A 57671-nucleotide genomic window follows, 5' to 3' on the forward strand; every position below is an offset into this window, starting at 1 on the left:
ACCTTGGGGCGTGCCCCGTGCATCTCCTGGGCGAGGTCAGTGATGCCCTTGCTGGCCGTCACACACAGGGCTTCTTCGCGCATCAGGTCGCGAACCTGAGGCGGCTCGTCATTCAGGTAGGCGCTTTCCAGCAACTTGCCGAGCACATCCTGCTCCGAGATGAAGCCGATCAATCGATCGTTGTCATCGACCACCGGTGCACCGGGAAGCCGATGCAAGGCAAGTCCCTTCACTAGCGTAGTAATCGGCATGCTGCCGCTGACCCGAAAGCAATCCCGGGACATGATGTCGCGGACGATGGTGGGCGCCGTGTTGGCCATGGATGTCTCCTCTTCAGGCACGCTTGTTGGCCAAGGGCCAACGCGTTTCTCCCGTTCAGGATAGTCGAGTCCGACGAGGGGGATTTTCGGGTCGCTGAGGACCGCAAGAACTATTGTATAGATAGCACTGATAAGGAATTTGCACGCGGGCTCTCGCCGTTAGCCCTGATTGACGCTCGCATCGAGCGTACCACCCCCCTGGAGGATTCGACCATGGATGCAAGAGAGTATCTCGCCAAGAAAGGATTGGCCGATGACCGCGACGAGTCGCATCCCAATACGCTGGAAGAGCTGGCCTGGTCCCGGGCTCGTCAGTCGGGTCAAAAACGACCCAGAAGCGGTACACCTCACGACTGGGAGGACTGGGACCGCTACCATGCCGAGCTATCGCAAGGGGCCGAATCGGTAGGACAGAAGCTCGATACTGCCTCCCGCCTGGTCTATCAAGGGCGTATGGCCCGCCTGCCTCAGGGCACGTCACCTCTAGGTGGCCCGAAAGCCGATCCGGGGGCTGATAATCTTTGAAGTCTTGTTTATTTTCGGAATCGAACTAGATTTTTTCTACACGAAAGCGCGACGTTTCGGCTCGTCTTGCTGAGGCGAGTATATTCCCCTCGGGTGTGGCGAGTTGTATTTCTCGTCACAAAGCTGCATTTATTATCGAGTTATTGTTTGCGCCGGTTAGACCATTGTCTAGCCTTCAACGGCTTGAAAGCCATTGAAGGGGAGAGGTAGGTAAGCTAGCCTGATCATCGAAACCGAACATTTAATGTTCGTTTTTTTAAAAATCGAACATTGCTGCGCGGGCATCGCACACCCGCTTAGCGTGGGCTATCACAATGATAAGAAAGGACACTGCTCAATGGCACCTATGTCTTGTCGCTTCACTGCCTGCTCCAGTCCGTTGAATCTGCTTTTGCTTACAAGTGCCTTGCTTTCAGGCCCTTGGCTTTAATGTCCTTGAAACGTTCGGTTGCCAGCGTGTCGAGAGGCTGAGCCCCTCTTTCTCTACAAGACGATAACAACGAGCCAAGCATGTCTCTGATTCTCGAAAAAATCGATCACGTGGTTAACGGCGCCACGCATATCGACAACGTCAGCCTTGAACTGGCTCCGGGGTCGTTCAATGTTCTGCTGGGGCGCACCCTGGCCGGGAAGACCACCTTGATGCGGTTGATGGCAGGCCTCGAACGGCCGACGCATGGACGTATCCTGATGAATGGCCATGACGTGACCGGGGTGCCTGTGCGCAAGCGCAACGTGTCGATGGTCTACCAGCAGTTTATCAATTACCCCAGTTTGACCGTTTACGAGAATATCGCCTCACCGCTCAGGTTGGCTGGTGTCGAGGCCCGTGAAATCGATCGCCGGGTGCGCGAGACGGCCGAAATGCTGCATATGGAGGCGTTGCTCGAGCGCTATCCCCAGGAGCTCTCGGGAGGGCAGCAGCAGCGAACTGCGATGGGGCGAGCGCTGGTCAAGGATGCCGAGGTAATCCTGTTCGATGAGCCCTTGGTGAACCTTGATTACAAGCTGCGCGAGGAGTTCCGGGAGGAGCTGCGTGAATTGTTCAAGACGCGCAAGGCCATTGCCGTTTATGCCACGACCGAGCCGAATGAGGCGTTGGCGCTGGGTGGCCATACCGCCTTACTCCACGAAGGAAAGTTGCTGCAGTACGGCCGCACCGAAGACGTCTACCATCGGCCCCAGAACATTCTCAGTGCCGAGATGTTTTCCGAACCGCCCATCAATGTCTTGCCTGGCATGGTCTCGGGGTCGGAAGTCACCTTCGATCGCCGGGTTCATTTCTCCCTGACCGATGACCTGAAACGGCTGGCGCCCGGCCAGTACCAGTTCGGGGTACGTGCCTCGCACATTACCCTGGGTCCGCAAAGTCCTGACGACCTGGGGCTGCCGGTCAGTGTCGATCTGGCCGAAATCAGCGGCTCGGAAACGTTTTTGCATGTGCACAACGACCTTTTTGATCTCGTGGTGCACCTGGCCGGGGTCCATGAGTTCGCCGTCGATCAGGAAATCACCGTTTATCTCCCGCCGCACAAGATGTATGCCTTCGACCGGGAAGGGGCGGTCGTGCACATCCCCCCGCATCTCGAAGGAGCGTGACATGGCCGAAATCACCTTGAAGTCGCTGGCGCACACCTACGTCGCCAAGCCGCAATCCCCTCAGGACTATGCCATACGCGAGATGACCCATGTCTGGCATCAGGGAGGCGCTTACGCTCTGTTGGGGCCCTCCGGGTGCGGAAAATCGACGTTACTCAATATCATCTCCGGCTTGCTGGAACCGTCCGAGGGAGAGGTGCTTTTCGATGGTCAGGTCGTCAATGCCTTGCCGCCCGAAGCGCGCAACATCGCTCAGGTTTTCCAGTTCCCGGTGATTTACGACACCATGACGGTGTATGACAACCTTGCCTTCCCGTTACGCAACGTCAATACGCCGGAACAGCGAGTCAGGGAGCGGGTCACCGAGGTGGCCGATGTGCTCGAGCTCGGGGCACTCCTCAAGCAAAAAGCCAAGAACCTGACCGCCGATGAGAAGCAGAAGGTATCCATGGGGCGCGGCCTGGTACGTGACGACGTGTCGGCCATTCTGTTCGACGAGCCCCTGACCGTTATCGATCCACAGCTCAAGTGGAAGCTGCGCCGCAAACTGAAGGAAATCCACCAGCGCTTCGGCATCACCATGGTGTACGTCACCCACGACCAGCTCGAAGCCTCGACCTTCGCCGACAAGATCGCCGTGATGTACGAGGGGCAGGTGGTGCAGTTCGGGACCCCGCGCGAGCTCTTCGAGGTCCCGGCCCATACCTTCGTGGGTTACTTCATCGGCAGCCCCGGGATGAACTTCCTCGAGGTCACCGTCCGGGGCAGGGATCTCTATAGCGGGGACACTCGGATCCCGCTGGACGAGGGGCTCGTCTCCGCCGCGGCGAGGAGCGGATCGAACAATATCAAGCTCGGCATCCGTCCCGAATTCATCGATGTCATGCACGAGCCGGGGGCCGAGACGCTCGAGGTCGAGGTGAATCGCGTTCAGGACCTGGGCACGTACTCGATCGTTTCGTGTCATCTGGGCCAGACGCCGCTGAAAGTGCGCGTAGAGGAGGGCCAACACGTCGAGGGGCCCCGGTGCCATGTGCGTTTCGTGCCCGAACGCGTGGGGCTTTATGTCGACGAATACCGTGTGGAGCTAGGCCAATGAACAAAGTCAGAAACAACCATGCCTGGTGGTTGATCCTGCCGATGCTGCTATTGGTGGCCTTCTCGGCGATCATTCCGCTGATGACGGTGGTCAACTACTCCGTGCAGGATGTATTCGATCCCTATACCCGGTTCTTTACCGGAACCGAATGGTTCCAGGTGATGCTCAACGATCCTGCACTTCAGGCAGCGTTGCTTCGCCAGTTTGCTTTTTCCCTAACGATACTCGCCATCGAGGTACCGCTGGGGATCGGTATTGCCCTGATCATGCCCAAACAGGGTTGGCAGGCCTCGGCGGTGTTGATTCTGGTGACCCTTCCGTTGCTGATTCCCTGGAACGTGGTGGGCAGCATCTGGCAGATATTCACCCGCGGCGATATCGGCCTGATGGGGTGGGGGCTGCGGGAGTTGGGGTACGGCTACAACATTACCCGGAGTCCTGCCGATGCCTGGGCCACCATCGTCCTCATGGACGTATGGCATTGGACGCCGCTGATTGCCTTGCTCTGTTATAGCGGGTTGCGTGCCATACCCGAGGCGTATTACCAGGCGGCACGTATCGACCGAGCCTCGAAGTGGGCGGTATTTCGTTTCATCCAGTTGCCGAAGCTCACCAATGTGCTGGTCATCGGCATCCTGCTGCGCTTCATGCACTCCTTCATGATCTACGCCGAGCCGTTCGTACTCACCGGCGGGGGGCCGGGCAGTTCGACTACTTTCCTCAGCCAGTCGCTGACCACCATGGCGATCGGACAGCAGGACCTGGGTCCGTCGGCGGCATTCTCGCTGATCTACTTCCTGATCATCCTGCTGGTCAGCTGGGTGTTCTACACCGCCATCATGCACAGGCAGAAAGACCCTACTACCCAGGGGGAGCGTTGAGATGAGCGATTCACTGCCGACCACCCCGCAAGCCGTTCGTCAGCGCGTAGCCGTTCAGGACTATCGTCGCCGTCGCAAGGCACGCGCTGCCTCGATCACGTGGCGCCGCCGCGGGCTGATGACCGCCTATATCGTCTTCGTCCTGCTGCCCATTTACTGGCTGCTCAATATGTCGTTCCAGTCGAATACCGAGATTCTGGGAGGGCTGACGCTCTGGCCCCAGGATTTCACGCTGGAGCATTACACGAAAATCTTCACCGATTCGACCTGGTACATGGGATACGTGAATTCCATGACCTACGTGCTGATGAACATGGCCATCAGTATCGTGGTAGCGCTGCCTGCAGCGTATGCCTTCAGCCGTTTCCAATTCATCGGCGACAAGCATCTGTTCTTCTGGTTGCTGACCAACCTGATGGCGCCACCCGCGGTCTTTCTGCTGCCCTATTTTCAGCTCTACTACACGGTGGGCCTGTTCGATACGCATGTGGCCGTCGCGCTGGCGCATTGCCTATTCAACATTCCGTTGGCGGTATGGATCCTCGAAGGGTTCATGAGCAGTGTGCCCAAGGAAGTCGACGAAATGGCCTATATCGATGGCTATAGCTTCCCGAAATTCTTCGTCAAGATATTCCTGCCCATGATCCGCTCGGGCATTGGTGTCACGCTGTTCTTCCTGTTCATGTTCTCGTGGGTCGAACTTCTCTTGGCCCGTACGCTGACGTCCACCAATGCGCAGCCTATCGCCTCGATAATGACCCGGACTTCGACAGCCTCCGGCATCGATTGGGGGACGTTGGCCGCTGCCGGAGTGTTGACCATCCTGCCCGGCATCGTGGTGGTCTACTTCGTACGCAACCATATCGCCAAGGGCTTCGCCCTGGGCCGTACCTGATCGGAGGCTAAGCCATGTCCTGGATGGTCTGGACCGTACCCACGGCGGTGTTCTTTTCTACCATCGCTGCGATGCTCGCCGGCATGACGGCCTGGGAGATCGTTTCGCCCACCGTAGAGCGCAATGGCTTCCTGCCCATTGCCACGACGCGCGGCGACCGGCTCTTCATCGGCCTGCTGTCGGCCGCGTATATCCATCTGATCGTCGTCGGCTTCCTGCCGATCAGCATTTGGTTTGCCCTGGGCCTGTCCATCGTGTGGATGCTGGTTCTGATGCACTGGGGTTAATCAATCCAAGGAAGGGTAATACCCGCAATAAAGACAACACCAACGAAGAAGAGGTCATCATGAAGCACACTAGCATCCGACTCTCTCTACTTGCCGCCAGCGTCATGCTTGCCAGTAGCGCACTACAGGCCCAAGAGCCCAGCCGTGAAGTCATCGAACGGCTGATCGATGAGCACTTTCAGAACTCGACGCTGACTCGTGAGGAGCAGATCGAGGAGCTCGAATGGTTCGTCAAGGCGGCCGAGCCATTCCGCGGCATGGAGATTAATACCGTTGCCGAGGGCCTGACCACGCATACCTATGAGCGTGATGTGCTGGCCGAGGCGTTCACAGAACTGACCGGCATCGAGATCACCCATAACATCATTGGAGAGGGCGATGTCGTCAATAACATGCAGACCCAAATGCAGTCGGGGCGCAACATCTATGACGGCTACGTCAACGACTCCGATTCGATCGGTACCCACATTCGCTATGGCACGACCATCAATATATCCGAGGCGATGAAAAACGAGTGGGCCGATTACACCCTGCCTACTCTCGATCTTGACGATTTCATGGGTATCCAGTACGGCACCGGGCCGGATGGCAGCATCTACCAATTGCCGACCCAGCAGTTCGCCAACCTCTATTGGTTCCGCTATGACTGGTTCCAGCGTGAGGATTTTCAGGAGCAGTTCCGCGACATCTACGGTTATGACCTCGGTGTGCCGACCAACTGGACGGCCTATGAGGATATCGCCGAATTCTTCACCGAGCATGTCGGCGAGATCGACGGCACCAAGATCTACGGCCACATGGATTATGGGCGCCGCGACCCATCGCTAGGCTGGCGTTTCCACGATTCCTGGCTATCGATGGCGGGCATGGGCAGCCCCGGCGTACCGTTCGGCAACCCGGTCGATGACTGGGGTATTCGTGTCGACGAGGAGAGTCGTCCGGTAGGCGCAAGCGTCTCCCGTGGCGGAGCGACCAACTCGCCGGCCTCGGTCTTTGCCGTGACCAAAATGGTTGATTGGTTGGCCAAATATGCTCCCCCCGAGGCGCAGGGTATGACCTTCGGTGAAGCTGGCCCCGTGCCTGCGCAAGGCAATGTCGCCCAGCAAATGTTCTGGTACACCACCTTTACCGCCGACATGATCAGTCCCGATGTGGCCGTGACCGATGACGAGGGCAACCCCAAGTGGCGTATGGCGCCGTCGCCGACCGGCCCGTACTGGGAAGAGGGCATGAAAGTGGGGTATCAGGATGTGGGCGCCTGGACCTTCTTCGACTCCACGCCCGAGGATCGTCGTACCGCGGCTTGGCTGTTTGCGCAGTTCACTACTGCCAAGACGGTCTCTCTTGAGAAATTGATGGCGGGCCTCACGCCGATTCGTAAATCTGACATCTTTTCTGACCAGATGACCGAGATGGCGCCCAAGTTGGGCGGTCTCATAGAGTTCTATCGTAGCCCGAACGAATCCAACTGGACTCCCTCGAGCACTAACGTGCCGGATTATCCGCGCATGGCACCGCTGTGGTGGCAGAACCTGGCGCCCGCGGTCAATGGCGAGGTCACGCCGCAGGAGGCTCTGGATAACCTGGCAGGCGATCTCGATAGCGTCATGGCACGCCTGGCGAGAGCCGGTGTCTTCTCCACGTACGCGCCCAAGCTCAACGAAGAGCGGGATCCGCAGGAATGGCTCGATGAGCCGGGTGCGCCCAAGGCCAAGCTCGACAACGAGATGCCACAGGGGACCACCATGCCCTACGACCAGATGATGGAGGAGTGGATGGCGGCCGGTACACGCTGATCGAATGGGCGGCAGTTTCGCCGCCCCTTGCTGCCGCCGTGCGGTAGCCAAACAACGTGAAACCGGTCGCCCAGTATGGGTCTTGAAGCCCCGCTCGGCGTAACCGAGCGGGGCTTTGTCATTAAAAAGGGCTTCCCATGCAACTTCGCAATAACAATATCCGCCGGATGGCGGAGACACGCTTCGATGTCGTCATCATCGGAGGGGGAATCAATGGCGCCGCCTCGGCCGCAGCCCTCGCGGGACGAGGGGTCAAGGTGGCGCTGATCGACCGGGGGGATTTCGCCGGCAGCACCAGCATGCAGTCTTCCAACCTGGTTTGGGGCGGCATCAAATACATGGAGAGTTACGATTTCGCGCTGGTGCGTAAGCTGTGCAAGAGTCGAAACCATCTGATTCGCCATTACCCATCGACGGTCCAGGAAATTCGCTTTCTCACCACGATCGGCGAAGGGTTCCGGTACCACCCGCGCTACCTCTGGACCGGTGCCTGGATTTACTGGCTGATGGGCAGTGGCTTTACACGCATACCGCATTTTCTGTCACCATCACGTATCCGGGCCAAGGAGCCCATTATCGATGTCGAGGGCGCCGTCGGCGGCTTTGAGTATTCCGATGCCTATCTCTATGACAACGATGCTCGGTTCGTCTTCAATTTCGTGCGTAGCGCCATGGATCGCGGCTGCGCCGCCGCCAATTATGTCGAGTCCCTGGGAGCCAGGCGGGAGGAGGGTGGCTGGCGTGTTACGGCGCGAGATGTCATGAATGGGCATGAGTTCGATATTCGAGCCCAGGTCCTCGTCAATGCCGCCGGCCCCTACGTGGATCAGCACAACGCGTTGACGGGTCAGCAGACGCGCCATCAGCATGTCTATTCCAAGGGTATTCACCTGATCGTCCCGCAACTGACGAATGCCAAGCGCGTCCTGGCTTTCTTTGCCGATGACGGCCGGCTTTTCTTCGTGATTCCCATGGGGCGACGAACCTGTATCGGAACCACCGATACCCGGGTCGAGGGGCCCGACGTCGAAGTGACCGAGGAGGACGTTCGCTTCGTGCTCGACAATATCAACAAGCGTCTACAGCTTGAACGGCCACTGGAGACGCGGGACATCATCGCAACCCGTTGCGGGGTGCGCCCCCTGGCGGTAAAGGCAAGCTCCGGAGGGGGGCGGGATTTCCTGCAGCTTTCACGCAAGCATGCGCTCGATATTGATCCGGACGACGCCCATGTCAGCATATTCGGCGGCAAGCTGACCGACTGTCTCAATGTCGGCGATGAGGTCGTCCAGGCTGTCAATCAGCTGGGGGTCGAGGTTCCTTATCCGCGTTATGCCTGGTACGGCGAGCCTCCCCAGGCGACACGCGACGAGTTTTTTCACCAAGCGACACTGATGGCGCTCGATGCCATGGCCCGACCCGATGCGGCCGAGTCACTGAGCCAGCGACTTTGGCGGCGCTATGGGGCACATGCCCTGGAGATGCTCGATGAGATCCGCGAGGATCCCCGCCAGGCTGAGGTCATGATCGAGGGTACGGAGTATCTGCGCTGCGAGATTCGCCAGGCCGAGCGTCGCGAAATGATCACCCAGCTCGATGACTTCCTGCGACGACGCTCGAAAATTTCGCTGGTGCTCAAGCGCGAGGAGATTCGGCAATCACCCGGGCTCTCTGAAGCGTGCCGCGTGCTCTTCGGCGATCAGGCAGAAGAGAAGCTCGAGGAATACTTCGCGATGCAAGGCGATACGTCTGCTTTCGGGTCAGGCCAGGGCGCCGTGAATTCCGAATCTTTGCGTTGGTAGCCGAACCCTAGGGCTATCGATAGCGGTAGTGAAGGGTTTCATCCTTGCGCGGCCCTCGAATCTGCCAGTGCAAGTCGAAGCCCCCGCTCCATAGGTGCAAGCGCGCCCAATAATTATCCATTCCGCAGAGGTGCGCTTCATCACTGACCAGATCGAGCGAGTCGTGCCCGGCGACAAGGTCGAAAAGCCAGACGGCGTGAGCCGGACCCCGCCGCTCATGAAACAGCCTTAGGCGATCCACTTCGACCTCCCACCGATAGACATTGGTAAACGCGACAGGATTTCCACCGGCGGCAGGTTGAAAGTGACCTTGCTCGTGAAAGCGAATCTGGTTTGCCTGCTGCTCGATCCGTACCTGGCCGTTGCCCTGGCCCTGCCAGCCGCTGGCGGAGCTGGGGCCAGGCTGGGCATCGAAGGTGAACGAGCGTATTGCTGTCAGCAGGGGCAGTCGGGCTATACTATCAGTCAACTTTAAGTCTCATTTGGGGTTAACTGTGGGCTATCTTGTCGGCGTGACGGTGCTATGGGCATTTTCCTTTTCCCTGATCGGAGCCTATCTTTCGGGTCAGGTGGACAGTTATTTTGCGGTACTGACGCGTATTGCGCTGGCGAGCCTACTGTTCTTGCCGTTCTTGCGGCCTCGCATGCTCGCGCTTCGCCACATTCTTTCCCTGATGGGGATCGGGGCCATCCAGCTCGGTCTGATGTACATTTTTTTCTATCAGTCCTTTCAGCTGCTGTCAGTGCCTGAAGTCTTGCTCTTCACCATTTTTACGCCGCTCTATATCACGCTCATCGACGATGCCATGGCCGGGCGCTTTACCCCATTCTACCTGCTGACGGCGGCTCTGGCCGTGATCGGGGCCGCCGTGATTCGTTACGAAGGCGTCAACAGCGGTTTCTGGGCTGGGTTCCTGGTCGTTCAGGGGGCCAACCTCTGCTTCGCCCTGGGGCAGGTTGCCTATCGTCACCTTGCCGTGCAGCTTCCCAGGGACGTGGCTCAGTTTCGTCTGTTCGGCTGGTTCTATCTCGGCGCGCTGGGCCTTGCCCTGCTTGCCTTTGGCCTGTTCGGCAACGCGGAGAAACTGCCTACCACGTCCTTGCAGTGGGGAGTATTGGGATGGCTGGGGTTGGTCGCATCGGGGCTCGGCTATTTCCTGTGGAATCGAGGGGCTACCCAGGTGGATGCCGGGGCGCTGGCGATCATGAACAATGCGCTGATTCCCGCCGGCTTACTGGTCAATCTGGTGATCTGGAATCGCGATGCCGACCTGGTTCGTCTGGCCCTGGGTGGAGCGATCATCGTCGTCTCGCTTGTGATCAATGAATGGTGGGTAAAGCGCCGTCAGGCCGTGGCTGCCGCCTGAGTCGGTTTGCCCATGGGCAAGCGACCCCGCATAATGGCCAGCCTCGACGGGAGAGGCTGATTGCATGACATCCTTCAAGAACATCGGTCTGATCGGCCGGTTGGGCAGTGCCAGGGCGGTGGACACGCTCAAGCGGTTGGTCCGTTATCTCGATAAACGCGGCCTTCATGTCATTATCGAGGATCGTACCGCCACCGTGCTGCTCGATCATGGCCAGCAGGAGGCCAGTCGAGACAGGCTTGGCGAGATTTGCGACCTGGTCATCGTGGTGGGTGGCGATGGCAGCATGCTGGGAGCGGCCCGGGCCCTGTGCCTGAGCGGTACGCCGGTGCTAGGCATCAACAGAGGTCGCCTGGGTTTCTTGACCGATGTGTCTCCCGACGAGATGGAAGTGAAGGTCGGCGAAGTACTCGACGGGCATTTCGAAATCGAGGAGCGTTTCCTGCTCGATGCGCAGGTGTACCGCAACGACATGCCGGTTGGCGACGGTGATGCACTCAATGACGTTGTCGTGCACCCCGGCAAGGCGGTGCGCATGATCGAGTTCGAACTCTTCATCGATGGCCAGTTCGTATACAGCCAGCGTAGCGACGGCCTTATCATCGCCACTCCGACCGGAACCACGGCTTACGCTCTCTCCGGAGGTGGCCCCATCGTTCATCCTGGTATCGATGCCATCACCTTGGTGCCGATGTTTCCTCATACGCTATCCAGCCGGCCGATCGTCGTGGGGGGCGGTAGTGAAATTCGCATTCATATCGGCGAGACCAACGAGGCTTATCCTCACGTGAGCTGCGACGGCCAGACCCGGGTCGTCTCAAAGCCTGACGATATCCTTTATGTGCGCCGCAAGCCCCAGCGCCTCAAGCTGGTTCACCCATTCGGCCACAATTTCTATGAAGTGTGTCGTAGCAAGCTCGGCTGGAGCAGCCGGTTGGGAGCGTAACGTGAGCATTCGTCCCGATATCGAAGGCTATGACCTGATAGGTGATGTGCATGGCTGTGGCGCCACGTTGGCGGCATTGCTTGAAAAACTCGGATATCACCAGCGGGGCGGCGTTTATCGTCACCCGCGACGCAAGGTGATCTTCCTTGGCGACCTGATCGATCGTGGCCCGCGTATTCGTCTGGCAGTCGATATCGCTCGGCGCATGGTCGAAGCTGGCGAGGCGCATATCGTCATGGGTAACCACGAATACAATGCGCTGGCTTATTGCAGGCAACGTCGGGTGGGTAACGAACATGCCTGGCTGCGCGAACATACGCCACGCCATAACCGCATCATCAAGGAAACGCTCGAACAGTATCGAGATCACCCCAGCGAATGGGAGGATACCCTTGCCTGGTTCATGGACATTCCCCTGATGCTCGAGATCGATGGGATACGTATCGTCCACGCCTGCTGGGACCAGGCGCTGATCGATGCCTTTCGTCGCGACCATCCCGACGGCAAAATGTCCGAAGCGTTCCTCGAGCAGTCGGTGGACAGTGACAGCCTGGCGTACCGGGTTCTCGATCGCCTGACCCGGGGCAGCCATATCCCGCTCCCGCCCGGCATGGAGATCCATTCCGGTGATGGCTTCACGCGGCGTAGTTTCCGCGCCCATTTTTGGGCGCGTCGCCCGCGTACGTATGGCGACGTGATTTTTCAGCCGGACAACTTGCCCAATGACTTGGAACTACGGCCACTGGACGAGGAGGAGCGTAACCGGTTGAGTTATTATCCGCCGGACGAGCCGCCGCTGTTCATCGGCCACTATTGGTGTGAGGGTATCCCGGCACTGCCGGCGCCCAATATTGCTTGTCTCGATTACAGTGCCGTCAAGTTCGGTCGTCTGGTGGCCTACCGATGGTCGGGCGAGTCTTGTCTGGATGCCAATCGCTTCGTCTGGGTTCGCGTGCCCCGCGACGAACAGGCACGGCCTAGACCCTGGGAGATCGACTTCGATTGACGCATCGGCAGGCATTGTTGTTGCGATACAATTAATTACATAATTATTCGACTCGACTGTGAACTTGCCGTTGTCATGACCATCAGAGTAAGTGTTCCCTTGAATGATCCCTTGCTTTTATCCGGCGGCCCCCTCCGCCGGATTTTTCTTTGTCCAGACCATTCATGAGCTTTGGAGAATCCATGTACAAGGTGCTCATGCTGCCCCGCGATACCGATACCCGTCCCTTGCGGGAGGCGCTCTGGGCACATCGCATCGGTCATCGTTTCACCGAGGACGAGCAAGGCTATACCTTATGGTTGGCCGATCCCGCACAACACCAGCAACTGATGTCACTGTTGGAGCGTTGGAAGCAGGGTGAGTCATTGATGCCCGTCGGGCATCGCCATCGTCGGCGCCTGGCCGATAGCGGCGTGACACGACCTTTTCGTGTCGCGCCCGTGACTGCGACCTTGCTGGGGCTGTGCCTGCTGGTGTTTGGCTTGATGGCGGTGCTGGGCGATCTGGTGGTGGCCATGCTCACCATCGTGCCGATCGGCATCGCCAATGGCAGCCTGGTCTTCGCCGACCTGGGCGATACCTTCGCTTCGGGCCAGGTATGGCGAATATTCTCTCCAGCATTGCTGCATTTCAGCTGGATGCACCTGATCTTCAACATGTTGTGGCTGTGGTATTTCGGTCGCCAGGTCGAGGAAATACAGGGCAGCCGGCACATGGCGCTGTTCGTCCTGTTGACGGCGGTGGGTTCCAACCTGGCGCAATATGCGACCGGCACGGTGCTCTTCGGGGGTATGTCCGGCGTCGATTATGCCTTGCTTGGCTATGTGTGGCTGATGTCGCGCCGGGCGCCACAAAGCGGCTTTTTCGTGCCGCAGATGCTGGTGGTTTTCATGCTCGGCTGGATGGTATTCACCATGACCGATATCGCCGGTCTGGTGGGCTTTGGCAATGTCGCCAACGAGGCCCATGTCGGAGGCCTGGTCGTGGGCTTGCTGCTGGGATGGTATTATTCGGGCCGCCAGCGGCGGCAATAGTCACGAGGAAGCACCCATGAGCGAGATGACCTTCGATCGCATGATCCAGCAGATGTCCCCGGAAATCTACGAAAGCCTCAAGCAAGCGGTTTCGCTGCGCAAGTGGCCGGATGGACGGCGTCTGACCGATGAGCAGACCGTGCTCTGTCTGGAAGCGGTCATCAAATACGAGCACGAGCATAATGTCGCCGAGGATCAACGGGTAGGCTACCTGGAGCAGAGCGGCTGTGGCAGCGACAATGCCGGCCAGGGAGATAGCATCAAGTGGGTGAACTGATCGACTTGGCGACGAGCTTTCGTGGCCACCTGAGCAAGATGGCCATCGCCCCGGGGCAGGGCGATGAGCCGGCTCGTTATCATCTACGGGCCGGGGATCATCGTATCGATCTCAATGCGCGTCTGGGGCAGCCGCTGCGGTTGAGCTACACGGGAGCGATCGCTTGCACCCATTGCGGACGCCCGACGAACAAAAGCTTCGGGCAGGGACATTGCTTTCCCTGCTTCAAGCGGCTGGCCCAGTGCGATACCTGCATCGTCAAGCCCGAGACGTGCCACTACCACGCCGGCACCTGTCGCGAGCCGGCTTGGGGGGAGCAGCATTGCTTCCAGCCCCATGTGGTCTACCTTGCCAACTCGTCGGGATTGAAGGTCGGCATTACGCGCAAGACGCAATTGCCGACTCGCTGGCTCGACCAGGGGGCCATCCAGGCACTGCCCATCCTGGAAGTCGATACGCGGCTGCAGTCGGGCAAGGTCGAGATGCTGTTCAAGGAGGCCGTGGCCGATCGCACCAACTGGCGCGCCATGCTCAAGGGCGAGGTCGAGCCGCTGGATCTCATCGCCGAGCGTGACCGTCTCATGGCGCGGCTCGAGAGCGGTCTGGCCGGGCTGAGAGAGTACGTTGGCATCGATAGTCTGCGCGAGATCGACGCCTCGCCCACGCATCTGCATTACCCTGTGCTGGAATCGCCACGCAAGATCGTTTCGCACAATTTCGACAAGTCACGTGAGGTGTCAGGCTTACTCATGGGGCTGAAAGGGCAGTATGTGATTCTCGATACCGGTGTCATCAACCTGCGCAAGTTCACCGGCTACGAGATCGAGGTCGCCTGAGTGCCGCGTGGCATGCCGGCTCGGCACTGGACGCCGAGCAAGGCAGGCGGTAATAGTAGCTCTTTGCCGACAAGCTCGGCCGTTTCGCGACGGGAACCCCATGTATCGCCTGCATATAGCCAACAAGAACTACTCCTCGTGGTCGCTTCGCCCTTGGGTGCTGATGCGTGAGCTGGGCATCGAGTTTGAAGAGTGCCTCACGCCCTTCGTCTCGGGCGGCAGCTGGTCCGACTTCCGCCACTTCTCACCGACAGGTCAGGTCCCCTGTCTGGTGGACGAAGAGACCGTGGTATGGGAATCGCTGGGCATCGTCGAATATCTCGCCGAACGGCATCCAGGCGTGTGGCCCCAGGCGTCTCAGCCGCGAGCTTGGGCACGCTGTGCCAGTGCCGAAATGCATGCCGGCTTTGGCCAGCTTCGCCAACGCTGCACAATGAACTGCGGTATTCGCGCCCGCCTGCATGATCAGCCAGACGTGCTGCTGAAAGAATTGACGCGTCTGGATGAGCTTTGGTGCGAGGGGTTGGGTCGTTTTGGCGGGCCCTTCCTGGCAGGGGCTGATTTCACGGCAGTCGATGCCTTCTTCGCTCCGGTTGCCTTCCGCCTGCAGAGTTATGACCTGCGTCTCAGTGAGCCTGCCATGGCCTACGCCGAGCGCTTGTTGCAGATGCCGTCGCTTCGAGCCTGGTACCAGGCGGCGCTCGACGAGACCTGGCGTGAGCCCGGTCATGAAGATGAGGTTCTTGCCTATGCGCGTATCGTCGAGGATCTCCGCCGCCAGTAGCGTTTTTATGAGCTAGCCTGTCAGGGACATTTTAGACAGGGGCGGTCCCATGCGCTTTGAACTTTACTATTGGCCCGGCATTCCCGGGCGGGGCGAATTCGTCCGTCTGGCCCTCGAGGAAGGAGAGGCCGACTACCTTGATGTCGGTCAGTCCCCCGAACTGGGGGCCGAAGAGGTGGCGAGTCGTCTGAGCGATCCCGAGGTGGCACAACCGCCATTTGCGCCCCCGTATCTCAAGGCCGACGGTATAGTCATTTCCCATGTGGCTAACATTCTCCAATACCTGGGGCCTCGGTTGGGCCTGGCACCGGAGGATGAGGGGCAGCGTTACTGGTTGCACGGCCTGCAATTGACCATGACCGATTTCGTTGCCGAGATTCACGATGTCCATCATCCCATCGGCGTCGGTCTCTACTACGATGACCAGCGTGAAGAGGCGCTGCGCCGGTCAGAGCAGTTTCGCCAAGAGCGGTTGCCCAAATTTCTCACTTACTTCGAGCAAGTACTGGCCCGGAATCCCGACGGCCATGGGTGGTTGGTTGGTGACTCGCTGACCTATGCCGATCTGTCGCTATTCCACATCCTTTCGGGGTTGCGCTACGCTTTTCCTCAAGCCATGCAACGCTTCGAGCCCGACTTTCCCTTGCTGGGTGGCTTGGTGTCGCGTGTGGTAGAGCGCCCCAATATCAAGGCTTACCTGCAATCGGAGCGGCGGCAGGAGTTCAATGAACAAGGACTGTTCCGGCACTATCCGGAACTCGATGGCTAACTTGCCCGTGCTATCGCATACCCAGTGAGATCCACGCCCGCGTGCGGCGTGGATACGCAAGGAAAGGACTATAGAACGTGGCGCCGGCGGGCTTCCATACGTTCGAGAAAGACCTCCATGATCCGATCGTACAAGCGGGGGCCCAGCACGGTATCCTCGACGCCGGCATCCACGTTGGGATTGTCATTGATCTCGATCACCACGACCCGATCGCCGATTTGCTTGATATCCACACCGTACAGGCCATCGCCGATAAGCCGGGTGGCTTTCAGCGCCGCCTTGACCACGGCCTTGGGCGCCTCGCTGGGCGCGTGGGTACTGAAACCACCGCTCTTCACCTTGCCTTTGGAATGGTCATAGATCTGCCAGTGACCCCGTGCCATGTAGTATCGGCTGGCATAGAGCGCCTCGCCGTCGAGGACGCCGATCCGCCAGTCATACTCGGTGGGTAGCCACTCCTGCAGCAGCAGCAACGCCGAGGACTCGAACAGGCGTGTCGCCTCGCGAACCAATTGCTCGGTGGATTCGATCTTGACGATACCTCGAGAGAACGAGCCGTCCGGTACCTTCAGTACCATCGGATAGGTGAGCCCAGCGGCACGTTCCGGCAAGCGCTTGAGATCGAGGCGATTGAGCAACAGGCCGTCGGGACTGGGAACGCCCTTGGCGCGTAGCAGGGTGTGCAGATAGACCTTGTTGGTACAGCGCAAAATGGATCGCGGATCGTCAATGACCACCAGGCCTTCGTGTTCGGCGCGCTGCGCCATGCGGTAGGTATGATGGTCGAGACTCGTGGTTTCGCGTATGAACAACGCATCGAATTCGGCCAGGCGTGCCTCGTCACGCTTGGTGATCAGGGTCGCATCGATGCCCAGGCGCCGTGCCGCACGTATGAACTGCTTGAGCGCACTACGGTTACTGGGAGGCAGTGCCTCCTGAGGATCGACCAGGATCGCCAGATCGAAACGGTAGCGACGACGTGCCTTGGGCGTACGCCAGACCTTGCGCGAGTGGCGATTCAGCGCGCTGGCAAAAAGATCCTGCTCCTCACCCCGCAGGGCGGAGAGCTTGAGCGGCTTGAGCCGAGACAGGCGCCAGCTATCTTCGCGTCGTGTGAAGCGGGCTTCGAGCAACGGGCAGGGCAGGCGTTCGAACAGGCGGCGGGCCAATTTGGCGAAACCTGCGGGCAGGCATTCGCCAAACATCACCCGAAGCGTCACGCTGTCGCCCTGGAGTGCGCCACGCTTGGCCAGATCGGCAAGTAATGGGGCGAGACTCTCCAGTTGCAGGTCGACCAGCGATTTCCTCGACAGCTGATTGAGGGTTTCGACGCTTGGCAGCACGCGCTGACCGCGTGCCTGGGCCAGCAAGGATACGTAGTAGCCGGTTTCCAGGTAGTCCAGGTCATCGCACAGGTTGATGACATGCGTCGCGGCATCCTGGTCGGCCACGAGCCGTTCGTCGGCAAGGTAGTCGTTGGCGGTAATCAGGTCTTCGGTAGGATAGTAGGGGCGCCAATCAGCGAGGCGGTCAACGACGATACGCAACGAACTCATAACCCGGTACATCCCCTTTGAGGCATTGGCCCACATGGCCAATTCAACCTAGCATGCCCGGGCATGGGGCGAGGGACAATACTCGGACCAAGTGAAATAATTTCATTGTCCAGGTTAATGACAAGCGTCTCGCTGGGCTCCAGAATCCGCGACAAAATCCATGAGATAACCGATGAGTTGCGTACTTCGCGCCGCACGTCCCACCGATCTCGATGCCTTGTGCCTGCTCGAGATGGCGTGCTTCGATGGCGACCGTTTCAGCCGCCGGCAACTGGCTCACCTGCTGCGTGGCGCCAACGCCGTCACCTGGTTGGGTGTGGATGATCACGACTGTCCGCTGGGCTATGGCACGCTCCTGTTTCGCCGCAACAGTCGCAGTGCGCGCCTATACTCCTTTTGCGTGCACCCCGACGCGCGTGGCAGTGGGCTTGGGCGTCGCCTGCTCGAGGCACTCGAGGCCGAGGCCATTCAACGAGACATGCGCCAGCTTACGCTGGAAGTCAGGGCCGACAATCGAGTTGCCCTGGGCCTTTACCGTCGCATGGGATTCGGGCTTCAGCGTTGGATCGACGACTACTACGTCGATGGCTGTGCCGCCTGGCAGATGCACAAGCCTCTCGAAACGGATGCGTCGGACGGTATGGATCCCCCGCAACAGGCGGATGCAACTGTAGGACGCCTGACTTAGAATCGATGCCCCTTTCGCAGCCAGGAGAAGCTTCAGCATGCCTTCCTTCGATATCGTCTCGGAATTCGACAAGCACGAAGCCAGCAATGCGGTCGATCAGGCCAACCGTGAAGTCCAGACCCGCTTTGACTTTCGGGGGGTCGATGCCAGCTTCGAGCTCAACGACGATACGGTCTCACTCGAGGCGGACGTCGACTTCCAGCTCAAGCAGATGCTCGATGTGCTGCGGAACAAGCTAATCGCCCGCGGCATCGATGCACGCTGCATGGACGAACAGGACCCGGTACTCAGTGGGGTCAAGGCACGCCAGGAGGTCAAGCTCAAGCAGGGCCTGGAGCAGGCCGACTGCAAGGCAATCGTCAAGCAGCTCAAGGACTCCAAGCTCAAGGTTCAGGCCCAGATTCAGGGTGACAAGGTGCGCGTGACCGGCAAGAAGCGCGACGATCTCCAGCAAGCCATGGCCCTGCTCAGAAGCGAGGAAGGCCCTGATCTGCCGCTTCAGTTCAATAATTTTCGCGATTGACGAGCTGTCCCGATCAAGCCGAGCTGTCTGGCAGCGTGTCTGCGCTTTGACTCATTGCGTCAGGCCACCGTTTGCCACTGTTCGGCCAATCGGGGACTCGCCAATGTCAGCATGCTCAGGTTGCCGTAGCTGAAGCTGTCGTGAAGTGCAGCCATGGGCCGACCGTTCATCGCCGCTACGCACATCAATAGCGGTAGGAAATGCTCTGGCGTAGGGTGGGCGTGCTTGGCATAGGGCGCCTGATGTTGCCAATCGGCCAAGGCGGCAAGGTCGCCGCGGTTCGCCACATTTTTCGCCCAGGCAGTGAACTCACGCGCCCACGGGTCGGGGGGTGCAAACTCGGGTTTCCGATCACCCAGGTTGTGCGTCGCGGCACCGGAGCCGATCAGCCACATGTCGTTGGCGGTTGCATAGCGCCCCAGTGCAGCTGCCAGCGACAACTGCTCGGGGGGCGTCAGGCTCATGGGCACACTCACTGGCACGATAGGGACATCGGCGTCGGGCCAGAGCAGCGACAGCGGCGACCAGATACCGTGATCCAGAGGGCGAACAGGATCGAGACTGGCCTTGTAGCCTTGAGTCTGTAGCGCTTCGGCAAGCTTCCGAGCCTCGGAGGGCATGCCCTGTGCTGGATACCGCACTTCGTAGAGTTCGCGAGGGAAACCATAAAAATCGTGCCACGTCCCCGGTAAGGCGTCGGCACCCAGCGTCAGCGTGGGCGTCTCGAAGTGCGCTGACACCACCAGGGCACCCCGTGGCCGGGTGAGGCGTCGGCCCAGGTCTGACAGGAACGCCCGCGCCGGGTGATCGCTCATTATCAGCGCGGGTGAACCGTGGGAGATGAATAGGGCGTTGAGCATGCGGGCCTCGGACAATGGATCTCATGTCCCAGCTTACGCGTCATGTACAACGGAGACAGCTTGGCGATTATGAATAGACCATTAACGCTCTGGCATGAGTGACGGCTCGCCAGACGCGTCATGATGACGGCGTTGCGGGCCGAACAGGCAGGCCAGGAGCAGGATGAGACCGGCAACGCTGGCGATCATGCCCGCCGCGCTGAGCGAGGCTTCGAAACCCAGCCAACCAGGCCCGTATCCCGAAAGTACATAGCCGAGAATCGCCGACAGCAGGGCGAATACCTGACTCCAGATCAGCTGTGCCGATAGGCGATTGGTCATCAAGCGTGCCGCCGCGGCCGGACAGATGAACATGGCGATGACGATGATCGACCCAACCGCCTCGAAGGCGGCAATGGCCGTGATGGCCACCATGGCCACCAGCAGCAGGTCGACGAGGGTCGGGTGGGCCCGAACGCTGGCCGCGAATTCCGGATCGAAGCTGCCGACCACCAGGGGCCGCCAGGCCACGGTCACGAACCCCGCTACCAATAGGCCCACCCAGGCCACGCGGGGCAATTGTGGGGGAAGGTCGGCAAGCGCCTGGCGATCCAGCAACGCGCCCCAGTCATGACCCTCGAACCAGATCAGGCTCTCCAGGCTGCCATACAGTGCATGCTCGACGTCGAGATGGACCCCGCTGGCGCCGTGCCATTCGAGCATCAACACCCCGAGGGCGAAGATGGCGGTAAAGGCCACCCCCATGGCGGCGCTCGATTCCACCCGCCCCAGATGCTTGATCAACGCAATCATCGCGACCGTGATCAGGGCCGCGACACCGGCGCCGACCATCATTGCCGTGGCGGCCAGCGTGCCGGTAATCAAAAAGCTTGCGACGATACCGGGCAGGGCCACGTGGCTGATGGCATCACCTATGAGGCTCTGACGTCTCAACACCAGGAAGTTGCCTAATAGCGCGCAGGTGCTGGCAATGATCGAGGCGATGAGCATCGGTACCAGGCTCAACATCAAGAAGTCGCTCATGACGCTCCCCCCTGCGGCGGGTAGCGACGCATTTCCAGCGCCATGATCGTATCGGGCGGCAAGCATTGACCGATGGGTTCAAGGCCGACGTAGCCGGCATAGGCCGCCTCGTCGGGATAAAGCGTTCGATACAGGGACCACAGCTGCTCCTCGTGTTCGGCGTCACGTGCCGCAGCCAGCCCTGACGGCGTGGGAACATGATCGCGGCGAATATACCCATGCCGTTTCAGGATGCGCAGGGTCAGGCCGTCATAAATGGCTTCGTGACGTGCCAGGCTGAGCAACCCCTGGCGCAGATGCACCTGCGTCTTGAAGCGCTGATGGGCGGCCAGTTTGGCGACGATGCCTCGCCGTGGCGAGAGCAATAGCGAGAGCGCAAACAGCATGAATGCGCTGAGCACGATCAATGGGCCGGTGGGCAGGCCGGAACGGATGCTCGACAGCGTGACGCCCAGGTAGCCGGCCAGGGCACCACACACGGAGGCGATGGCGACCATATGCAAGGGGCGGTTGGTCCAGAAGCGACCGGTCACGGGGGGTATGATGGTCAGCGCGACGATCAGGATCAAACCGGTGACCTTTAGCCCAATGACCGTGACCGCCAGCAGCAGCAGGAGCATCAGCATATCGATGCGTCGTGTGCGAATGCCGGTGGTATAGGCGTATTCGGCATCGAAGCAAACCAGCAGGAACTCGCGCCGGAACATGAAACAAGCCAATAGCAGCAGCAGGGCGCAAAGCGCGATGAGCTGTGCCTCGGCCGCCAGCATCCCGGCTGTTGAACCGACCAGGTAGTCGGTCAGGCCCGCCTGACCGCCGATGTTCATCGTCTGTATCGCGGTGATCAGCACCACGCCCAGGCCGAACAGGGTGGAGAGTACCGCCCCGATGGCGGCATCCTCGCCAAGACGGGTGCGCGAACTGATGGCTTGTACGCACCATAGGCCGAACGTGGCGCTCAGGGCGGCGCCGATCATGAGTCCTGGCAGCCAACGTCCGTCGCCCGTCAGTGTCGCGGTGAGGATGAACGCCAGGGCCAGGCCGGGCAGGGTGGCATGGCTGATGGCATCACTGACCAACGAGCGTTTGCGCAACAGGATGAAGCTGCCGATCATTCCGGCACTGGCCCCCAGGGCCATGGCGCCCAGCGTAACCAGGCTGGTGTTGTAACCCGCCGAGAAGAGCAGGGCACTTATCCAGACATCCATGCTCAGGCCCCTGGCGTAGAATTGACGCTGACGATGCGCTCGAGTTGTAACGCACCGAGCCGCCCGCCATAGGCCTGCTGAAGCGCCGACTCGGTAAAGGCTTCATCGACCGGGCCGGCCGCTACGCGGCGTACGTTGACCAAAAGCACGTGATCGAAGTAGTCGCGTACCGTGGTCAGGTCATGATGGACGCAAAGTAGCGTCTTGCCCTGCTGTCGCAGCGACTTGAGCACTTCGACGATAGCCTTCTCGGTAGCGGCATCGACGCCGGCGAAGGGTTCGTCGAGGATGGTGAGGTCAGCCTGCTGGGCCAGGGCCCGCGCCAGGAAAACACGTTGTTGCTGACCTCCAGAGAGTTGTCCGATTTGGCGGTCGGCGAAACTTTCCATACCCACACGTGCCAGGCATGCCAGGGCGGTGTCGCGGTGTTTCCTGCGAGTGAACTGCCACCAGCGCAGTTGCCGAAACAGGCCCATGGTCACGACATCGAGTACGGTAGCGGGGAAATCCCAGTCGACACTGTTGCGCTGGGGAACGTAGGCGATACGTTGGCTCTGCTGGGCATAGGGCTTGCCATAGACCAGCACCTCACCGGAGAGACGCCTCACGATACCCAGCGCGGCCTTGAGCAGGGTCGACTTTCCCGCACCATTGGGACCGACAATGGCGGTGAGACTCCCCGGTGGCGTGACGAAATCCACGGAATACACCACGGGGTTTTGCCCGTAGCTCACGGTCAGCCCCTGGATGGCCAGGGGGCTTTCGAGTATCGCCGGGTCGTGGATGGCTGGCGGCTTCATGGGCGGGACCCCGTTTCGAGGGGCTGTGTCCCGCCGGCCAGTTTCCCTTGCATGCCGCCCAACGGTGCCTCGCCGCCCAGGGCGCGTGCCAACAAGGTCACGTTATGATCGATCATGCCAATGTAGGTTCCTTCATAGCTTCCCGGCGGCCCCATGGCATCGGAAAAGAGTTCGCCTCCGACCTCGACGGGCCATCCCCGCGCCGCCGCTCCTTCGATCAGGGCGCGAATATTGCGCTCGGATACCGAGGATTCGATAAAGATCGCGCCGATCTGGCGCTCGACCAGTAGCGACACCAGCGCTTCCATGCGAGCCAGACCCGCCTCGCTTTCAGTCGAGTATCCCTGGATACCTTCCACTTCATAAGCGTAGGCCTCTCCCAGATATCCGAAAGCATCGTGGGCGGTCACCAGGACGCGAGAGCGTGGCGGAACGCTGGACAGTACGTGCCGAGCATAGGTGTCAAGAGCATCGAGGCGTGCCAGCAGGTCGTCCGCATTGGCGACGAAGCGATCGCGTGCCGCAGGCCTCAGCGTCACCAGGGCGTCGCGTATCGCAATCACGACATGCCGCCACCGGCCGGGGTCCATCCAGACATGCGGATCCCAGCGATCCGGGTACTCCGCGTCGGCTAGCCGCTGCGATTCGGGGACGGCTTCGGCGACGGCGAAGACAGGACGCCGCTTGGCCAGCCGAGCCAGGAACTCTTCCAGTTGAGCTTCGAGGAACAGGCCGTGCCAGAATACCGCATCGGCCTGGACCATGGCCGAAATATCGCTACGTGTCTGGCGGTACAAATGCGGATCGACGCCGGTCCCCATGAGGCCCCGAACCTCGATCTCGTTACCCCCGACCTGGCGCAACGTATCGGCAATCATGCCCGTCGTGGCCACGAGTCGTAAGGGGTCGGCTGCCTGGGCCTGGCCTCCAAGCGCCATCAGCCAGGTCAGCAGGGTAACTAGGGCCGTCATCCTGAACGGCATGAGCGTTCCTCGTGGAGAGTGGTGTCGATACGCTACACTCAGATGGCCCGGATGGTTCATTGATTACGCCTTGATGTGCGATAGGGTTTTAACATTTTCACGGAAAGCGTGATTGCGGTTCAATAAACCCTAACTCAAACGGCACGAAGCTGCAGACGGAGGTGCAGGTGTCCTCTCAACCGCCGATTCACTCTCTGATGCGTCCCGTACGCAACAGCCTCTATATCGGTCTGGCCGGCACCAGCTTCGGGCTCGGCGTCATTGGGGTATTCGTGCCCTTGATGCCCACCACGTGCTTCATGCTCCTGGCCGTCTGGTCGGCCTCGCGGGGTTCGCCACGTTTCGCCAGGTGGATTCGTCACCATCCTCGCTTCGGCCCCGCCATCCTCGCCTGGGAGCGCGAGCGCGCCATCCCCAGGCATGCCAAGTTGATTGCCGTTGCCATGCTGGCCCTATCCTGCCTGGTCCTGGCCCTCACGGTCACTTTGATGCTGGTGAAACTGCTCTTGATCGTTTTACTCATGCTCCTGGGTCTCTGGATCGTTACGCGGCCCGAGCCAAAGGCAGACATGAGCCCGTCTTCCCAGCGGCTTTCACGGTACTGAACACGGCGGATTTTCGGCCAGCTGCGCTATACATTCGGACCTTCGATTTGCGGGGATTACCCCGGGTGCTTTGAGAATCGTTCCTCATGCGCCTTACAATGGATGGCGATTACCGAACAGGAGCGTTCATCCGATGTCTGCACCGCAGCCGATCCATCTTCACGATTACCAGCCCCCGGCCTATCGGGTCACGCACACGGAACTCAAGTTCGACCTCGCCCCCTCTGCCACTCGGGTCACGGCGCGACTGCACATCGAGCGTCATCCCGATCGTGCCGAGGGAAGCCTGCCCTTGGTATTGAACGGCGAACAGTTGACGCTGCTGCGTGTCGCGATCGACGGTCAGGAGTTGGGCGACGGTGAGTATGTCGTGGATGAAGCGACCCTGACGGTGCCTGAGGTTCCTGAGCGGTTTCTGTTGGATACCGAGGTCGAGATCGACCCCGCCTCCAACACCGCACTGGAAGGGTTATACCTTTCCAATGGAATGTATTGCACCCAGTGTGAGCCCGAGGGGTTCCGCCGCATTACCTATTATCCCGACCGACCCGATGTGATGGCGACCTTCTCCACGACGGTGATCGGTGAGGCCGGTACCTCGCCAGTGCTGCTTTCAAATGGCAATCCGGTGGAACGCGGCGAGCTGCCGAATGGCAAGCATTTCGTGACCTGGGAAGATCCCCACCCCAAGCCGAGCTATCTGTTTGCGTTGGTGGCCGGTGACCTCCAGAAAGTCGAAGAGCGTTACACGACCCAGAGCGGACGTGACGTCACGCTTCAGATCTGGGTCGAGGAGGAGAACCTAGACAAGACCGAGCATGCGATGGCCTCGCTCAAGCGTGCCATGGCGTGGGACGAGCAGACCTATGGCCGCGAGTATGACCTGGATCTGTTCATGATCGTGGCGGTCAATGATTTCAACATGGGGGCGATGGAAAACAAGGGCCTCAACATATTCAACTCGGCTGCCGTGCTGACCCATCCCCAGACCGCGACCGATGCGGCGTTCCAGCGGGTCGAAGGCATCGTCGCCCACGAGTATTTCCATAACTGGTCGGGCAACCGCGTGACGTGCCGCGACTGGTTCCAGCTGTCGCTCAAGGAGGGCTTCACCGTCCTGCGCGACCAGACCTTTTCGGCCGATACCAACTCGGCACCGGTCAAGCGCATCGAGGACGTCTCGTTCTTCCGTACCGCGCAATTCGCCGAGGATGCCGGCCCTACCGCCCACCCCGTTCGCCCCGATCACTACATCGAGATCAGCAATTTCTATACCTTGACGATCTACGAGAAGGGCGCGGAGGTGGTTCGCATGTTGCGGAACCTGCTGGGTTGGGAAACCTTCCGCAAGGGGTCCGATCTCTATTTCGAGCGGTTCGATGGTCAGGCGGTGACGATCGAGGATTTCGTCGACTGCATGCGTGAGGTGTCGGGGCTGGATCTCGATCAGTTCATGCGCTGGTATTCCCAAGCCGGTACGCCGGAGATCGATGCCTATGGCGAGTACGACTATGCCAAGGCCGAGTATCATCTCACGCTGCGCCAGCGCACCCCGGCCACGCCCGGTCAGCCGGAGAAGCAGCCGTTGCATATCCCGGTTCGGATGGGGCTGGTCGGCACCAAGTCGGGCACGGACCTGGCTATGACACTGGATGGCGAGCCGCTTGGTAGCGATGCCGTGATTCATTTGCGTGAAGAAGAGCAGCATTTCGTCTTCACCGATATCGCCGAAGCGCCGGTGCCTTCGCTGTTGCGCGGCTTTTCCGCACCGGTCAAGCTGCGCTTCCCTTATAGCCGTGAAGATCTCGCTTACCTGTTGCAGCACGACAGCGATGGCTTCAACCGCTGGGACGCCGGCCAGCGCCTGGCCATGCTCGCCCTGGACGACCTGATCGCTGCGCACCGTAACGGGGTCGAGAAGGTGATGGACGTCAGGGTGACCGAGGCCTTCCGGACCCTGCTGACCAGTGAAATCGCCGACAAGGCAGTCCTCGCCGAGATGCTGACGCTGCCTTCGGAAGCCTATATCGCCGAGCAGCAGCCCACGGTCGACGTGGACGCCATCCATGCCGCACGCACCTTCGTCAAGCAGTCCCTGGCATTGGCGCTGCGCGATGAGTTTCTTGCCACGTATCGGGCCAACCAGACCGACGCGCCCTATGCGCCGGAGCCCGAGCAGATTGCCCAGCGTAGCCTCAAGAACGTGGCGCTCTCCTACCTGATGAGCATCGAGGACGAGGAGGCCGTGACCTTGGCCCAGGAGCAGTACGAGGCAGGTCATAACATGACCGATGTGCGCGCCGCCCTGACGCTATTGACGCATAGCTCGCGTGACGACCTGGCCAATCCGGCGCTGCGTACCTTTGCCGAAAAGTGGGCACACGATCCGCTGGTCATGGACCAGTGGTTCACCATACAGGTCACGCGGCCACAGGAGGATGTGCTGGACCGCCTCAAGTTCCTGATGGATCATCCCGCCTTCTCGCTCAAGAATCCCAACAAGGTGCGTGCGCTGATCGGTGCTTTCGCGGGCCAGAACCGCGCCAATTTCCACCGGCCGGATGGGGAGGGCTACAGGCTCCTGGCGGATGTGGTGATCGAACTCAATCGCCTGAATCCTGAAATTGCCGCACGCATCATCACGCCGCTGACGCGCTGGAAGCGCTTCGACGAGTCGCGCCAGACTCTGATGAAAGCGGAGCTGGAGCGGATACGGGCCGAAGCATTGTCGCCCAACGTCTATGAGGTGGTCGAGAAAGCCTTGGCTGAATAGATGACCAAGGTGGCCAAGCAGGCCGGGTGCCGGCCTGCTTCTTGTCGACGCGAATTGACGCGGTTCGTGTCGATTCATGCTGAAATACAGGACGCCAGATGATGCCACAGGGAGGCAGACACCGTTGATTTCCGATTATGCAACGATACTCATGTATCTGGGAGCCGCGTGGTTAGCGGGCAGCCTTATCGGGCTCGAGCGCAGCTTTCATGGACGACCGGCGGGATTTCGTACCCACGCATTGGTCTGCCTGGCCTCGGCGCTCCTCATGATGGTCTCGACGCACCAGGGGCAATGGTTCGGTGCCAACATGCCGACATCCGCGGTGAATACCGACCCGACACGCATGGCCCAGGGCATCATGACCGGTATCGGTTTCCTGGGGGCGGGGGTCATCTTCAAGGAAGGATTGACGGTACGTGGCCTGACGACGGCGGCATCGATCTGGGTCACGGCGGCGGTGGGCATCCTGTATGGCATCGGTTTCCTGTTCCCGGCCGTGGTGGTCACGATCATCACTCTGGTGACCCTGTCGCTGTTTCGTTGGGTGGAGGCCAGAATGCCCATGCAGCATTTTGCCGACACGATGTTGGCATTCCCCATCGATGGTGTGCTGACCGAGTCCGAAGTCCGTGGCTTGATTAAGGAGCAGGGGTTTCGTGTCAAGTCGCTCAGTTATCGGTTGGTGCAGCGCGGGACGGTCTACGAATACCATATGACGTTGCAAACACTGGATCGCAGGAACATGAGTCTACTGGCCGATCGGCTCAGGAATGAACAGTCGGTACAGGAGTTTCGGCTTTCCTTGGCCGAGTAGCGTTCATGCAGCGGTACGCCGACAAATCCACCCGAAGCGAACTCTTCGGGTGTTTTTTTGTGGCGTTAGTTCGATCTAGGTTTGGCGAGGTAAAGATATGTCTCCGCTATAGCGTCTCCTTCATGCCGTGTCTATCTTGAGGGCACAGGGAAGATAGACGGGAGTTCTTTTGTTGAGTACTCCCTATTCGTCATGGAGATTGCTGAATGAAGCGAGACATTTTTGTTGTGGCGCTTGAAGACCAACAGCGCGAGGAGCTCGAGACTCTGCGGCATTCGCGGGATTACCATGTCCATAACCTTCTGGATATCGAGTCCGCAGTCGAACCCGAGAGCTTTTCCTTCGACGCGTTGCTCGACAAGGCTCGCCAACAGCTGGATGACTTTGGCGGCAGTGTCGATGCCATCGTGGCGCAATGGGACTTCCCCACAAGTGTGCTGGTGCCCATCCTGTGCAAGGAGCGGAATATCCCTTCGTCTTCTGTCGAGAGCGTGCTCAAGTGCGAACATAAGTACTGGAGCCGTCTCGAACAGCAGAAGGTAATTCCCGAATGTGTGCCGGAATTCTGTAGTGTCGATCCGTTTGTCGACGATCCACTACAGCAGGTCACGCTCAAGTATCCCTTCTGGTTGAAGCCGGTCAAGGCCTTCTCTTCCCAGCTCGGTTTCAAGATCGAGAGCGATGAGCAGTTTCGTGAGGCCATCGAGGAAATTCGAGCTGGCATCCGCCACTTCGGTGACCCGTTCAACGAAGCCCTGCGACATGCTGAGCTGCCTCCCGAAATCCAGGAAATGGACGGCAACAGTTGCATTGCCGAGCAGATCATCTCAGGGCAACAGGGGGCTCCCGAGGGCACGGTGTATCGTGGCGAGTTCAATGTCCACGGCATCGTAACTCAGCCCAGGTCGACGGCGGATCTGCCGTTCGATCGGATCGAATACCCCAGCGACTTGCCGGAACACGTCCACCACCGGATGATTCAGGCCACCAAGACATTTCTCGAACATATCGGGTATGACAATGGCTGTTTCAATGCGGAATTCATGTGGGATGAGGAAAGCGACAAGCTTTGGCTGATCGAATTCAATACTCGCATTTCCCAGTCGCACAGCGAGATGTTCATCATGGTGGATGGCATGTCCAACCATGAGGTGGCCATCGATATCGCGTTGGGCGAGCGTCCCTCCTTGCCCAATCGCCAGGGCCCTTATTCGGTCGCGGCCAAGTGCGTGATCCCCTACGAGCATCAAGATGGGGTCGTGCGTCGTGTCCCCAGCGATGAGGAGCTCAAGGCATTGAGCGACCGCTATCCGGGTACCCGGGTGCGCCTTGACGTCGAGCCGGGGATCCGCCTCAGTGAATTGCCCAACCAGGACAGCTTCGCTTACCACCTCGGCACTATCTTTATCGCTGGCGACGATCACGAGCAGGTTGCGCAGCGCTACAAGGAGTGTCTTGACGCCCTCAATTTCGATATCGAGCCCGTCACGGAGTGATGGGCATCCGATCTGTAAGGAGGAATCGTGGAGTTCATTGATTCGTACCCCTACAAGATTCGCGAGATCGAGAATACCTTCATCACCATGCGCGACGGGGCACGCCTCGCCGCGCGTATCTGGTTGCCGGAAGTGGCCGAGCAAGAACCGATGCCGGCAATCATGGAGTATATTCCGTATCGCAAGCGCGACCTGACCCGTGGTCGCGATGCAACCAACCACGCTTACATGGCAGGCCATGGTTACGTTTGCGTGCGTGTCGACATGCGCGGTAGCGGTGACTCGGACGGGGTGCTTACCGATGAGTACACCCAGCAGGAACAGGAAGACGGGGTCGATGCGATCAACTGGATCGCCAAGCAGCCTTGGTGCAATGGCAAGGTCGGGATGATGGGTATTTCCTGGGGCGGCTTTAATAGCCTCCAGGTCGCGGCCAAGCAGCCTGAGGCCCTCAAGGCGATCATCAGTCTTTGCTCCAGCGACGACCTGTACTCCGATAACATGCACTATATGGGTGGTTGCCTGCTCGGCGACAACCTGTCCGAAGCCACGGTCATGTTCGCCTTCAATACCTTGCCGCCCGATCCTGAAATCGTCGGCGATCGCTGGCGCGACATGTGGTTCGAACGCCTGAAGGGGAGTGGCTTGTGGTTGGAGCAGTGGCTGGAGCACCAGCGGCGCAGCGAATACTGGACCACGAGTTCGATATGCGAGTATTACTCCGATATCAAGTGCCCGGTCTATGCGATCGGTGGGTGGGCCGACGGCTTCACCAACACGGTCTTTCGGCTACTGGAGCACCTTGATGTGCCCCGCAAGGGCTTGATCGGCCCATGGGGCCACAAGTACCCACACCAGGGCATCCCCGGGCCGGCGATCGGCTTCCTCCAGGAGGCGTTGCGCTGGTGGGACTACTGGCTCAAGGACAAGGACAACGGCATCATGGACGAGCCGTCCTTGCGTGCCTGGCTCCAGGATAGCGTTCCCCCGGACACCTCCTATGAAGAACGCCCGGGGCGCTGGATTGGAGAGCCTGGCTGGCCTTCCACCAATATCGCTCATCGCCGCCATCGGCTGGGTCCCTATACGGTAGACCTGGGCAGTCAGGAAGAAGTGGGCGAGCGGCCCGAGGACGAACTCGAAGCGACCGAAATGGGGCTGCGGTCGCCCGTGAGCGTGGGGATGTTTGCCGGCAAGTGGTGCTCTTACGCGGCCACACCCGATCTGCCGGGGGATCAGCGCGAGGAAGACGGCGGCTCGCTGGTCTTTACCAGCCGTACGCTTGACGAACCCCTGGAAATCTTCGGTACGCCGTCGCTGGAGCTCGAGCTTTCCGCCGACAAGCCGCAGGGCATGGTGGCGGTTCGACTATCCGATGTGGCTCCCGACGGGAAGGCGACGCGCGTCACCTATGGGCTGCTCAATCTATCCCACCGTGACAGTGACGCACATCCCGAGCCGCTGGAACCGGGGCGCCACTATCGCGTACAGGTGCCGCTGAACGGGATTGCACAGAACTTCCCGGCTGGCCACCAGCTCCGTGTCTCGGTGTCGACCTCTTATTGGCCCTTGGCCTGGCTGCCGCCGGAGCCGGTTCAGGTCAACATCTATCCCGAGAAGAGCGCCTTGCACCTGCCGGTACGTTCGCCCCGGGAGGATGACGTTTCATTGCCTGACTTTGGCGCGCCCGAGTGCGCAGAGCCCTTGAAAACCACCTCCTTGGCGCCCAGCGAGCACAACTGGTTGCTGCACCGCGACCTGGCGAGCAAGGAATCGGTGATGGAAGTGGTCAACGACCAGGGCAATTTCCGCATCGACGACATAGGCACCGAAATCCACCGCAGCAACCGAGAATGGTACTCGGTGGTGGATGATGAATTCACTTCGGCCCGGGGTGAGACCTATACCGAGCGGGTCTTCAAGCGCGATGACTGGAACGTGGAAATCTACACTCGCACGGTATTGACCTGTGATTCCGAGCAATTCCATATCCATGCTCAACTCGATGCTTACGAGGATGACTACCGCGTCTACTCGCAGAACTGGGAGCGCAGCATTCCGCGAGACAACATCTGACGCACCGGGCGTACAATGAAGTAATGTGCGCTCTGACGCACCTCAAGCCGTCGTGAGCTGGTCTGAATCCTAGGGCTAGCCCACGGCGGCTGTTTTCATTCGCTATCACCAATGCACGGAGGCATACCATGGGCGAGAATGTCAGCGATTTCATGATTCGGCGGCTTCGGGCGTGGGGGGTAGACCGAATCTTCGGCTATTCCGGGGATGGCAATAACGGTCTGATGGGAGCCCTGAACCGAGCCGAGGGAGATATGACCTTCATCCAGCCGAGGCATGAAGAGATGGCCGCCATGATGGCCTGTGGTCATGCCAAATTCACTGGGGAGGTCGGCGTATGCATGGCCACCTCCGGCCCCGGGGCGATTCACCTGCTCAATGGTCTGTACGATGCCAAAAAGGACCATGCACCTGTCGTAGCGATTGTCGGCCAGCAGGCCCGTACAGCCATGGGGGGCGAATACCAGCAAGAAGTCGATCTACTCTCGCTATTCAAGGACGTTGCCGGTGACTTCGTACATATGGCCACCAGCCCGGGCCAGGTGAGACATCTAGTGGATCGTGCCATGCGTATTGCCAAGGCGCAGCGCACGGTCACCGCCATTATCGTACCCAACGATCTTCAGTCGCAGCCGGCCGTTGAAACCCCTCCGCATGCGCATGGCACGGTACATTCGGGGGTAGGCTACCGTGCCCCGCGTAGCGTTCCGCACCAGGAGGATCTCGAGCAGGCGGCGGCAGTGCTCAACGAGGGCGACCGTGTCGCTATCCTGGTGGGGGCAGGGGCCCTTGGCGCCACCGATGAAGTGATCGAGGTGGCCGAGCGACTGGGAGCAGGAGTAGCCAAGGCCCTGTTGGGGCTGACCGTGGTGCCGGATGGTTTTCCCTTCGTGACGGGATCGATCGGTCTACTCGGCACCAATCCCAGTTGGGAGTTGATGGCCAATTGCGACACCTTGCTCATGGTGGGCTCCAGCTTTCCCTATTCTGAATTTCTTCCGGAGGAAGGGCAGGCGCGTGGGGTGCAGATCGACATCGAGGGCCGTATGTTGAGCATGCGCTACCCGATGGAGGTGAACCTCACCGGGAATAGCGCATCGACGCTCAGGGCGCTGTTACCTTATCTCGAATACAAGGAGGATCGCAGCTGGCGTGAGCGAATCGAGAAGAGCGTGACACGATGGCAGCAGGTGCTGGAAGAGCGCGCCATGGTCGATGCCGACCCGGTCAATCCCCAACGGGTATTCTGGGAACTGTCGCCCCGCTTGCCAGAGGACTGCATCCTGACCAGTGATTCAGGTTCGGCCGCCAATTGGTATGCACGCGATCTACGCATGCGTCGTGGCATGAAAGCCTCGCTATCGGGGGGGCTTGCGACCATGGGCAACGGAGTGCCTTATGCCATCGCTGCCAAGTTCGCGTTTCCCGAGCGTGTCGCCATTGCGTTGGTGGGCGATGGTGCCATGCAAATGAATGGAAATGCGGAATTGATCACCATCGCCAAATACTGGCATCAATGGTCGAACCCCCGCTTGATCGTCATGGTGCTGAACAATCAGGACCTGAACCAGGTGACCTGGGAAATGCGCGCGCAGGATGGCGATCCCAAGTATGAAGCTTCCCAGAACCTACCCAACTTCCCTTATGCTCACTATGCCGCGATGCTCGGCCTCGAGGGGATCGAAGTCGACGATCCAGAGCAGTTGGGCGATGCCTGGGATAGAGCGCTGACGAGCGACCGCCCGGTCGTGCTCGAAGTCCATACCGATCCCGATGTACCGCCCATCCCGCCGCATATCAAGCGCGAGCAGGCCAAAGCGTATATGTCTGCATTGATCAATGGCGATCCGGATGCCATCGATATCGTCAAGGCATCGGTTAAGCAGTTTTCTCAGGATATCATGCCCAAAGCGCATTGATCGTCGTACATAAGATCAAGGAGATAAACGCATGAGCAGCCGCGTTCCACATGAGAAAGCACTGGACAGCACGCTAGCGTTCTTGCGTGAGGGCTACGACTTTATTCCTCGACGCTGCGAAAAGCATGGCTCAACTATTTTCGAAGCGCGCCTCTTGATGGAGAAAACCCTATTCCTGAGGGGAGAGGAGGCCGCGCGAGTCTTTTACGACCGCGAGCGATTCACTCGTGAAGGCGCTGCTCCAGGCCGGTTGCGCAAGACCTTGTTCGGCGAGGGCGGTGTGCAGGGCCTCGAGGGCCAGGCGCATCGTGTGCGCAAACAGCTTTTCCTGGGGTTGATGGATCCCGATCGTATCCAGGAACTCGTCGATTTGACGCGCGATCATTGGCGAGCGCGCTTGCCGAAGTGGGAAGCCGCGCAGCGCGTTGTGCTCTTTGGTGAAATGAATGAGATCATTTGCCAAGGGGTTCATGATTGGGTCGGGCTACCCTTGGCTGATTCCGAGCTTGCCGAGCGCACCCGGGAGCTCACCCTACTGATCGATAGCGCAGGAGCGATCGGTATACACCATTGGAAAGGCCGTGCGGCGCGAAAGCGCGCAGAACGCCGCCTGGCCGATGTGATCGAATCAGTGCGCAGCCAATCAATGACGCCTGGGGATCATACCTTTCTTCATCAGGTTGCCTGGCATCGCGATTGGGACGATACATTGCTCGATGCTCGCGTGGCCGCGGTGGAATTGTTGAATGTGTTACGGCCCGTCGTGGCGGTTTCACGCTACATCGTTTTTGCCGCCTTGGCGATGCATCACTACCCAGAGGAACGCCGCAAGCTCCAGGCCGACAAGGAGGGGGGCTACCGCGCATGTTTTCTAGAGGAAGTTCGTCGATTCTATCCTTTCTTTCCCTGCCTGGTAGCCAGGACGCGAGTACCGTTTGAGTGGCAGGGCGTGGAATTCCCCAAGGATCGACAGGTGGTCTTCGATCTGTATGGGACCAACCACGATCCTTACGTCTGGCAAGACCCGGAGTCGTTCAATCCCGATCGATTTACTGGTTGGGAAGACAGTGGCTTTGCCCTGGTGCCTCAGGGAGGGGACACCGCGGCCGGTAATCATCGCTGCCCGGGGGAGCGCATCACCCTGGCGCTCATGTTGATGGCAGTAGAGGAGCTGACACAAACCATTGATTACCAAATACCGGACCAGGATCTCGCCATCCCTCAGGATCGCATGCCAACCTTGCCGAGGAGCGGCCTGGTCTTGAGCCCTGTTCGGCGGCAATAAAAAAAACCGGGCATCGCAGATGCCCGGTCGTTACCTCGCAGTCCATCAGGCCTAAGCTTGATGGACTTCCAACCGACTTAGCTCTTGGCCGTCAGTTGCCCGCTTTCTGCACGTTCGAGGAACTTGCGCGTCGTGTCGTCCAGATGATCCGAAAGCCATTTGGCCATCGCTTCCTCTTCCTTGAGGATTTCCTGGCAGACTCTGGCTACTTCGGGTTTCCCGGCCGCTTCGGCGGCTTGGATCAAAGCCTTGTAGCTGGCAATTTCGAAGTGCTCGAACGAGTAGCTCGCCATGGAGCCCTTGACCACTTCGTCACTGACCAGCATGCCACTCATGGCCTGCCCGAACGCGGTGAGCTTGGCGCCCATGTCCTTGAGTGTCGATAGATCGACCCCCATTTGAGACATGCATTCCTCGAGTTTCTTCGATTGCCCGCGCGTTTCCTGGATATGCTGTTCGATACGGGCCCGGAGCTCGGGATAATGCTCAAGACGGCTCGCCTGGCCCTCGAGCATTTTCTCGGCTTGTTGCTCCATGGCATGGGCATCACGCAACCAATCGGTCAGGTGCTTTTCTGTTTCCGTTGCCATACATCCTCCTGTTTAGCGTCTGAAAATCACTTCTTCGGATCGACCTGCTCATTCTGAGCGCCGGAATGAGGCTTGGCTCCCCCAAGCTTGGGCTCCTGTCCTTCCGGCTCCGGCTGGTTCTTGAAGCTGTATTCGCTGCGTCCGTCGAGAGAGGGGCCTTGCGACCAGCGACCCTGCGGGGCCTCCTTATCGAGCAGCGTATTGAGGTAGTAGTAGGAATGTTGCATGGCTTCGTGCGATTCGGGCGTGGAGTTGGGTATCGGCAACTGCGCTTCCATACCGCCCATGTCTTCGATTACCGCCAGCCATTGCTGCTGATGATAGGTATCGCGAGCGATCAAGAAGGACAGGAAGTCTTTCATTCCGTGATCGTCGGTCCAGTTATAAAGGCGCGATGCCAGAACGCGGCCGCCCGCTTCTGCGGTCACGTTGGCCAACATGTCTGCACCGATATTGCCTGTAGCGTAGACATGGCTCATGTCGAAGGGCACGCCATTGGCATTCACCGGCATGGCCGACAACCCGGAAGACAGGAGATGGCGCGGGTTGGCGCCGCCCAGGATGGCGTTGATCACCGGGTCCTTGGCAGACTCTTCCTGATAGTGCACGGGGGCACCTTCCAGATTGAGTGCAACGGCGTGGCCGAGCATCTCGATGTGAGAGAGCTCTTCGGTCGCGGTCGACATGAGCATGTCTCTGATCCTGTCGTCACCACGGGCGCCCATGGCCTGGAAGAAGTACTGCATGGCTACGCGGATTTCGCCTTCTACCCCGCCGATGGCCTGTTGCAGTAACATGGCAAATTGTGGATCCGGCTTGTCGACCTTGACCGGATATTGAAGCTTTCCTGAATGATGGAACATGAGTACCTCCTTGACTGCCTCGATCAGATCCGTTGTAAGTAAAACGAGGCGAAAAATGTCACGACAAACCGATACGGTTGCCTAGCTCACTTTCCCTTGATAGGAAATCCGATTCGAAATGGGATAACCCTACCATCTCTTTGTAGTTCAAAATCTTAATTTTTCCCTTTTCCTTTTGTATCAAACCGTGTTCCTCAAGGTAAGAAAAACAACGGCTGACATGCACTCCGGTCATGCCTAGTAGTGCGCCGATCAGGGATTGAGAGAGGGGTATGTTTAAGCAATTGGTGCGACGGTTTTCATGCCTGGCACAGCGCATGTTGAGTTCGAGTATGAGATGTATAATCCTCGTCGTCGCATCATGATGGGCATAGCTTTTCAAACGATCCGAGATGATGTTGTGCTGATAGATGAGGATTGCAAGAAGCCGATCCGCAAGCGATCGATAACGATGAACTGAGTCGATCAGCGCTGTCTTTGGGGTGGGTGCGATACGCCCATCCGTCAGCATGATGACTTCCGTACTGTTATTATCCAGAGAGAATTCTCTTAATCCGATAAGATCGCCGGGTACGAAGACGTCGTATAGCTGCCTGGACCGATCCTCTGCCGTGCGGTAGGCGCAGGCCCAGCCTTCTTCAAGCGTGAATAGATAATGAGAAGGCGATTTCTCGCTATAGACAATGCTGTCCTTTTTCAGCGTCAATGGGGGCTCTTCAATGGCAGAAAGCTCCGACCACTCCTGTAGGCTCAAGGGACCTTGCGAGGAGAGGACTTTTCCCAAGCTACTGCCTCCGGCAGTATTTTCCATGCCTTGCTGTTTCGAAGGCGTACCATTGTCAACGTTACTGAGGTCTCGACACGTATTCCTTGTGCTCATTGTGATGGCGCTCCTTTGTTACCGACTCATCCTGTCAGTAACAGCCATGCTTCCTGCCTTCAGTTGACTTCTATAGGTGAAGCTACCCCTCGATACGCATGCAAATTATGTCCTACTTACCTGTAGGCTAAGAGGCCCGACTATCCATGTCGGACCTCTTGCGTCGCTTACGGTTGAAGCGAATCCCATCGATCGAAGGTTCGCCGTCCTTGGCGGATCGGGATAATTAATGGCCCTGGTTCTGGCCACCTTTCTTGCCGGCTTCAGAGGCTTTCTTCGGATCATTGGCGAAGTTGCCGCCGCTGTTTTGGCCGCCTTTCTGACCCGCTTCAGAGGCTTTCTCCGGGTCATTGGCGAAGTTGCCACTGCTGTTCTGTCCGCCTTTCTGACCCGCTTCAGACGCCTTCTGCGGATCGTTGGCGAAGTTGCCACCGCTGTTCTGGCCGCCTTTCTGGCCTGCTTCAGACGCCTTCTGCGGATCGTTGGCGAAGTTGCCACCGCTGTTCTGGCCGCCTTTCTGGCCTGCTTCCGAAGCTTTCTGCGGATCGTTGGCGAAGTTGCCACTGCTCTCCTGGCCACCCTTCTGACCGGCTTCGGAGGCTTTTTCACGATCGTTCTGGAAATTACCCGGATTCTGATTGCGCTGTGCCATGTCTATCTCCTTACTACTGGAATAGCGTGTTAGTACTTCCATTTACCGTCTATCGGCACTGCTGGCGTCTCCGCCATCACGTTAAACGTAGGTACGATATGAGCGTGGCATCAAGCCGTTTATGTTTCCCAATGAAATCCAATGTGCAGCTTCCTTCCACTCCTGACGATTAACCTGAGTTAATATTACCTAGTGTAGTCTTTTGTCACTTATATAATGTGCTGTTTATTAAGAATAAAATCAGCACCTCCGATCTGAGAGGATCTCCCTGGATGGAAAGGTGAGTGAGGGCCTGTTACCTATGCTTTCAAAAAAATTGTTGAAGCGTTGCCTGTGGCTTGGCTCCCTCTAGTAGGGATTGAGGTCGAGCCATGGCCAGGGCGGCATGCGCTACAGTAGTAATCAACTCTCGAGCCAGCAAGGACCTGCTGGCCATGATAGGAAGGAGCCTATGCACCCGATTCTCTCCCTGTTGGGAGCCCTATTGGTGATGTTCACCTGTTACGATGCCATCCAGACGACCCTGGCGGCCTCCAAGTCCGGCCCCATGACGACCCGCCTGGTTGAAGGTATCTGGCATATTCTTCTCCGGCTACACCGGCGTAATCACTTGCCCGGAATGCTTCAGGCCTCGGGTCCCTGGGTCACGATGGGGCTGATTATTTCGTGGGTAGCCCTGATCTGGCTGGGGTGGTGGCTGGTCTTCTGCGGGGGGACTTACGCCGTAGTCAGTAGCAGCACAGGGGATTCGGCGAGTTGGGTTGAGCGGGCCTATTTCGTGGGTTATACGATCACAACGTTGGGTTACGGCGACCAAGTGCCAGGCGAAGCCCTTTGGCAGCTTCTGTCTGTCATGGCAGCGGCTAATGGCCTGCTCCTGTTCACATTGGCGGTGACCTACGTGTTGTCGATCGTTTCAGGCGTAACGCAGAAACGGCAACTGGCCGTCTCCATCCATACGATGGGCCTCAGTCCACAGGCCATGCTTGAGCGCACGCGTGGAGACGGGGACTACGCTGAGTTGGCTGAGCGGGCCGACCAACTCTCGGGAACGATCGTCAACGTGGGCCAGCAGCACCTGGCCTTCCCGATCATTCATTACTATCACGATACTGTCGTGGATCGCTCCCTGCCTCTTGCCTTGGCACGATTGCATCAAGCGTTGTCGGTAACGTACCTATGCTGCCCAGAGCTGCCCGGTTCGGTTCGGCTGAAACTGGACATGACTCTGTATGCCATGGAAAGTTACATCAATGTACTGAGCCGTTTTGTCTCTCCTAGCGAGGAGCGCCCGGAGGTTCCACCGGGCGCGCTGGCGCCTATGCCCGAGTGCGACCGGGATGAGGCAGGCTTACATGCATGCTTGAACGAGTTGGATGCGCAGCGCTACCTCAAGGCCTATGTGGAAAAGGATGGGTGGCGCTGGGCCGAGGTCTGGCACGCCCAGTGAGCATGCTTGCCCGAGGCGTGGCGACGCCATAAGCTGAAACCCAACGCAGTATTCCCGCTCGCGGCTAGGGACCTTCGGAGCATTTCATGAATGAATTTATGCAAGCGGCGTTAGAAGAGGCGCGCAAAAGTCTGGCCGAAGGCGGGGTGCCGATCGGTTCGGTGCTGGTACACCGCTCGCGTATCGTGGGCCGTGGTCACAACCAACGGCACCAGCAGGGCAGTGTGATCTTGCACGCGGAAATGGCTGCCCTCGAGGATGCCGGGCGACAGCCGGCGAGTTTCTACCGTGAAGCGGTCATCTACACGACACTGTCGCCTTGTCCAATGTGCAGTGGCGCCATTTTACTGTACGGCATCCCGCGCGTCGTCATTGGTGAAAATCGTTCCTTTCTCGGTGATGAGGCGCATCTCGAGGCGAGCGGTGTCTCCCTCGAGGTCATGGATGATTCATACTGTCGAGAAATGATGAAAGCGTTCATCAGCGAGCATCCGGAACTCTGGAACGAAGACATCGGCGAGTGACGTCCCTTGCGGCCACCTTCGGCCTCTGGTGGAATGTGTCACGATTTTAAGCTCAGCGGAGAGAGACTCATGATTCGACCCTGGATAGGGGGTATTGCGGTATTGGCCCTGACCTTGGCTTTGGTGGGGTGTGGTGAAGACGAACCGAATGAGCCAGCTACACAAAGCGAGCCCAGCACCGAGCAATCCTCTCAGGGCGAGCCCGAGGGTAATATTGCGCAGCCGGAAAGCCCCGAACCCGCTACCGGCGACGAAGTGCCTGAAGCTCAGACCGGGTCGAACTCCACTAATGAATCATCTCAAGCTGGCGGTGAGGAATCTATCGAGGCGGATCCTGACGAGACGTTAGGGGAGCCGGCGGGTGTCAGTGATGACAATGCCATGCCGGGCGAGACGACCGATTCGGAAATCGAAGCCTTCATGGAAGAGACCGAACGGCGTTTCGAGGAAGCCCAGCGTGAGATCGATCGCCAGTTCGAAGAGGTCGAGCAACAGGATCCAACGGCTGGAAACGTCGAACTTCCTGAAAGTGGCGATACCCAGCAGTAACCACGCGGATTGCAGAATTTCGTGGCACGCACGAAAAAGGTCCACCTTGGTGGACCTTTTTTTTACCACTTGCTTAAGGCTCGCGCGTTAGGCAACTGGCCAATCGTAGTCGAACGGATCGTAATCGATCAGTTGGCGACCTTGATGTTGGCGGCCTGAAGGCCTTTCTTGCCCTGAGTCACTTCGAACGTGACTTTCTGTCCGTCCTGCAGGGTCTTGAAACCGTCTGCCTGGATCTCGGAGAAGTGGGCGAACAGGTCGTCACCGCCGTCGTCCGGAGAGATGAAGCCGTAGCCCTTGGTATCGTTGAACCACTTGACAGTGCCAGTTGCCATTGTCGATTTCCTTTACTATCCAATGATGATGCTGGGCCGGCAAAGGTTCGGCCTATGCCCTGTGCCCGTAATGCGTGGGTCAGGCAAAGAAGAAGGCGCACTGGGAGTCTCGAAAAATCGATCAACAACTGACGACATTCTACTTGCAAACCAACGCAGCGGATGATGCATCAGGGCCCAGGTTGCGTCAATATGGTGACGTTTTGGCCCGAGCCGATGCCCGCCAAATCACTTTAGATCGAAACCTCGGGTACGTCCAGACGCCCTTGGCAGCATGACGCTAGCGGCCATAGAGTGAGTTTAGAACGGTTCTGGTCATCCTAAGTATATGTTTTTATTGGGAGGTGGCATGTCAACTTTGAATACGGTGGCGGGGGATACCCATAGCAAGGTAATGGGTTACCTGTTATGGATTTTCGGTTTCCTGGGGGCGCATCGCTTCTACTACGGCAAGCCCGTGACGGGTACGATCTGGTTCTTCACCCTGGGACTATTGGGAATAGGCTGGCTGATCGATCTGTTCCTGATTCCTTCGATGGATAGACAAGCGAGCCTGCGTTTCCGGCCAGGGCCGGTCAACTATTCGTTGGCCTGGATCCTGCTGACGTTTCTCGGCATTTTCGGATTGCATCGTTTCTACATGGGAAAATGGCTAACCGGGTTGCTGTATCTGCTGACAGGTGGTCTGTTCCTGCTGGGTGTCCTTTACGATTTCTGGACACTGAACGAGCAGATTTCAGTCAAGCACGCTCGGCGCGGGCTCTTTTCCTGATAGGGAAGCCAACCCATGTTTCTGGACGCTTCGTTCTGGTCGTTTCTGGTTGCTATCACCCTGCTGACAATGACACCCGGTGTCGACACGCTGCTCGTGATACGCAATACCACGCGGGGTGGCTTGCGTGACGGTACGCTGACCAGCCTGGCGATATGTTGTGGCTTGTTCGTCCATGCCGCGGTATCCGCGTTGGGCATATCGATCGTACTTCTGCAGTCGGCGTGGGCGTTCGGGCTGCTCAAGCTGGTGGGGGCCGCTTATCTCGTTTGGCTGGGGCTCCAGAGTCTTGCCAGCGCGCGCCGGGGCCAGCCGCTGCCGATCGCGGGTGTGTCATGCAGCAAGAAGCAAGTCCCGATTTGGGTGCCCCTGCGAGAGGGCTTCCTGTCGAATGTGCTCAATCCCAAGACTGTCGTGTTCTATATGGCGTTTCTTCCTCAGTTCATCGCGCCGGACGACCCTGCGCTGGCCAAGTCGTTGTGGCTAGCGGGGGTGCACTTCGTGATTGCCAACGTGTGGCAGATCGGCATTGCCATCATGGTGGGGAGCGCGGGTCGGTGGCTCTCGAAACGTTGGGTATCCAGAAGCCTCGAGGGGGCGACCGGTGGAGTCATGATCCTGTTCGGAATCAAGTTGGCCCTGACCCAGCGTCCGGCCTGACTTTTTATTTGTACTCTGGGTTGGTTGACAGGACGGCCGGGATCAGCCCAGTGCCGTCCTGTATTGATCATGAATCAGTTTCGCGCCAGTAGCGATGCGTCGTAGCGGCTGTGCCTCTCCGTGGCGCTCAGCATGGTGACACCTTGGGTGTCGCCGCCATTGGCGAGGCTCTCGAAAATAACGCGATAGCTAAGCACGGCCTGGACGTAGTCGCGGGTTTCCCGGAAGGGAATGCTCTCGACGAACAGGTCGAACTCGCCATTGGCTTCACGCAACCAGCGATCGACCCGGCCTGGTCCCGCGTTATAAGCCGCCGTCGCAGCGATGCGGTTCCCCCGGTAGCGATCGATCATGTCACTGATATAAGCGCTGCCCAGGCGAATGTTGACTTCAGGCTCCAACACACCATGAGGCCCCGGGTCGGCGATGCCCAACTGACGGCTGACAAGAGTGGCGGTGCCTGGCATCAATTGCATCAGGCCACGCGCACCTGCCGGTGACAGGGCTTGAGGGTTATAGGCACTTTCGCGCCGTGCGATGCCCATCAGCAGGTAGGGATCGACATCGTTGGCGGCGCCCCATTTTAGAAAGTCGTCGCGGTATGCTTCGGGAAAACGCCAATCCAACGCATCCCACATTTTGGCGGCGATGGTGGTCTGTACCAGCTTGGGATACCAACCCTGGCGGCGGGCATAGTCTGCCAAGGCGTGGGCTTGGTCAGCGCTGGCGCGGGCAGCGGCGGTGTACCATTCACTGTTGGCCAGGCCCTGCTCGCCAATACGCATCAAGGCCTCGGTGCGCTGGACCACGGGCCACTGGTCGACTTCCTGCCGGTAGGCATCGTTGAAGGTGGCACGATCGAGGTTGAGATTATAGGGTTGGCCGAGTCTGTCCGCCGCGGCGAACCCAAAGAAACTTCGCTCCCCCGCTGCGGCAGTGAAGGCTTTTTCAGCGGTCTTTGGATCACCAAGCTGCTCCAGGGCCCGCCCCAGCCAGTACTGCCAACGCGCCTGCTGACGTGGTTCATCCGGCATGGCATGAACCCAATCGATGACGCCGCGCCAATCGCGCTCGGCCAACGCCCGGCGGACACGCAGTTCGAGAAGGTCCGGCTCGGCCAGGCGGGCAAGGGCGTCATCGACCCAGCCTTGATTGTTGCTCACCTCACGCACCATCGAATAGAACGCCAGGTCACGCTCGATGGCATGCCGGTAACTCGCCTCGATATCTACATGCGGGGCGATCTTGCGCCAAGCTTCGAGTGCGGCCTCGGTATCGGCGCGTGTGAATCCATGCATGGCTGCAGCGAACATCGGGCCGCTGCCCTGGCCGCCGGGCCCCACCCTCGCAGGAACGCGGGTAACCGCCGAAAAGTTACGCTGCAACTCGGCAACCGCTTGGGTAGCCGTCTGCCACTCGCTGTTCAACTGACGCTCCAGGTAGTTCATCAGACCCGTCTCGCCGTTCTCCCAGGCAAGCATCATGCGTTCCCAGATATCGGTGTCGTCGATATCGCCGCGGGCCCGCAGCGTGTCGAACAACGTATCGCAGGCCGAGGGCTGTGAAGCCCCGACATGCCATAAATCACGACCCCCTTCGGTGGCAACGTCGGGTTGCCTATCGAGCAGGGCGGTGTAGTAGTAGCAGCGCCGCTCCGTGCCGGTAGGCTCGCCGTCGCTGACTTCGAGAAGGCTGACGTGACGGCCGGCCTGGCCATAGCTCGATATGGCCGCGCCACGCATCCACTCGGCCAGTGGCGAATCGTCATACCGATGAATGAAATCGAGGATTTCATTGGGATCGGCCACCGGCAGCCGGCTCTTCACGCGATGGTATTCGACATAACCCGCCAGGGGATGGCCCTCGATGGCCGCGTAATCGATCTGGTTCCATTGATGGCTACGTGCGGCATTGAGCGCATCGCGCATGGCATCGTCGTTGTCCTGGGCGAACGTGACAATGGGCAGCGTCGATGTCAGAGAAATGAGAAGCACGCCAAGGCGTCTTGCAAAGGGGCGTCGGCGCATGACGACATGCCTCCAGCAGGGGAAACGGAGTTAAGCTCCCATCCTCGCCGAAGACGAGGCATTTGAGTAGTGTCGCCATCCCCCGACAATGGATGTTCCCATGTGAGGACAGGCTACACTGTAGGCCTCAGCGCAATTCAAGGAGTGATGGTTATGGTGAAATGGCTGAGTGGAACCCTGTTCGGGCGCTTGGGCCGGCGCGGTTGGGCCATCCAGCGAATCGGGCGCGCGTTGCGCCTGTTCTTGCCCATGACGTCGGATGCCATCAGGGGGCGCTATCGGCCCGTTCCCTGGGCGGCTTTTGGATGGATGGGCCTGGCATTAGCCTATCTGATTTCACCCCTGGATTTGATTCCCGATTTCCTGTTCATTATCGGCCTCGTCGATGACGTCGTGATCGTTGGCTGGTTGCTGACACGCGTGGATCGCCATCTGGCGGCGTATCGTGTCTGGAAGGACTTGTCACCCGAGGCATGAGGCACGCTTGAAAAGCCAATGCCGAGCCCCATATCCCGTTCACGTAACAGGGCGTCTGCAACACGGACGTTCAACCACCGATGTGATCGATGAGGGCTTAGTTCCATGACCACCGCCACCCATGAAGAGACGCTGGGTTTTCAGACCGAGGTCAAGCAGCTGCTTCACCTGATGATCCACTCCCTGTATTCGAACCGGGAGATCTTCCTGCGTGAGCTGATTTCGAATGCCGCGGATGCCTGCGACAAGCTACGTTACCAGGCGCTGGACAACGATGCCCTCTATGAGGGTGACAGCGAGCTGCGCATCGAGATCGAGCACGACCCCAAGGCCAATACCGTGACCATTCGCGACAATGGCATTGGGATGAGCCGCGACGAGGTGATCAGCAACCTGGGTACGATCGCACGCAGTGGCACTGCAGAGTTCCTCAAGCAGCTTTCGGGCGAACAGCAGAAGGATGCCCGCTTGATCGGGCAGTTCGGGGTGGGGTTCTATTCTGGATTCATCGTTGCCGATGAGGTCACGGTGCGCACCCGTCGTGCCGATCTTCCCCATGACGCGGGGGTCGAATGGCGTTCCAAGGGCGAAGGCGAATTCACCATCGCCGATATCGAGCGTGCTGCCCGTGGTACCGAGATTGTTCTGCACCTCAAGAAGGATGCCAAGGAATTCGCCGACGATTACCGTCTCAAGGGCCTGGTGCGCAAGTACTCGGACCACATCGAGGTTCCGGTACGCATGCCTACCGTGGACAAGGACGATGACGGCAACGAAACCCACGGCTGGGAAACGGTCAACGAGGCCACGGCGCTCTGGGCTCGCCCGAAGTCCGAGATCAGCGATGAGGAATACAAGGCATTCTACAAGCACGTCGCCCACGACTTCAGCGATCCGTTGGCCTGGAGCCACAACAAGGTCGAGGGCAAGCTCGAGTACACCAGCCTGTTATACGTACCGGGCCGTGCACCGTTCGATCTTTATGAGCGCGATGGCGCACGCGGCCTCAAGCTTTATGTGCAGCGCGTCTTCATCATGGACGATGCCGAACAGTTCCTGCCGCTCTACCTACGTTTCATCAAGGGCGTGATAGACACCAAGGATCTTTCGCTCAACGTGTCCCGGGAGCTGCTTCAGCAGGACCCTCAAGTCGAAAAGCTCAAGTCCGCATTGACCAAGCGGGCCTTGGACATGCTCAAGAAGCTGGCCAAGGATCAGGAAGCCTACCAGACCTTCTGGAATACCTTCGGCGCCGTGCTCAAGGAAGGCCCGGGCGAGGATCACGCCAACCGCGACAAGATTGCCGGTCTGCTGCGCTTCTCGACCACACATACCGATAGTTCCACACAGGATCAGTCCCTGGCCGACTATGTATCGCGTATGAAGGAAGGCCAGGAGAAGATCTACTACATCGTGGCCGACGGCTTCAACGCGGCCAAGCATAGCCCGCACCTGGAAATCTTCCGCAAGAAGGGCATCGAGGTGCTGCTGCTCTCCGATCGTATCGATGAATGGCTGATGAGCCATCTCACTGAATTCGACGGCAAGACCTTCGTTGACGTCGCCAAGGGCGAGCTCGATCTTGGCGACATCGAGAACGAGGAAGAGAAAAAAGCCCAGGAAGAGACGGCAAAAGCCAAGGAGTCCCTGGTCAAGCGAGTCAAGGAAGCGCTGGGCGACCATGTGCAGGATGTGAAGGTCACCCACCGCCTTACCGATTCGCCGGCGTGCGTGGTCTTGCCAGAACATGAAATGGGCTTCCAGATGCGTCGCATCATGGAAGCCGCGGGGCAGCCCCTTCCCGAGGTCAAACCCATACTCGAGCTCAACCCTGACCATGCCTTGGTAAGCAGGTTGGAGACGGCGGAAGGCGAGGGGTTCACTGATCTCTCTCGTGTGCTGCTCGATCAGGCCATCATTGCAGAAGGCGGCCATCTCGAGGATCCCGCCGACTACGTCAAACGATTGAACGCGTTACTGACCGCATAAGCCGGCCGTAACTCGAGCAAGACCCACCTCGCCGACCCTTAGGGTCGGCGAGGTTTTTTTATGCCGGTCATCAGGTTCGCGCTTCGATAACGTTTTGCTTATAGGGTCTATAATCGTCAGTTGAGATTTAGGTGGTGTTAAAAAGTCAAATAAATCAATTGGTTAGATTTATCCTGCTTCATAAGCTCAATATTATAATAAATATAGGCTATTGTTTATAAAGCGCTTTTTATAGCGAAACGCTTGAGTTTTCTGGCGTTTTATTCAAACACTAACGTCCTTTGTGTCAGTCATCTGACCTCACGTTTAACCACCACGTCGTGACGCATCTAGAGGAGAGCCTATCGTGAAGATCGGGGCACCCCAGGAAACGGGAAGGGGAGAGGCGCGCGTTGCATTGACCCCAGAGAGCGCGCAACAAATCCAGAAGCTAGGACACGAATGCTTGATTCAAAGCGGTGCCGGAGTGGCGGCTGGGTTCAACGACGAGGCCTATCGCAAGGCTGGCGTGACGATCGTCGATAGCGCACAGTCACTCTGGGACGAAGCGGATTTCGTCATCAAGGTACGTGAGCCCAATGAGCAGGAAGCCGACTGGCTTCGTGAGGGGCAGACCTTGATCTCCTTCTTCTGGCCGGCCCAGAACGAGGCATTGCTGGAGCGCTGTCGTGCCAAGGGTGCGACGGTGATCGCCATGGATATGGTGCCTCGTATCTCGCGTGCTCAGAAAATGGATGCCCTCTCCAGTACCGCGAATATTGCCGGCTATCGCGCCGTCATCGAGGCGGGCAATCAATTTGGCCGTTTCTTCACCGGGCAGGTCACAGCAGCGGGCAAGGTACCGCCCGCCAAGGTTCTGGTGATTGGCGCAGGCGTTGCCGGGCTGGCAGCGATTGGCACCGCTACCAGCCTGGGAGCCGTCGTGCGTGCTTTCGATGTACGTCCGGAAGTGGCCGAGCAGATCGAGTCGATGGGGGCTGAGTTCCTGTTCCTCGATTTTGACGAGAGCCAGGATGGTTCGGAAAGCGGTGGTTATGCAGCACCGTCAAGCCCTGAGTTCCGCGAGAAACAGCTGGCGTTGTTCCGCGACCAGGCCCCAGATATCGATATCGTCATCACCACGGCACTGATTCCGGGCAAGCCGGCACCCAAGCTTTGGCTCGAGGATATGGTCCAGGCCATGAAGCCTGGCTCGGTGATCGTGGACCTGGCAGCCGAGAAAGGCGGTAACTGCGATCTCACGGTAGCCGATGAGCGCATCGTGACCGATAACGGTGTGGTCGTCGTCGGGTATACCGACTTCCCGTCTCGCATGGCAACGCAGGCATCCTTGCTTTATTCGACGAACATACGCCACATGCTCACCGACCTGACGCCCGAGAAGGATGGCGCGGTGGTGCATGACATGGACGATGACGTCATCCGGGGCGCCACGGTAACGCACGCCGGCGAAATTACCTTTCCTCCGCCGCCGCCGAAGGTCAAGGCCATCGGTGCGGCCAAGCCCAAGCCGAAAGAAAAAGAGCCCACGCCGGAAGAGAAGAAAGCGGCAGAACACGCGGCGTTCGTCAGCCAGACCAAGCGCCAGGCCGTTTTGCTGGGTGCCGGTGGGCTCTTGATGCTACTGCTCGGCCAGGTGGCGCCGGCATCGTTCATGCAGCACTTCATCGTTTTCGTACTGGCCTGTTTCGTGGGCTTCCAAGTGATATGGGGCGTTAGCCATTCCCTGCATACACCACTGATGGCGGTGACTAATGCCATCTCGGGAATCATCGTGCTCGGGGCCATACTGCAGATTGGTTCGGGCAGTTTCCTGGTGGGGTTGCTGGCGGCGGTTTCGGTGCTTATTGCCACTATCAATATCGTGGGCGGCTTCCAGGTGACACGCCGGATGCTGGCCATGTTCCAGAAGTCTTGAGCGGCGGAGACACGATATGTTGAGTCAAGGATTCGTATCTGCCGCATCGATTGCGGCAAGTGTACTGTTCATCCTCTCGTTGGGTGGGTTGAGCAATCAGGAGAAAGCCAAGCGGGCGGTGTGGTACGGCATCGTCGGGATGGCCGTCGCGGTCGTGTTCACCGCACTCGGCCCGGGAATCGGTGGCTACGCCTGGATGATACCGATGATGGCGATCGGTGCCGGCATCGGTATCTATTTGGCCAAGAAGGTCGCCATGACGGAAATGCCGCAGCTGGTCGCCGCGCTGCATTCTTTCGTGGGCCTTGCCGCCGTGTTCGTGGGCTTCAATGCCGACCTCGAGCGTCGACGCGTCATGGCAACCCAACTCGCCGGGCGCGGTAGCGAGCACTTTTCCGCCTTTGCGGCCTTGGTGGCGGAGAAGACGCCGGCAGAGCTGACGTTCCTGCAGGTCGAGGTGGTGCTGGGAGTGTTCATCGGCGCGGTGACCTTCACCGGCTCGGTGATTGCCTTCGGCAAGCTTGCGGGGAAGGTCGATGGCAAGTCACGACAATTGCCAGGTGGCCATGCACTCAATGCGGGCGCCGCCGTGCTGTGCCTATTGCTGGCCATACTCTATCTCAATGGCGCCGGATTCTGGACGTTGCTGCTCCTGGCTCTGCTGGCCTTCTTCATCGGCTATCACCTGATCATGGGGATCGGCGGTGCGGACATGCCGGTAGTGGTGTCGATGCTCAACAGTTACTCCGGCTGGGCTGCGGCGGCGATCGGCTTTACGCTCTCCAACGATCTGTTGATAGCGACCGGCGCCCTGGTCGGTTCCTCCGGTGCGATTCTTTCCTACATCATGTGCAAGGCGATGAACCGCAATTTCATCAACGTCATCCTCGGTGGTTTCGGGGGCAGCCAGGGGCCGGCCTCCGAGATCGAGGGTGAGCAGGTGGCCATCGATGCTGCGGGCGTGGCCAACGCACTCAACGATGCCGACAGCGTAATCATCGTGCCGGGTTACGGCATGGCCGTGGCCCAGGCCCAGAATGCCGTCAGTGACCTGACACGTAAATTGCGCGCGGCAGGCAAGACGGTACGTTTTGGCATCCATCCCGTGGCGGGGCGCCTGCCTGGCCATATGAACGTGCTGCTGGCCGAAGCCAAGGTGCCTTACGACATCGTGCTGGAGATGGACGAAATCAACGATGACTTCGCCAATACCGATGTGGTGATCGTCATCGGCTCCAACGACATCGTCAATCCCGCGGCGGAAGAAGACCCCAACAGCCCGATCGCGGGCATGCCGGTGCTCAAGGTCTGGGAAGCCAAGCAGGTCGTGGTCTGCAAGCGGGGTCAGGGTACAGGCTACTCAGGCATAGAGAACCCGCTTTTCTATAAGGAAAACACCCGTATGCTCTACGGCGATGCCCGTGCGAGCATGGAAGCCCTGCTTCCTTCACTGGACTGACCGGGACTCGACCGGGCCATCTTGCCCGTCCGGTGAAACGACGCGACAACGCCCCGATGAGGGGCGTTTTTCGTTACACTATCCTTATCATTTTGCAGCTAGGAACCGAGCATGATGGAAGATCGCCTGCGAGTCGCAGTGCTGGGCGGCGGCAGCTTCGGTACGGCTCTGGCCAGCATTGCCGCCGACAATGGTGCCGAGGTGCGGCAATGGATGCGGGATCCGGCCCTTGTCGAGACAATCAATCGCGATCACCGGAATACGCGCTACCTCCCCGATTACGCCATGAATCCGGCCGTGGTCGCCTACGACAGCATGCCGGACGCCCTCGAAGGTGCTGAATTGGTCTTTGTGGCCATTCCTTCCAACGCGTTCCAGAACGTGGTCCGTAGCGCCCGGCCCTGGCTTCGGTCCGATCAGATCCTTGTGAGTACCACCAAAGGCATTCACGAGGAGGGGTTCAAGCTGATGAGCCAGATCCTCAAGGAGGAAACGGGCTTTACGCATATCGGTGTGATTTCAGGGCCCAACCTGGCCGGTGAAATCGCCGAGAAACAGCTGACCGCCACGGTCATCGCCAGTGATGATCCGCTGACTCGCGCCCGTGTCCAGACGGCCCTTGGCTGCGATTACTTCCGTGTATACGCCAGCAATGATCGCTATGGCGTGGAGCTCGGTGGCTCATTGAAGAACATTTATGCCATAGCTGCCGGGATGGCGGCAGCCTTGGGTATGGGCGAGAACACTCGTAGCATGCTGATGACTCGTGCGCTAGCCGAAATGAGCCGCTTCGCCGTCGAGCTCGGCGCCAACCCCATGACGTTTTTGGGGCTTGCCGGCGTCGGCGACTTGATCGTGACCTGCTCGTCGCGGTTATCGCGCAACTATCGTGTGGGCTATGCCCTGGGCGAAGGCAAGACACTCGATGAAGCCGTCGATGCGTTGGGCCAGGTGGCGGAGGGCGTCAATACCGTGCGACTCGTGCGTGACAAGGCCCAGCGCGAGGACATCTACATGCCGCTGGCCGAGGGCTTGTACCATGTCTTGTTCAACCAGGTCCCCGCCAGGCAGATGGCCAAGACCCTGATGCAGGGCGAGCAGAGCAGTGACGTGGAGTTCATTCTTTCGCGTGAGGATGTGAAGCTGGCCCGACGCCTCGAGGAGCGTAACGATGACTGAGCCATCGCCCATCGGTAATGTCTGGATCATGCGTCATGGCGAAGCGGCGCCTGGCTACCCAGATCATGCACGCCGGCTCACCGCCCGGGGGGAACGCGACGTGGCACGCATGGCGGAGTGGATGGCAGCCCAGCCATCCGCTGGAGAACGCTTGAGACTGGGTGCCAGTCCCTTTACCCGCGCCCAGCAGACTGCAGCCATCGTCGCCGAGCGCTTGGGCCTTGAGGTCGAAACGTTGGAGAAAATCACGCCCGACGATAGCGTGGAGTCGGTCATCGACTGGCTGCAGGACAAGGCGCAGGCAACCTCCTGGCTGCTGGTCAGCCATATGCCTTTGGTCGGCGACCTGACGGCACGCCTGGTCGAAGGCGATCGTCGCGCCAGCCTGGGTTTTGCTCCGGCAGCCATTGCCTCGCTCGAGGCTGAGGTATGGGCCGCGGGCTGTGCCCGGTTGAAGGGCTTCACAACCCCGGGGGATGTGGGCTGATCTCTTCACGAAAGCAGCTTGTGGTAACGGGACAGACTCTGGGTCAAGTGGGAACGCATGGCGTGACGGGCATTGTCGGGGTCACGTGAGACAATCGCTTCGAATATCAAGCGATGCTCCTCGAGTAGCTTTTCCAGATACTCCTGCTGTGCCTCGGGGGATTCGGCAGTGCGTGTCACGCGGGCGCGCGGTATGGTCTTGTTGCCTAGGAATTTTAGAAACTCGACATAATGCGGGTTGTTGGTGGCTTCGGCGATGGCCAGGTGAAACTGGTAATCCGCCTCTGCGCCGAGATGGCCCTCGGCCACCTCGGCGCCCATACGTTTGAGGGCTTCGTAGAGCCGGGCCTGATGAGCGAACGTCATGCGCTGGCAGGCCAGGGCGGCCGATTCGATCTCGACAGCCATGCGAAGCTCGAGCACTTCAATGATATCGGACAGTTGTTCATAGCTTCCCGAAAAGGGCGCCTCAGGCATCGGCTCCTTGATTGCTGTCCGCTGTACGAAAACACCGGCGCCTTGCCGAGAAGCCAGTATTCCTTCCACCTTGAGGGCCGAAACCGCTTCCCTGATGACGGTCCGACTCACGCCGTACGCTTCTATGAGCTTAGCCTCGCTGGGCAGTCGTTCGCCAGGGCTCAGCTCGCCGCGCTGAATCTGATCCCGCAGCTCAGTGGCGATCTGTTCAGTCAGTCGGGGTTTCGCCGCCCTGGTTTTTGGTGTTGGTTGCATGCGCTTCCCTCTGGTATCGGCTGCCCCGTGGCCAGGCATCGTTGGCAGCGACCGTGGGCCATGAGTCGCGGCAACGGACCACGGTCATGCTTCAGCTAGGCAGCGGGGTCGCTTTGGGCTTGCGGATCACCATGAAGTAGAAGAACACGGCGGTCAGCCCAAGGAAAAACACGCTGTCCGGACTCGTCAGGAAAATCATGGGATTGCCATCGCTGATGGACAGCGCGCGACGACAGTATTCTTCCAGGCTTGGGCCAAGCACGAAGCCAAGCAATAGGCATACCGTGGGGTAATCCTGGCGTCGCATGAAGTAGGCAACAATGCCGAAGATCAGCGCCAGGGCCATTTGAAAGAGTGAATAGGTCGCTACATAACTCCCTACCAACGCAATCATGGCAATGCTCGAATAGAGCACATCACGGCGGATCGAAACGATCTTCAAAAAGTAGGGGCCCAGTAGATAAAGGGTCAGGGGAACCATGACCAACGCACTGACCATGAGTGCAGCGAACATCGGCGCGACCAGATGGAGTTGGGAATCCATGAATTGTGGACCCGGCTGCAGTCCATTGATGACCAGCACGCCCAGTACGATCGCTGTCGTTGGATCGCCGGGGATGCCGAAGGTGAGCATGGGTACGAACGCACCGCTACACATCGCGTTATTGGACCCCTCTGCCGCTGCGATGCCCTCAGGTGTGCCCTTGCCAAATCGCTCGGGATGCTTTGAGGTGCGCATGGCTTCGGCATAGGAGACGAACGCGGCCATGGAGCCTCCCGCCCCCGGCAGGGTGCCCACGAGATAGCCGATCACCGCTGATTTGAGATAACGATAGAGGCCGATCTCTCGGACTTCGGACCAGGGCGGAATGAAGTCACGTCGGCGAATCGGAGGTGCCTCGACCTGCTGCAGATCGACTGTATGAGCGCTGCGATTCCGGGCTTGTACCAGAAGCTCGCTCACGGCAAATGCACCGATGATCAACGGCATCATGTCGATGCCCTGGACCAGCACGCCGGTGCCAAATGTGAAGCGAGCCAGGGGTTGCATCACATCGATGCCGACGGTGGCGACCATCAAGCCCAGCATGGTGGCGATCAGCCCTTTTGATATGGACTTGCGTTGGGAAATGATGATGACCACCAGGGCGAAGGCAATCAGTGCAAATTTTCCGGGGGTGCGGATCAGCAGGGCGGCATCCGCCGCTAGCGGCGCGACCAGTATGAGCAATAACGCGCCAATGGACCCCCCGATCATGGAGGCCAGGGCGGCGTGACCCAGCGCCTTTGCCCCTTCGCCTCGCTGCTGCATCGGATAGCCTTCCAGAGCAGTCATCATCGATGCCGGGGCGCCGGGGATATTGATGGTCGTTGCGGTGATGCTGCCGCTGCACATGCCGGCCATGAAAATGCTGGCGCATGCCACGAGCGCCGCAGTGACATCGAGGCTATAGGTGAGCGGCAGCAGCAAGGCGATGGCCAGCACGGAGGTCAGGCCGGGCACCGCGCCGAAGAAGGTGCCGATAAGAAAGCCGCCCACCATATAGAGAAGAATGTCGGGCTGTGCCAAGGCGGCGAACCCGGCGAGAATACCTGTGAAGAATTCCATGATTTACAGGCTCCACAAGGTAGGTAAGCGCACCCGGAACACCACCTCGAACAGCAGGTAGCCTGCCACGGTGATGATGACTGACGCGATGAGCTTGAGGGGCAGCCCACGAAAGCCTTCGCCATAAAGCAATGTCAGAACGAAGACATAGACGGTGGTGGACACGAAGTAACCCAGCGTAGAGAACGCCAGGAGATAGCCTGCGGTGGCCAGGGTGACCCAGAGAGGACCGAGCCGTCGGGTAGCGGCGTGATCGTCCGTGGTCTCTCGCTCGGGTGGCGAGCGCAGGATACGCCAAATGACCTGGGCAATGGCCAGGTACATGATGATGGCGATCGCCATGGGGAAAAACGATGCGGTCATGTTGCCGTTGCGCATCGGCGGCCCCAATTGCCAGGCTTCAAAGAAATAGAGTGTCGTAACGAGGAGCAGCGCGACGGGCACCAGCAGGCGACCATCACGTGAGCGTTGCAGTGACATGGCGCGGCCTCGGCATGGGGCCACCGTCGACTCTCGACGGTGGCACGTTGCGATCACTTTTCGAGCAGGCCCTGCTCGGCTAGCTCATCCATGGTGGCGAATAGGCTCTCTTGCGTCTCTTCGGCCCAGTGAGTGACCTCATCGCTACCCAGCCAGCTCGGTGCGACACCGACTTTAGGCAGCCACTCCTGGAATTCGTCACTTTCGTAGGCATCCTGATAGGCACTTTCCAGGACGTCGACGGCCTCTTCCGGCGTACCTTCGGGGACGGCGAGGACGATGAAGCTACCCATCTGGAGCTCCAGCCCACTTTCTGTGGCAGGGGGAACATCGGGGAACGCCTCGTTCTGCTGGTCGCTGAACTCCACGAGGCCCCGGGCATCGCCGGATTCTATCAAGGGCGCAAAGTCGCCCAGGCTGGTCACCACGAAATCGACTTCACCGTTGAGCAGAGCCTCTTTCTGCGGAGCGGCCCCCCCGGGGTAGGTAATGACCTTGAATTCGGCATCCACTTCGTCCTGCAGACGTAACAAGGTCAGGTGGGTACGCGATCCCATATTCTGCAAGCCGACACGAATACTGTTGGGTTCCTCCTTGGCTGCATCGATCAAGTCCTGAACGGTCTGGTATTCAGAATCGTCGGGGACGATTATCGCGTCGGGTTCGCTGGTGATGCGCGCCAGGAGTTTCATCTTGTCGATGCTGTAGCCAGGCAGCATCTCCTGCCAAGGTACGGTTACCACGCTGTCGTAGGTCAGGGCGCCAAGGGTATGCCCGTCCGGGCGAGCCTTGATCAGTTGAAGCAGACCGGTGGCGCTCATGCCCCCCTCGATGTTCTCGACATAGGTCGACACGGGGAGCGAGGTTTCAGCAATATTGGTGATCTTGCGGACGATGGCATCGGTGCCGCCTCCGGCCCCCCAGGGCACGATGACCCGAATGTCTCGTGAGGGGAAATCAGCGGCATGAAGGGTGGTCGCAGTCAGCGTCAGTGTACAGGCGAGGCCGAGGCCTTTGGCGAGAGGTGAAAGCATGCGGTGTCTCCACTCTTTTATTGGCATTGGGTTGAGCGTGCTTGGGATGCTGGGACTCCGTTGATGGCCGATGCAGCCATGAAACAGTAGTAGTACAAGTTAGGGCTTTGAATAATACAACTTTGGTGGCGTCACTCGCCGGGAGTGAAAGGGGCATCCGGCGGCAGCCGAATCTCGAGCAGGGAAGGGCCGTCGTGCGCCAAGCACCGTGCCAATGCCGCCGCCATGTCTGCATTGTTCTCTATGGCTTCGGCATGCAGGTGACAGGCGCGTGCCAGGGCGACAAAGTCCGGATTGGTCAGTGTCGTGCCCGATACCCGACCCGGAAAGCGTTTTTCCTGATGCATCCTGATCGTCCCGAAGCTGGCATTGTTGACCACGACGAACAGTATCCTGAGCGACTCCTGGCTTGCCGTGGCCAATTCCTGAATGCTCATCATGGCGCACCCATCTCCACCAAACGCGACCACCTGTCGCTCGGGGAAGGCCAGCTTGGCGGCGATGGCAGCGGGGATGCCGTAGCCCATCGCCCCACTGGTAGGGGCCACCTGGCTGCGGAAGCGATGAAACCGAATGAAGCGTTGGAGCCACAGGGTGTAGTTCCCTGCACCATTGGTATAAAGCGTATCCGAGGGGAGGGTGCCCGTGAGCACGCTCATGACACTCTGCATGTCGAGACCGTGGCCTTCGTAGGCGGGGTATGAGTAGGTCTCGTAGGTATGGCGCAGCGCCTGGAGCCGCTCGCGATGTGCTGGTGTTGGTTGATAGTCCAGCTCGGACAGTGCCTCGGCAAACTCGGGCGATGTCGCGTTGATCATCAGTGTTGCCTGATAGACGCGGCCCAGTTCACGACTATCGGGATGCACATGGACCAGCCGCTGTCTTGGGATGGGAGGGGTGAGCAAGGAATACCCTTGCATCGTCGCTTCCCCAAGCCTGGCTCCGATGGCGATCACCAGGTCGGCCTCTTCTACCAGTGAGCGTGTGTAGGCGGGTGCACCCAAGCCGAGTCTGCCGACGTAGGCCGGTGAGTCATTGTCGATAAAATCCTGGCAGCGGAAAGAGGCGAGCACGGGGATGCCATGACGTTCCGCCACATCGCGGATCGCGTCGCCAGCAACCTGGCTCCAGCCTCCGCCTCCCAAGATCATTACCGGCCTTTGCGCCTGGTTCATCAGGTCGTCGAGTGCCTGCATCGATGCGTCGGTCGGCGCGATGGCCAACCCAGGTGATTGAGCGACATCGGTCACCTGCACGATGTCGTCGAGCATATCCTCGGGGAGCGCGATGACGACAGGCCCCGGACGCCCGCTAAGGCACGTCTGAAAGGCGCGGGAGAGTATCTCCGGCAAGCGTCGTGCATCGTCGACTTCGGTTACCCATTTGGCCAGAGGTCCGAACATCTGGCGGTAGTCGATTTCCTGAAAGGCCTCGCGCTCTCGCATTTCGCGAGCGACCTGGCCGATGAACAGGATCATCGGCGAGGAATCCTGGTACGCCGTATGTATAGCAATGCTTGCGTGGGTAGCGCCGGGTCCTCGTGTCACGAAGCAGACACCCGGTGTACCGGTAAGCTTGCCGTGGGCTTCCGCCATGTTGGCGGCGCCACTCTCATGGCGGCATGTGACCAAGCGGATGTGTCGATGCTGCTCGTAAAGTGCGTCGAGTACACTCAGATAGCTTTCGCCCGGCACGGCGTAAGCGCGGTCGATACCATTGATCCTGAGGGTATCGACAATGACCTGGGCGCCAGTGCGTCCTGTATTCGCAGAAGATTCGATAGCCACATGCCACCTCGCCAGGCGTTATAGAGGAGAGAAGGGGGCGGAGCGCAGCAGCTTGTTCTCCTGATGCTGAACATTGCCTGCTTCGCCACTCTTGCGACGATAGGCGATCCACTCGGGGTCCTGCTCCATGGCGGAACGCCGTTGCTCCCTGTCAGCTGCGCTCTCGTAACCCCATAGGTGTACGACCTGATTCAATGTTCCCGTCTCGGTGACGAAATAGCCCAGCAGGTTACCCAGGTAGCGTTGTTGTATCGGCAGTCCCTCTTTCTCGTATAGTTCGAGAAAGGCATTCAGCCGCCCCGGGAACATGGTATAGGTGCGTAGGTCAACGATCATGCTTATCTCCTCGGTTGAACAATCCTTGTAGTACAACGAGGAGCGATC

Annotated in this window: 56 protein-coding genes (1 of these 56 running past the window's edge); 36 read left to right on the forward strand and 20 right to left on the reverse strand. The window is 59.2% G+C overall.

Annotated features, from left to right (window positions below):
- Positions 1-320, reverse strand: the 5' portion of a protein-coding gene (locus JH15_RS11280; RefSeq protein WP_043530248.1) for a CBS domain-containing protein. It extends 91 nt beyond the left edge of the window; the window shows 320 of its 411 coding nt (coding positions 1-320); its start codon is at positions 318-320; its stop codon lies off the left edge, out of view.
- Positions 321-533: 213 nt separating this feature from the next.
- Between JH15_RS11280 and JH15_RS11285 the strand changes: the two genes are divergently transcribed.
- From JH15_RS11285 to JH15_RS11320, 8 genes are all read left to right on the forward strand, one after another.
- The gene (locus JH15_RS11285) at positions 534-845 is read left to right on the forward strand and encodes a hypothetical protein (protein WP_197053306.1); all 312 of its coding nucleotides are present in this window, start codon (positions 534-536) and stop codon (positions 843-845) included.
- 510 nt (positions 846-1355) lie between these two features.
- Entirely contained in the window at positions 1356-2444 is a 1089-nt protein-coding gene (locus tag JH15_RS11290; protein WP_043530250.1) for an ABC transporter ATP-binding protein, read from the forward strand.
- A gap of 1 nt (position 2445) precedes the next feature.
- Positions 2446-3543 (forward strand): ABC transporter ATP-binding protein, encoded by a 1098-nt coding sequence (locus JH15_RS11295; RefSeq protein WP_043530252.1) that lies wholly within the window; start codon positions 2446-2448, stop codon positions 3541-3543.
- A complete protein-coding gene (locus tag JH15_RS11300; protein WP_043530253.1) occupies positions 3540-4424 on the forward strand; it encodes a carbohydrate ABC transporter permease in 885 nt (294 codons plus the stop codon). Before JH15_RS11295 ends, JH15_RS11300 begins: the two co-directional genes overlap by 4 nt.
- A gap of 1 nt (position 4425) precedes the next feature.
- Positions 4426-5319, forward strand: coding sequence for a carbohydrate ABC transporter permease (locus JH15_RS11305; RefSeq protein ID WP_081948994.1), 894 nt, complete (start codon positions 4426-4428; stop codon positions 5317-5319).
- Positions 5320-5333: 14 nt separating this feature from the next.
- Complete coding sequence (locus JH15_RS11310) at positions 5334-5606, forward strand: DUF2160 domain-containing protein (RefSeq protein ID WP_043530255.1); 273 nt, start codon at positions 5334-5336, stop codon at positions 5604-5606.
- 59 nt (positions 5607-5665) lie between these two features.
- Entirely contained in the window at positions 5666-7402 is a 1737-nt protein-coding gene (locus tag JH15_RS11315; RefSeq protein WP_043530257.1) for an ABC transporter substrate-binding protein, read from the forward strand.
- Between the two features lie 137 nt (positions 7403-7539).
- Complete coding sequence (locus tag JH15_RS11320) at positions 7540-9204, forward strand: glycerol-3-phosphate dehydrogenase/oxidase (protein ID WP_052384055.1); 1665 nt, start codon at positions 7540-7542, stop codon at positions 9202-9204.
- Between the two features lie 13 nt (positions 9205-9217).
- On the opposite strand, the gene JH15_RS11325 is transcribed toward JH15_RS11320, so the two are convergent.
- Complete coding sequence (locus JH15_RS11325; protein WP_052384056.1) at positions 9218-9673, reverse strand: DUF6314 family protein; 456 nt, start codon at positions 9671-9673, stop codon at positions 9218-9220.
- A 25-nt stretch (positions 9674-9698) separates the two neighbouring features.
- Here JH15_RS11325 and JH15_RS11330 point away from each other — a divergent pair, with 25 nt between their 5' ends.
- From JH15_RS11330 to JH15_RS11365, 8 genes are all read left to right on the forward strand, one after another.
- The gene (locus JH15_RS11330) at positions 9699-10571 is read left to right on the forward strand and encodes a carboxylate/amino acid/amine transporter (protein WP_043530259.1); all 873 of its coding nucleotides are present in this window, start codon (positions 9699-9701) and stop codon (positions 10569-10571) included.
- Between the two features lie 64 nt (positions 10572-10635).
- Positions 10636-11517 (forward strand): NAD(+) kinase, encoded by an 882-nt coding sequence (locus JH15_RS11335; protein WP_043530261.1) that lies wholly within the window; start codon positions 10636-10638, stop codon positions 11515-11517.
- 19 nt (positions 11518-11536) lie between these two features.
- Positions 11537-12523 (forward strand): metallophosphoesterase, encoded by a 987-nt coding sequence (locus tag JH15_RS11340; RefSeq protein ID WP_043530778.1) that lies wholly within the window; start codon positions 11537-11539, stop codon positions 12521-12523.
- A 182-nt stretch (positions 12524-12705) separates the two neighbouring features.
- Positions 12706-13557 (forward strand): rhomboid family intramembrane serine protease, encoded by an 852-nt coding sequence (locus JH15_RS11345; protein ID WP_043530262.1) that lies wholly within the window; start codon positions 12706-12708, stop codon positions 13555-13557.
- A gap of 16 nt (positions 13558-13573) precedes the next feature.
- On the forward strand, positions 13574-13834 hold the full coding sequence (locus JH15_RS11350) for a YeaC family protein (RefSeq protein WP_043530263.1): 261 nt from the start codon (positions 13574-13576) through the stop codon (positions 13832-13834).
- A gap of 38 nt (positions 13835-13872) precedes the next feature.
- Entirely contained in the window at positions 13873-14670 is a 798-nt protein-coding gene (locus JH15_RS11355) for a DUF2797 domain-containing protein (RefSeq protein ID WP_052384097.1), read from the forward strand.
- Positions 14671-14770: 100 nt separating this feature from the next.
- Positions 14771-15454 carry a glutathione S-transferase family protein gene (locus JH15_RS11360; protein ID WP_043530266.1) on the forward strand — a complete coding sequence of 228 codons (684 nt, stop codon included), beginning with the start codon at positions 14771-14773 and terminating at the stop codon, positions 15452-15454.
- 49 nt (positions 15455-15503) lie between these two features.
- The gene (locus JH15_RS11365; protein WP_043530268.1) at positions 15504-16223 is read left to right on the forward strand and encodes a glutathione S-transferase; all 720 of its coding nucleotides are present in this window, start codon (positions 15504-15506) and stop codon (positions 16221-16223) included.
- 68 nt (positions 16224-16291) lie between these two features.
- Here the strand turns inward: JH15_RS11365 and JH15_RS11370 are convergent, their stop codons facing one another.
- On the reverse strand, positions 16292-17779 hold the full coding sequence (locus JH15_RS11370) for a RimK family protein (protein WP_043530270.1): 1488 nt from the start codon (positions 17777-17779) through the stop codon (positions 16292-16294).
- Positions 17780-17951: 172 nt separating this feature from the next.
- Here JH15_RS11370 and JH15_RS11375 point away from each other — a divergent pair, with 172 nt between their 5' ends.
- Both JH15_RS11375 and JH15_RS11380 read left to right on the forward strand, forming a co-directional pair.
- Positions 17952-18467: a GNAT family N-acetyltransferase gene (locus JH15_RS11375; RefSeq protein WP_052384057.1), complete on the forward strand. Its 516-nt coding sequence runs from the start codon at positions 17952-17954 to the stop codon at positions 18465-18467.
- Between the two features lie 37 nt (positions 18468-18504).
- The gene (locus tag JH15_RS11380; protein WP_043530272.1) at positions 18505-18990 is read left to right on the forward strand and encodes a YajQ family cyclic di-GMP-binding protein; all 486 of its coding nucleotides are present in this window, start codon (positions 18505-18507) and stop codon (positions 18988-18990) included.
- Between the two features lie 59 nt (positions 18991-19049).
- Here JH15_RS11380 and JH15_RS11385 read toward each other — a convergent pair whose 3' ends face one another.
- From JH15_RS11385 to JH15_RS11405, 5 genes are all read right to left on the reverse strand, one after another.
- Positions 19050-19850, reverse strand: a complete 801-nt coding sequence (locus JH15_RS11385) for a DODA-type extradiol aromatic ring-opening family dioxygenase (protein WP_156105294.1) — start codon at positions 19848-19850, stop codon at positions 19050-19052.
- Between the two features lie 81 nt (positions 19851-19931).
- Positions 19932-20873: a metal ABC transporter permease gene (locus JH15_RS11390; protein ID WP_043530274.1), complete on the reverse strand. Its 942-nt coding sequence runs from the start codon at positions 20871-20873 to the stop codon at positions 19932-19934.
- The gene (locus JH15_RS11395; RefSeq protein WP_043530276.1) at positions 20870-22081 is read right to left on the reverse strand and encodes a metal ABC transporter permease; all 1212 of its coding nucleotides are present in this window, start codon (positions 22079-22081) and stop codon (positions 20870-20872) included. The genes JH15_RS11390 and JH15_RS11395 overlap by 4 nt, the downstream gene beginning before the upstream one ends.
- Before the next feature lie 2 nt (positions 22082-22083).
- Entirely contained in the window at positions 22084-22881 is a 798-nt protein-coding gene (locus JH15_RS11400) for a metal ABC transporter ATP-binding protein (RefSeq protein WP_052384059.1), read from the reverse strand.
- A complete protein-coding gene (locus tag JH15_RS11405; protein WP_081948996.1) occupies positions 22878-23864 on the reverse strand; it encodes a metal ABC transporter solute-binding protein, Zn/Mn family in 987 nt (328 codons plus the stop codon). Before JH15_RS11405 ends, JH15_RS11400 begins: the two co-directional genes overlap by 4 nt.
- 167 nt (positions 23865-24031) lie before the next feature.
- Here JH15_RS11405 and JH15_RS11410 point away from each other — a divergent pair, with 167 nt between their 5' ends.
- The 7 genes from JH15_RS11410 (at position 24032) to JH15_RS11440 (ending at position 34835) form a co-directional block, all read left to right on the forward strand.
- Entirely contained in the window at positions 24032-24469 is a 438-nt protein-coding gene (locus JH15_RS11410) for a YbaN family protein (protein WP_331280875.1), read from the forward strand.
- A gap of 133 nt (positions 24470-24602) precedes the next feature.
- Entirely contained in the window at positions 24603-27242 is a 2640-nt protein-coding gene (gene pepN, locus JH15_RS11415) for an aminopeptidase N (protein WP_043530280.1), read from the forward strand.
- Between the two features lie 124 nt (positions 27243-27366).
- A complete protein-coding gene (locus JH15_RS11420; RefSeq protein WP_043530282.1) occupies positions 27367-28059 on the forward strand; it encodes an MgtC/SapB family protein in 693 nt (230 codons plus the stop codon).
- Positions 28060-28265: 206 nt separating this feature from the next.
- On the forward strand, positions 28266-29555 hold the full coding sequence (locus JH15_RS11425) for an ATP-grasp domain-containing protein (protein ID WP_043530284.1): 1290 nt from the start codon (positions 28266-28268) through the stop codon (positions 29553-29555).
- A gap of 87 nt (positions 29556-29642) precedes the next feature.
- The gene (locus JH15_RS11430; protein ID WP_052384098.1) at positions 29643-31631 is read left to right on the forward strand and encodes a CocE/NonD family hydrolase; all 1989 of its coding nucleotides are present in this window, start codon (positions 29643-29645) and stop codon (positions 31629-31631) included.
- Positions 31632-31759: 128 nt separating this feature from the next.
- A complete protein-coding gene (locus JH15_RS11435; RefSeq protein ID WP_043530288.1) occupies positions 31760-33550 on the forward strand; it encodes a thiamine pyrophosphate-requiring protein in 1791 nt (596 codons plus the stop codon).
- A gap of 31 nt (positions 33551-33581) precedes the next feature.
- Positions 33582-34835, forward strand: coding sequence for a cytochrome P450 (locus JH15_RS11440; protein ID WP_043530290.1), 1254 nt, complete (start codon positions 33582-33584; stop codon positions 34833-34835).
- Positions 34836-34912: 77 nt separating this feature from the next.
- Here the strand turns inward: JH15_RS11440 and JH15_RS11445 are convergent, their stop codons facing one another.
- The 4 genes from JH15_RS11445 to JH15_RS18715 form a co-directional block, all read right to left on the reverse strand.
- Entirely contained in the window at positions 34913-35425 is a 513-nt protein-coding gene (locus tag JH15_RS11445; protein WP_043530293.1) for a ferritin-like domain-containing protein, read from the reverse strand.
- A gap of 26 nt (positions 35426-35451) precedes the next feature.
- Complete coding sequence (locus tag JH15_RS11450) at positions 35452-36288, reverse strand: manganese catalase family protein (RefSeq protein ID WP_043530295.1); 837 nt, start codon at positions 36286-36288, stop codon at positions 35452-35454.
- A gap of 58 nt (positions 36289-36346) precedes the next feature.
- Positions 36347-37099 (reverse strand): Crp/Fnr family transcriptional regulator, encoded by a 753-nt coding sequence (locus JH15_RS11455; protein ID WP_197053308.1) that lies wholly within the window; start codon positions 37097-37099, stop codon positions 36347-36349.
- Between the two features lie 295 nt (positions 37100-37394).
- Positions 37395-37820 (reverse strand): con-10 family general stress protein, encoded by a 426-nt coding sequence (locus JH15_RS18715; RefSeq protein WP_052384061.1) that lies wholly within the window; start codon positions 37818-37820, stop codon positions 37395-37397.
- Between the two features lie 451 nt (positions 37821-38271).
- Here JH15_RS18715 and JH15_RS11465 point away from each other — a divergent pair, with 451 nt between their 5' ends.
- The 3 genes from JH15_RS11465 (at position 38272) to JH15_RS17545 (ending at position 40343) form a co-directional block, all read left to right on the forward strand.
- Positions 38272-39270 (forward strand): potassium channel family protein, encoded by a 999-nt coding sequence (locus JH15_RS11465; RefSeq protein WP_043530298.1) that lies wholly within the window; start codon positions 38272-38274, stop codon positions 39268-39270.
- Positions 39271-39356: 86 nt separating this feature from the next.
- Entirely contained in the window at positions 39357-39794 is a 438-nt protein-coding gene (locus JH15_RS11470; RefSeq protein ID WP_043530300.1) for a nucleoside deaminase, read from the forward strand.
- 69 nt (positions 39795-39863) lie between these two features.
- Positions 39864-40343: a hypothetical protein gene (locus tag JH15_RS17545; RefSeq protein ID WP_052384062.1), complete on the forward strand. Its 480-nt coding sequence runs from the start codon at positions 39864-39866 to the stop codon at positions 40341-40343.
- 128 nt (positions 40344-40471) lie between these two features.
- Here JH15_RS17545 and JH15_RS11480 read toward each other — a convergent pair whose 3' ends face one another.
- Complete coding sequence (locus JH15_RS11480) at positions 40472-40678, reverse strand: cold-shock protein (protein WP_043530303.1); 207 nt, start codon at positions 40676-40678, stop codon at positions 40472-40474.
- A gap of 349 nt (positions 40679-41027) precedes the next feature.
- Here JH15_RS11480 and JH15_RS11485 point away from each other — a divergent pair, with 349 nt between their 5' ends.
- Both JH15_RS11485 and JH15_RS11490 read left to right on the forward strand, forming a co-directional pair.
- On the forward strand, positions 41028-41450 hold the full coding sequence (locus JH15_RS11485; RefSeq protein ID WP_043530305.1) for a TM2 domain-containing protein: 423 nt from the start codon (positions 41028-41030) through the stop codon (positions 41448-41450).
- Positions 41451-41465: 15 nt separating this feature from the next.
- Complete coding sequence (locus JH15_RS11490) at positions 41466-42110, forward strand: LysE family translocator (RefSeq protein ID WP_043530306.1); 645 nt, start codon at positions 41466-41468, stop codon at positions 42108-42110.
- A 74-nt stretch (positions 42111-42184) separates the two neighbouring features.
- Here the strand turns inward: JH15_RS11490 and JH15_RS11495 are convergent, their stop codons facing one another.
- On the reverse strand, positions 42185-44137 hold the full coding sequence (locus tag JH15_RS11495) for a transglycosylase SLT domain-containing protein (protein WP_043530307.1): 1953 nt from the start codon (positions 44135-44137) through the stop codon (positions 42185-42187).
- Positions 44138-44290: 153 nt separating this feature from the next.
- On the opposite strand from JH15_RS11495, the gene JH15_RS11500 reads away from it, so the two are divergent.
- From JH15_RS11500 to sixA, 6 genes are all read left to right on the forward strand, one after another.
- A complete protein-coding gene (locus JH15_RS11500) occupies positions 44291-44614 on the forward strand; it encodes a YkvA family protein (RefSeq protein ID WP_043530308.1) in 324 nt (107 codons plus the stop codon).
- Positions 44615-44719: 105 nt separating this feature from the next.
- Entirely contained in the window at positions 44720-46603 is a 1884-nt protein-coding gene (htpG, locus tag JH15_RS11505) for a molecular chaperone HtpG (RefSeq protein WP_043530310.1), read from the forward strand.
- Between the two features lie 346 nt (positions 46604-46949).
- Positions 46950-48521 carry a Re/Si-specific NAD(P)(+) transhydrogenase subunit alpha gene (locus tag JH15_RS11510; protein ID WP_043530313.1) on the forward strand — a complete coding sequence of 524 codons (1572 nt, stop codon included), beginning with the start codon at positions 46950-46952 and terminating at the stop codon, positions 48519-48521.
- Between the two features lie 16 nt (positions 48522-48537).
- Positions 48538-49980 carry an NAD(P)(+) transhydrogenase (Re/Si-specific) subunit beta gene (locus tag JH15_RS11515; protein WP_043530315.1) on the forward strand — a complete coding sequence of 481 codons (1443 nt, stop codon included), beginning with the start codon at positions 48538-48540 and terminating at the stop codon, positions 49978-49980.
- Between the two features lie 111 nt (positions 49981-50091).
- Positions 50092-51159, forward strand: coding sequence for an NAD(P)H-dependent glycerol-3-phosphate dehydrogenase (locus JH15_RS11520; protein WP_043530317.1), 1068 nt, complete (start codon positions 50092-50094; stop codon positions 51157-51159).
- Positions 51152-51646, forward strand: coding sequence for a phosphohistidine phosphatase SixA (gene sixA / locus JH15_RS11525; protein WP_043530319.1), 495 nt, complete (start codon positions 51152-51154; stop codon positions 51644-51646). The genes JH15_RS11520 and sixA overlap by 8 nt, the downstream gene beginning before the upstream one ends.
- Before the next feature lie 5 nt (positions 51647-51651).
- Here sixA and JH15_RS11530 read toward each other — a convergent pair whose 3' ends face one another.
- The 6 genes from JH15_RS11530 to JH15_RS11555 all read right to left on the reverse strand — a co-directional run bounded on the left by JH15_RS11530 (position 51652) and on the right by JH15_RS11555 (position 57623).
- Positions 51652-52416, reverse strand: a complete 765-nt coding sequence (locus JH15_RS11530; RefSeq protein ID WP_331280876.1) for a FadR/GntR family transcriptional regulator — start codon at positions 52414-52416, stop codon at positions 51652-51654.
- A 52-nt stretch (positions 52417-52468) separates the two neighbouring features.
- Complete coding sequence (locus JH15_RS11535; RefSeq protein WP_043530322.1) at positions 52469-53986, reverse strand: tripartite tricarboxylate transporter permease; 1518 nt, start codon at positions 53984-53986, stop codon at positions 52469-52471.
- Positions 53987-53989: 3 nt separating this feature from the next.
- Entirely contained in the window at positions 53990-54466 is a 477-nt protein-coding gene (locus JH15_RS11540) for a tripartite tricarboxylate transporter TctB family protein (RefSeq protein ID WP_043530324.1), read from the reverse strand.
- Positions 54467-54519: 53 nt separating this feature from the next.
- Positions 54520-55500, reverse strand: a complete 981-nt coding sequence (locus JH15_RS11545; protein ID WP_043530326.1) for a Bug family tripartite tricarboxylate transporter substrate binding protein — start codon at positions 55498-55500, stop codon at positions 54520-54522.
- A 131-nt stretch (positions 55501-55631) separates the two neighbouring features.
- The gene (locus JH15_RS11550; protein WP_043530328.1) at positions 55632-57287 is read right to left on the reverse strand and encodes a thiamine pyrophosphate-binding protein; all 1656 of its coding nucleotides are present in this window, start codon (positions 57285-57287) and stop codon (positions 55632-55634) included.
- Positions 57288-57305: 18 nt separating this feature from the next.
- Entirely contained in the window at positions 57306-57623 is a 318-nt protein-coding gene (locus JH15_RS11555; RefSeq protein WP_043530330.1) for an NIPSNAP family protein, read from the reverse strand.
- Positions 57624-57671: the final 48 nt, after the last annotated feature.

The sequence above is a fragment of the Litchfieldella xinjiangensis genome (genome assembly GCF_000759345.1).
In the GTDB taxonomy this organism is placed as follows: domain Bacteria; phylum Pseudomonadota; class Gammaproteobacteria; order Pseudomonadales; family Halomonadaceae; genus Litchfieldella_A; species Litchfieldella_A xinjiangensis.

What these genes read in the sequence shown, in the direction of transcription:
- JH15_RS11285 (WP_197053306.1), top strand. Translation starts at nt 534, where the DNA reads ATGGATGCAAGAGAGTATCTCGCCAAGAAAGGATTGGCCGATGACCGC.
- JH15_RS11290 (WP_043530250.1), top strand. Translation starts at nt 1,356, where the DNA reads ATGTCTCTGATTCTCGAAAAAATCGATCACGTGGTTAACGGCGCCACG.
- JH15_RS11295 (WP_043530252.1), top strand. Translation starts at nt 2,446, where the DNA reads ATGGCCGAAATCACCTTGAAGTCGCTGGCGCACACCTACGTCGCCAAG.
- JH15_RS11300 (WP_043530253.1), top strand. Translation starts at nt 3,540, where the DNA reads ATGAACAAAGTCAGAAACAACCATGCCTGGTGGTTGATCCTGCCGATG.
- JH15_RS11305 (WP_081948994.1), top strand. Translation starts at nt 4,426, where the DNA reads ATGAGCGATTCACTGCCGACCACCCCGCAAGCCGTTCGTCAGCGCGTA.
- JH15_RS11310 (WP_043530255.1), top strand. Translation starts at nt 5,334, where the DNA reads ATGTCCTGGATGGTCTGGACCGTACCCACGGCGGTGTTCTTTTCTACC.
- JH15_RS11315 (WP_043530257.1), top strand. Translation starts at nt 5,666, where the DNA reads ATGAAGCACACTAGCATCCGACTCTCTCTACTTGCCGCCAGCGTCATG.
- JH15_RS11320 (WP_052384055.1), top strand. Translation starts at nt 7,540, where the DNA reads ATGCAACTTCGCAATAACAATATCCGCCGGATGGCGGAGACACGCTTC.
- JH15_RS11335 (WP_043530261.1), top strand. Translation starts at nt 10,636, where the DNA reads ATGACATCCTTCAAGAACATCGGTCTGATCGGCCGGTTGGGCAGTGCC.
- JH15_RS11345 (WP_043530262.1), top strand. Translation starts at nt 12,706, where the DNA reads ATGTACAAGGTGCTCATGCTGCCCCGCGATACCGATACCCGTCCCTTG.
- JH15_RS11350 (WP_043530263.1), top strand. Translation starts at nt 13,574, where the DNA reads ATGAGCGAGATGACCTTCGATCGCATGATCCAGCAGATGTCCCCGGAA.
- JH15_RS11355 (WP_052384097.1), top strand. Translation starts at nt 13,873, where the DNA reads ATGGCCATCGCCCCGGGGCAGGGCGATGAGCCGGCTCGTTATCATCTA.
- JH15_RS11360 (WP_043530266.1), top strand. Translation starts at nt 14,771, where the DNA reads ATGTATCGCCTGCATATAGCCAACAAGAACTACTCCTCGTGGTCGCTT.
- JH15_RS11365 (WP_043530268.1), top strand. Translation starts at nt 15,504, where the DNA reads ATGCGCTTTGAACTTTACTATTGGCCCGGCATTCCCGGGCGGGGCGAA.
- JH15_RS11370 (WP_043530270.1), bottom strand. Translation starts at nt 17,779, where the DNA reads ATGAGTTCGTTGCGTATCGTCGTTGACCGCCTCGCTGATTGGCGCCCC.
- JH15_RS11375 (WP_052384057.1), top strand. Translation starts at nt 17,952, where the DNA reads ATGAGTTGCGTACTTCGCGCCGCACGTCCCACCGATCTCGATGCCTTG.
- JH15_RS11380 (WP_043530272.1), top strand. Translation starts at nt 18,505, where the DNA reads ATGCCTTCCTTCGATATCGTCTCGGAATTCGACAAGCACGAAGCCAGC.
- JH15_RS11385 (WP_156105294.1), bottom strand. Translation starts at nt 19,850, where the DNA reads ATGCTCAACGCCCTATTCATCTCCCACGGTTCACCCGCGCTGATAATG.
- JH15_RS11390 (WP_043530274.1), bottom strand. Translation starts at nt 20,873, where the DNA reads ATGAGCGACTTCTTGATGTTGAGCCTGGTACCGATGCTCATCGCCTCG.
- JH15_RS11395 (WP_043530276.1), bottom strand. Translation starts at nt 22,081, where the DNA reads ATGGATGTCTGGATAAGTGCCCTGCTCTTCTCGGCGGGTTACAACACC.
- JH15_RS11400 (WP_052384059.1), bottom strand. Translation starts at nt 22,881, where the DNA reads ATGAAGCCGCCAGCCATCCACGACCCGGCGATACTCGAAAGCCCCCTG.
- JH15_RS11405 (WP_081948996.1), bottom strand. Translation starts at nt 23,864, where the DNA reads ATGCCGTTCAGGATGACGGCCCTAGTTACCCTGCTGACCTGGCTGATG.
- pepN (WP_043530280.1), top strand. Translation starts at nt 24,603, where the DNA reads ATGTCTGCACCGCAGCCGATCCATCTTCACGATTACCAGCCCCCGGCC.
- JH15_RS11425 (WP_043530284.1), top strand. Translation starts at nt 28,266, where the DNA reads ATGAAGCGAGACATTTTTGTTGTGGCGCTTGAAGACCAACAGCGCGAG.
- JH15_RS11430 (WP_052384098.1), top strand. Translation starts at nt 29,643, where the DNA reads ATGCGCGACGGGGCACGCCTCGCCGCGCGTATCTGGTTGCCGGAAGTG.
- JH15_RS11435 (WP_043530288.1), top strand. Translation starts at nt 31,760, where the DNA reads ATGGGCGAGAATGTCAGCGATTTCATGATTCGGCGGCTTCGGGCGTGG.
- JH15_RS11440 (WP_043530290.1), top strand. Translation starts at nt 33,582, where the DNA reads ATGAGCAGCCGCGTTCCACATGAGAAAGCACTGGACAGCACGCTAGCG.
- JH15_RS11445 (WP_043530293.1), bottom strand. Translation starts at nt 35,425, where the DNA reads ATGGCAACGGAAACAGAAAAGCACCTGACCGATTGGTTGCGTGATGCC.
- JH15_RS11450 (WP_043530295.1), bottom strand. Translation starts at nt 36,288, where the DNA reads ATGTTCCATCATTCAGGAAAGCTTCAATATCCGGTCAAGGTCGACAAG.
- JH15_RS11455 (WP_197053308.1), bottom strand. Translation starts at nt 37,099, where the DNA reads ATGGAAAATACTGCCGGAGGCAGTAGCTTGGGAAAAGTCCTCTCCTCG.
- JH15_RS18715 (WP_052384061.1), bottom strand. Translation starts at nt 37,820, where the DNA reads ATGGCACAGCGCAATCAGAATCCGGGTAATTTCCAGAACGATCGTGAA.
- JH15_RS11465 (WP_043530298.1), top strand. Translation starts at nt 38,272, where the DNA reads ATGCACCCGATTCTCTCCCTGTTGGGAGCCCTATTGGTGATGTTCACC.
- JH15_RS11470 (WP_043530300.1), top strand. Translation starts at nt 39,357, where the DNA reads ATGAATGAATTTATGCAAGCGGCGTTAGAAGAGGCGCGCAAAAGTCTG.
- JH15_RS17545 (WP_052384062.1), top strand. Translation starts at nt 39,864, where the DNA reads ATGATTCGACCCTGGATAGGGGGTATTGCGGTATTGGCCCTGACCTTG.
- JH15_RS11480 (WP_043530303.1), bottom strand. Translation starts at nt 40,678, where the DNA reads ATGGCAACTGGCACTGTCAAGTGGTTCAACGATACCAAGGGCTACGGC.
- JH15_RS11485 (WP_043530305.1), top strand. Translation starts at nt 41,028, where the DNA reads ATGTCAACTTTGAATACGGTGGCGGGGGATACCCATAGCAAGGTAATG.
- JH15_RS11490 (WP_043530306.1), top strand. Translation starts at nt 41,466, where the DNA reads ATGTTTCTGGACGCTTCGTTCTGGTCGTTTCTGGTTGCTATCACCCTG.
- JH15_RS11495 (WP_043530307.1), bottom strand. Translation starts at nt 44,137, where the DNA reads ATGCGCCGACGCCCCTTTGCAAGACGCCTTGGCGTGCTTCTCATTTCT.
- JH15_RS11500 (WP_043530308.1), top strand. Translation starts at nt 44,291, where the DNA reads ATGGTGAAATGGCTGAGTGGAACCCTGTTCGGGCGCTTGGGCCGGCGC.
- htpG (WP_043530310.1), top strand. Translation starts at nt 44,720, where the DNA reads ATGACCACCGCCACCCATGAAGAGACGCTGGGTTTTCAGACCGAGGTC.
- JH15_RS11515 (WP_043530315.1), top strand. Translation starts at nt 48,538, where the DNA reads ATGTTGAGTCAAGGATTCGTATCTGCCGCATCGATTGCGGCAAGTGTA.
- JH15_RS11520 (WP_043530317.1), top strand. Translation starts at nt 50,092, where the DNA reads ATGATGGAAGATCGCCTGCGAGTCGCAGTGCTGGGCGGCGGCAGCTTC.
- sixA (WP_043530319.1), top strand. Translation starts at nt 51,152, where the DNA reads ATGACTGAGCCATCGCCCATCGGTAATGTCTGGATCATGCGTCATGGC.
- JH15_RS11530 (WP_331280876.1), bottom strand. Translation starts at nt 52,416, where the DNA reads ATGCCTGGCCACGGGGCAGCCGATACCAGAGGGAAGCGCATGCAACCA.
- JH15_RS11535 (WP_043530322.1), bottom strand. Translation starts at nt 53,986, where the DNA reads ATGGAATTCTTCACAGGTATTCTCGCCGGGTTCGCCGCCTTGGCACAG.
- JH15_RS11540 (WP_043530324.1), bottom strand. Translation starts at nt 54,466, where the DNA reads ATGTCACTGCAACGCTCACGTGATGGTCGCCTGCTGGTGCCCGTCGCG.
- JH15_RS11545 (WP_043530326.1), bottom strand. Translation starts at nt 55,500, where the DNA reads ATGCTTTCACCTCTCGCCAAAGGCCTCGGCCTCGCCTGTACACTGACG.
- JH15_RS11555 (WP_043530330.1), bottom strand. Translation starts at nt 57,623, where the DNA reads ATGATCGTTGACCTACGCACCTATACCATGTTCCCGGGGCGGCTGAAT.